The following is a 43,786-nucleotide window of genomic DNA, read 5'->3' on the forward strand; positions in this document are numbered from 1 at the left end:
ATATTTGTATGATAAATTCGTTGAACCATGAAAAACAAGTTATTACTGCTAATAATTATAACAAATTTTTCGATGTGCTTTTTTAATTCATGGGGACAAATAGCCATCAATACAACAGGCAATGCCCCCGATGGTTCGGCAGCACTCGATATAGATTGGAGTGGAAAAGGATTATTAATACCTCGCATATCACTAACAAGTAGTACTGACGCTACCACCATTAGCAGCCCTGCTACCTCACTGCTGGTATATAATACCAATGCCAGTATGACGGGCGGACAAGGTGTTGGCTATTACTACAATGCCGGTACACCCGCATCGCCCAATTGGGTTAAATTTTTAGTAGGTAAAGAAGCGTGGTTAATAACGGGGAATGATAATATAACGGCACCTACTTCTGGTTATGGAACAACTATAAATAATAATTTTATAGGAACTACTAATAATATTGATTTTGCAATAGCTACTAATAATTATGAAAGATTTAGAATAAAAAGTACTGATAACCAGAATTTACAAATTGCAATAGGTTCTACTTCAGTAGTTAATTATACCGGTGGCAATCCTAGTATTTTACAAATACATGATTGGGGAACAACTACAAATGATTACTCTCAACTTAATATTTCAATGTCTTCGACTAATACAGGAAGAGTGGGAGTTATAAACTTCGCTGCAACTCAGGCAACAAATGAGCGTAGAACAGCTGCTATTGAAAGTAATTTGACTGCTTACAGTGGGGGAAATGCATCGGGCGATTTACGTTTTTATACAAACAACAACAATTCTGTTGCCGAAAGAATGAGATTAACACCTGAAGGCTATTTAGGGATTAATACTTCAACACCCAGTGCCTATTTAGATATCCAAACTCCCAGTTCTAATGGACCCTTTTTAGGAGCTAAAATATATAATAATCGAGCTGTAACGGGTAATTATGCACTCGAATTGAATGTTGCAAGTAATGCTTTGACCAACAAAATTCTGGTTTTAAAAGGGAATGGCACTGAATATGCATCTTTCAGAGGGAATGGAAGAACTATTATTGGAAACACTAGCGACGATCCAAATACCTTACTCGATATTGTTGGTGGAACATCAGGTACTACAACAAGATTGTTTACAGTCAGAAGCGATTATTTGGCAAATAATACAGGGACTTCACTGGCTTTAATAAATTCAACCTCTGAGACCTCTGATGTTGGTGCTACCATAACATCTATTCTTAATGATGCTTTAAATGGATATAGCGATTTATTTTTTAGTGTTCATGGCGGAGGAGGTGTATATGGTGGATTGCTTGAAAGGTTTAGAATCTGGCGTCAGGGAATTCAAATTCCACAAACAGATACATACGCATACATAAATTTCAATAATACGCAGGGAGCAGGAGGTTATGGTTTTCGCGATAACAACGGCACACTCGAATATAAACACAGCGGTGGACAATGGGCTGCATTTGCTCAACCGCCTACAGTACCAGGTAATGTTGAATGGTGGATAAGACCAACTTCAGCATTATATATTCAACCCATGTATAATTCAAATATTAGAGTTTACGATGCAAGCCAAACTTATGGTTTTTATTTTGATGGTGCTACCAATCAATATGGAGGATATTTTAGAACAACTGGCACATATAATCCCGGCTCAGCTTTATCTGCATTTTATGATGTGTCTGGGAACCAAAGCTATACCTATTTAGGTTGTAGAAACGATTATACAATCGGTGGAAGTACTATAAATAGAATGGGTATTTATTCTTATACTGATGACCCAGGAACTGTTCCTGCATTTTTCAGAACAACTGGTAATGCCGATTATGCTGCCAACGTTAACTATTCCAATAAATGGATTGCAAGCTATAATTATGTAGATAATGCTTCGGCTACCTATAATCCCCCTGCTTTATATAGTCAATTGAATGTAACCAACTCTTCATTAAATAATTGGCAAATAGCCGTTCAAGGATATTCAAACAGAGGTACAACAGCTGGTAATCCAGGATACACTTTAGGGGGGCATTTTACTGCTGTTGCTCAAAATCAAGATGCTTTTGGAGTAACTGGTGTAGCTTATACAAATACTTCAACCAGAGCTGGTGGATATTTTGAGGCTTTCGACTTTAGTGGAACTTCACAAGCATACGCTTACGTTGGGACAACAGTTGGATTGACTGCAAGAAAAATTACCGGCACAAATGCTGTATCTGAAATAATACCTACAAAAAATCATGGTCGTATAATGCTAACAGCACCTGAAGCTCCTGAATATTGGTATTTCGATTATGGTACTGTCGAAATGAAGAATGGTAAAGCAATTATCGAATTAGATCCAATTTTAGCCGATATCATCGTAGTAAACGATGAATATCCAATTCGTGTTTTTTGTACACCTATTTCTATGCCATATTTTAATGGAGTAACGGTTATCAAAAGAACAAACAATACAATTGAATTAATTGAACTAAACGATGGTAATCATAGTGGTATGCTAGACTATCAGTTAGTTGTAAAACCAAAGACCAACTTTGGGGAAGGACGATTTCCTCAAGCTCCTGGACCTGTCGGATTAAAGAAAGAGCCTCCTGCTGCAAAAGCCAAAAATCAACCCGATCCCTCTAAAATATTCCATTGGCCTTCTGATCCTGAAGTATATGATTATACTTTACCTAAAGCTGAGCCACAAAAACCTATAAAATAATAATAAATTTTAATTTACGAATGTCATTAATAAATAATAGCCCAAATCATAGGCTTATTCTGTAGTATTATTTCTACACAATAACAAATTCGATCTTCATTTTTTTACCTCATCAACTAATTTTTAAATTCCCAAATAATTATATAGCTTTGTGGCTAAATTTTATTAAACGGAATAGATATGAACAAATTAGCAGTAGTTGCATTGGGAGGCAATGCGTTGCTTAGAGCAGGTCAAAAAGGTACGATTGACGAACAAGAAGAAAACGTTTACAATACTTGCAAAAACATTCTTCAGTTAGTTAAACAAGGCTATAATCTAGTTATTACGCACGGAAATGGTCCACAAGTTGGCAATATTCTATTACAAGTCAATGCTGGAGCCAAATTGTATGGTATTCCAGAACTTCCGCTCGATATTTGCGGAGCCTATTCGCAAGGTTTTATTGGCTATATGATAGAGCAACAACTACGCAATGTACTCGAAGAAGAAAAAATAGAACGCGATATTATTACACTTATCACACAGGTTTTAGTTGATAAAGACGATCCTGCTTTTAAAAATCCTACCAAACCCATTGGTCCGTATTACACTACCGAACAAATGGAAGAAATGAAAAAAGCTAATCCCGATGCTGTTTTTAAAGAAGACAAAGCGCGTGGTGGTTGGCGCAAGGTAGTTGCTTCGCCCAAACCTTTCCGCATTGGTAACAGAAAATCGATTGAAAACCTTGCCCGCAATGGTCAAATTGTGATTGCCGTTGGCGGTGGCGGAATCCCAGTATTTTATGTTAAACCCAATAAATTGCAGGGCATCGATGCTGTAATTGATAAAGATGCCGCCTCATCGCTTTTAGCTCAACAAATAGGTGCCGACGAATTTTTTATTTTAACCGATGTTAAAAAAGTTTGCATCAATTTTGGTAAACCCGACCAAAAAGAATTAGATGTACTAACCGTAGCCGAAGCCAAACAATATTTACTCGACGGTCAGTTTGGCGAAGGGAGCATGGCTCCTAAAATACGTGCAGCCAGAGATTTTATTAAAGCCGGTGGTAAACAAGCAATTATAACCGATTCATCAGAATTAGGTAAAGAAAATGCCGGAACCCGAATAGTACTTAACAAATAAAAAATAAGGAGGAATCAATATGGCTTTCAATTTAAGAAACAGAAGCTTTTTAAAATTATTAGACTTTACACCCGAAGAAATAAAATTTTTATTAGATCTTTCGGCTGAATTAAAAAAAGCAAAATATGCTGGAACCGAACAGCCACGTTTAAAAGGCAAAAACATTGTTCTTTTGTTCGAAAAAGATAGTACTCGTACTCGTTGTGCTTTCGAAGTAGCAGCCTATGACCAAGGTGCTCATGTTACCTATATAGGTCCCACAGGTTCGCAAATGGGCAAAAAAGAATCGATGAAAGATACTGCCCGCGTTCTTGGAAGAATGTACGATGGCATCGAATACCGTGGCTATTCGCAAGAAATTGTTGAAACCTTAGCTGCTTATTCGGGAGTCCCCGTTTGGAATGGCTTAACTACCGAATTTCACCCCACACAAATTTTAGCCGACTTTTTAACTATGATGGAACATAGCGATAAGCCTTTAAATAAAATAACCTTTGCATTTTTAGGCGATGCCAAAAACAATGTAGGCAATTCGCTAATGGTTGGAGCAGCCAAAATGGGTATGGATTTTAGAGCTGTGGCTCCTAAAAGCTGTCAACCCGATAAAGAATTAGTAAAAAAATGCCAAGCTATAGCCAAAGAAACGGGTGCAAAAATTACTATTACCGACGATATCGAAAAAGGTGTTAAAGGCTGCGATTTCTTATACACCGATGTATGGGTAAGCATGGGAGAACCCGATTCAGTATGGGAAGAACGCATTAAATTACTTAAACCCTATCAAGTTAATATGAAAGTACTAAAAATGACCGGAAATCCCAATGTAAAATTCTTACACTGTTTGCCTTCATTCCATAATCGCGAAACGGTTATTGGCGAACAAATCTACCAAAAATTTAAAATTGATGCAATGGAAGTTACCGACGAAGTTTTTGAATCTAAACACTCCGTTGTTTTTGACGAAGCCGAAAACCGAGTTCATACCATTAAGGCCGTTATGGTAGCTACATTAGGCGACTAATAATTTATTATTTTTTTATAAAAATGGGTTATCTTTGCAGACTTATGCAAGATAACCTTTTTTGTTATGATAGTTCTTTTGGTATTCTGCATCATAGCTTATTTACTCGGCTCTATTCCCACATCGGTGTGGATTGGCAAATGGTTTTATAATATCGATATTCGCCAACATGGAAGCGGAAATGCCGGAGCTACAAATACATTACGCATATTGGGTCCGAAAGCTGCCCTACCCGTCTTTATTTTCGATGTTTTTAAAGGCTTTTTGATGCCTTTTTTATCGCATCAATATATGCAAGATTTTCCTCACATCGAAGATAAATTTTTATTTCCTATTTTAATTGGTTTTTTTGCTGTATTGGGGCACATTTTCCCATTATTTGCAGGTTTTAAAGGAGGCAAAGGAGTTGCTACATTGCTGGGAATGATGCTGGGAATATCAACCCTCCCGTCGTTATTAAGTTTAGGAGTTTTTATAATAGTATTATTAATAAGTCAATACGTATCAGTTGGATCAATGACGGCTGGTTTGTTATTTCCTATTTTTGTAATATTTTTTGAAAACTATTCTCTATCGCTTATTATCTTTTCGATTATTGCTGCTTTGCTATTAATTTATACGCACAAAAAAAATATTCAACGATTACTTAATGGTACTGAAAACAAAACTACTTTTAAAAAGAAAACTAAGGAATCATAATTTTTTGTCCCAAATGTAAAATATCATTTCGATCAATACCATTTATTTGACAAATTTGATCTACTGTAGTATGATATCGTCTGGCTAAGCTAAATAATGTATCACCCTTTTGAATAACATGAACTTTTGCTTGCCCTTTTTTATTATGTTGAGCTATTTGTTTAGCATGATTTTTCTTAGAACTATTTTTCTTACTAAATTTAAAACTTTGTTCTGTTAATAATAGCGTATCTGAATTTAATTTTTTAGCATTAAAATCAATGAGCAAACGAGGATTAAAAGGCTGCTCTTTATAACGTGTTTCAAAATGCAAATGGTCGCAAGTAGCTCTTCCGGTTCGTCCACCTAATCCTAATACTTGACCACATTGAACCGTATCGTTAACTCCAACCAAACGCTTTGATAAATGTGCATAAACGGTTTCTATACCATTGTAATGTCTAACTACAACAATATTACCGTAACCACTAAAATAACGACTTACTCGGACAATACCATCAAATGCACAATAAACCGAATCTCCTCTGTTTAATTTAATGTCAATACCTGTATGTATGCGACGTCCTCGCCAACCAAATTCTGATATAGGATTTCCTGGTACCGGCATTTTGAATTTTGGAAATTGAGGGGTTCGAAGGCAAATTTTTTCTGTATCGTTAATCATAAAATGAGGATGTCTTGAAGTTCTTAAATAAAGCGTATCCCAACGAAAATCAGAAATATTAGGTACACCCTGAACATAAGTTGTATCGATAATATCAAAATCGAGGGAATCAACTTTTTGTTGAACTAACTGAGCATTTGTTACAATTACCACCAATACAAAAATTAAAAGTACTAAAAACCTCATAATTTATTTATTATCAATTTATTATTTTTAATTAAATAGCTTTATAAAAACTTTTTAAAAAAAGCTAAGTTTGCAAAAATAAGAAAAAAGTTAAAAAGAACTTGCACAAGTTAGAGTTTTTTAACACTTTTGTTGACGAAGCATAGTTTGTAACATTTTTCTTACAATAACTATAATAAATTGAATATGAAAGACATAAATCCATTAGTCATATCCCTACGTATTTTTGACGAAATAGGTCAAAATGGTTTTTTGCTAACTTCTGGTATTTTAGAACATCATAATAGTATGACCGTAGGATGGGCTAGCTTAGGATATTTATGGCGAAAACCAATGGCGTTTGTTTATGTTCGTCCGCAACGGTACACCTATGAGTTTATGGAAAAATATAATTTTTTTTCTATAAATTTTTTCAACCCGAATTATAGCGATATACTCCATTTATTCGGAACAAAATCTGGACGTGAAATCGATAAAATGCATCCACAAAAAATAACTCCTGTTGATTTTGAACATAAAGCAGTTTATTACAACGAAGCAAAATATGTTTTTATTTGTAGAAAAGTTTATTATGAAGATTTGAAACCCGAAAATTTTGTTGATAAATTGTTTTTGAAAAATTATCCTTTACATGACTTTCATCGTATATATTATGGGGAAATTGAAAAAGCTTTAGTATCTTTATAAAATGAAAATTCTACTTTATATATTATTGCTTATACCCATTGCAACATTTAGTCAACAAACTAAAAATAAAGTCATTATTGATAGTGATGCAGGCACCGACGATTATAGATCGCTTTTATTATTTAGTCAGATAAAAAATTATGAAATAAAAGCCATTACACTCAGCGATGGAACTCTTTTCCCTGATAAAGGAGCTGTTAGAGTTACACAACTTATACATTGTTTAAATAATAAAAATATTTTCGTGGGTGTTGGCAGAAAAACCATGTACACCAAACCCGTATGGAGATTATTTGCAGAAAAAGTTCCATGGGGCGATTGCTCTATAAAAGATAGCATCAAAGAATTTCCTAACGCTACTCAAATTATCAATAAAATTTTAGACGAATCGTCTCAAAAATCGATCACATTTATTTGCTTAGGATCGCTTAGTAATCTGTATGAAACACTCATGATTAATCCAAAAGCTGTCGACAAAATAAAGGAAGTTATTTGGTATAACTCAACCAATATAAAACAAGGTACCAATTATACTTTTGAGCCCAAAGCAGCCGATTATATTCTTTCTCTACCAATTAAAATAAAAATAATCCATGCCATAAACGAAAAGCACGTAAACTATGATACAGCTTTCATCAATAAAATAAAATCGATAAAAAATAAACAAGCTCAATTAATAGCCCAACAACTTGAATTTCTGCGTATAAAAAACAATTTGTCGCACTTACAATGTTGGGACGAGTTATGCGCTATTTATATGGCAAACCCCAAAATATATACATTTAAAGAAAAAACAGAAAATCCCTTTGTGCAAGTTTTATACGACTACGATACAACTCAAGTGCGAACCACTTATCTACAAATTTTGAAAGGCACTTGTAAACTAGCAAGTGGTGTAGTTTTTTCAGAATTCCCTACCGACAGCTTTTATCTGCAAAACGATGTGTTCGAAGTAAAAGAAAAGCTAATTGAAAAATATGGCTACGACGAATTTAAAGCAGCAATCTTAACATCCGAAATTCATAACCACTTGGGAATTTACTCCATTATAGGTGTAAAAATGGGCATTAAAGCGATGGAACTACTTAACGCATCAAATTCTGAAATTAAAATAAAATCATTTGCAGGAAATACTCCTCCGCTCTCTTGTCTTAACGATGGCTTAATGGTCTCAACCGGAAGTACTCCCGCATATAATCTTCTAAAGATTGATACCACACAGCTCTTCCCATCGGCTATTTTTTGTTTTAAAAACCAATGTATTAAAATTACCCTTAAAAAAGAAATATACGAACATATAACAAAGTACCTCAATGATGCTGTTTTAAAATATTCTTTAAGCTCTGATGCTTATTGGAACTATGTCCGCAAAAAAGCTATCGAAGAATGGCTTAATTTAAATAGAAATAACATTTTCGATATTGAAAAAACAAATTCAAACTAATTTAATAATTATACTTTTTTAAAGTAAATTTTTGCAGTTTTTAATTTTTTTTGTACGTTTGCTCAAATGAAACTTACCTTAACTACAATATTAGTTTTTTCTCTGTATTTTGTAAATGCTCAAGATATTCATTTTTCGCAATATTTCTATTCACCCTTAAACCTAAATCCTTCTAATACTGGCCATTTTGATGGAGATTGGCGTTTTGTAAATAATTATCGTAACCAGTGGAAAGCTCTTTCTATTCCTTACCGAACCATTGGCGTTAGTTACGAACATCAACTATATATTTATTCTGAACAATTTAGCTATGGTTTCAATGTAATTCATGATCAATCAGGACCAGCAGGTTTAACCATAAATAAATTGTTTGCATCATTGGCTTATCATAAAAAAATAAATACCAATAATTTCCATTTTGGTATACAAGGGGGTATGGTTTTCAAAAATTTTAACCTCAGTGAACTTACTTTTCCGTCTCAATTTGATATGACTTTGGGATATTTTAATAATCAATTAAATAACAATGAAACAAATCTTACTTCGCATATAAATTATCCCGACATTAATTTAGGAACTCTCTGGCAAAAAAGATTTCAACATTTTGAAACCGAATTAGGCATCTCAGCTTTTCATTTAATTATGCCCAAAGAAAGTTTCAACGATAATAACAATCATTTACCTATACGCTATATTATACATACGGGTTTAATGTTTCCCATTCATTCATTTTATTTTAAACCTCAAGCATTTGAGATGCGTCAACATAAAGCTACCGATATTATTTTAGGAAGTGAAATAGGCTTTAATTTAACTAAGTTCCCTATGGGAATGAAACGCATTTTTGCAGGCATCTTTATTCGAAACGATTTCAATACAGCTTTTGATGCCTCCATTTTTATGCTTGGACTTCAGATTAAACAACTTCAAATAACTTTTAGTTATGATATTAATACAAGCCCTTTGTCTGTTGCTACCAATAAAAAAGGAGCGTTCGAATTTTCGTTAATTTATGCTTCAAAAAGCACCATTCCTAAAAAAATCACCTTACCATGCGATCGTATGTAATTTTATTTTTACTACTTATTTTAAAAGCAAATGCTTTTTGCCAACCCTCTGAAACCATTAAATATTTAAATCCTTGGCAAATAAAGAGCTTTGCAAAAAATTCTGAAAGAATTGGTGATATATATTCTGCTATTGATTATTATGAAGAACTTCATAAACGTAACAATAAAAATGCTGATATCAATTTCAAGCTTGCACAATTATACTTTAAGTCGCGAAATTATTCAATGGCGCATGAATATTTTACGTATGTTTATGATACCGATAAAGAAACTTACCCCGATGCTCTTTTTTATAGAGGTTTAATGAAAAAAATGATGGGCGACTATAAAGGTGCAAAAGAAGATTTTTTGGCTTTTAATAAATTAGTCAAAGGCACCAAATTCGCTGATGACTACAAAAAGAGGTTAAAAAACGAACTCGATGGTTGCGATTTAGCCTTAAAACTAAAAGAAAAACCTCTTGATGTATTTATTCTTCATCTTGATACAAGTATAAATAAAGCTCATGCCGAAGCATCTCCCTACCCAATCAGTGGAAATGCTATTTTATATTCATCACTTAAAGCAGATAAGCTTTTTTATGTTGATGCAAACAATGATACTTCTATAATACCAGCCCGACAAATTTATATTGCCAAAAAGAAAGGCGAAAAATGGTTTTCCAATGGTCTTTTCAATGACCTAATAAATGAACCAGGAGTAAATGTGTTAAATCCTGCTTTATCACCATCGGGCAATCGCTTATTCTTTAATAAATGCAAACAAAACTGGAAAAATAAAATGATTTGTTCCATTTACATGAGCGAAAAAATAGAAAACGAATGGACTACCCCAGTTTTATTAGGTAATGATATCAATAATCCCAAATATACCTCAACACAACCTACCGTTGGAGTAGATTCTAAAACACATAACGATGTATTATACTTTGTTAGCGACCGCGAAGGCGGAAAAGGAGGTCTTGATATTTGGTACTCCGTTTATAACGCTAAAAAAGGTGAATTTAAACCTCCTAAAAATGCAGGAAACAAAATTAACACGTATGGCGATGAAATGACTCCATTTTATGATATTGAAAGCCATACACTTTATTTTAGTTCCGACGGATGGCCAAGTATAGGTGGATTAGATATTTTTAAAGCACAAGGAGAACTAACTCAATTTAGTAATCCTGAAAATATAGGTTTCCCAATAAATTCATCGGTTGACGATATTTATTGTGTGACCTCAAAAAATCGCGAAGGTGGCTTTTTTGTTTCAAATCGTAAAGGAACGGTTGCTTTACTAAACGAAACTTGTTGCGATGATATATGGGAATATCGTTGGACAAATTTTATTCAAGTTGCTATTACAGGTAAAATATATGCCATCAAAGACAGCACAATTTATCAACAGCTCGAAAAACAAATTGTTGATAAAAATTTTATTGAAGAATTAGACTCAACCACCGAAAAGGTAAATCCTCTACCCGATAAAAAAGTGGATCTGTACTTACAACAAGGTAACGAACGTATTTATATTAAGAGTATCTCAACTAATGAGAATGGTGAATTTTTCTTCAATCTAGAACCTCAAAAAGAATACAAAATACTAATAGATAATTATGGTTTCTTCAATAAAGAGATATCGGTAAGCACTATGAATATTACTCATTCAGACACCTTACATGCCGATGCCATATATATAAATGTCATACCTCTTGAACCCGTTGTTATTAAAAATATATACTACGAATTTTCAAAGTGGAACCTAACCGATTCATCAAAAGCTGTTATAGATCGTACATTATATAAATTATTAGTGGATAATCCACGTATTGTTGTAGAAATCTCATCGCATACCGATAGCATTAGCAGCGACGAATACAATTTAAAGCTTTCGCAAAAAAGAGCCGAAAGTGTTGTAAAATATTTAATTAGTAAAGGTATAGACAAAGATCGATTGGTAGCAAAAGGCTATGGCGAAAGCAAACCTATTGCTCCTAATACCAACCCCGATGGCACCGATAACCCCGAAGGACGTCAGAAAAACCGACGTACCGAGTTTAGAATTATTGGCTCTATTGACCAGTACTCGAAAATTATTTATGAGGAATAATAGTTATTAAAGAATATTGATCTGAAAATCATAAAGATAAAAAAAATCAAAAAAAAATATCACTATATGTTTGCACAATTTAAAAATTTTGTATCTTTGCAACGAAAATAATGCGGGAATAGCTCAGTTGGTAGAGCACAACCTTGCCAAGGTTGGGGTCGCGGGTCCGAGTCCCGTTTCCCGCTCAAGCTCTTCGAAAGAAGAGTTTTTTGTTCTTAACAAGGATGCCTCGGTGGTGGAATAGGTAGACACGCAGGACTTAAAATCCTGTGGCCCGCAAAAGGCCGTATCGGTTCGATTCCGATCCGAGGTACCAAAAAAGCTGCATTTTTTTATGCAGCTTTTTTAGTTTTATATGTGTTTTTCTGCATGGTACGAAGAACGCACTAAGGGACCAGATTCAACATATTCAAAACCTTTCGATTTTGCAATTGCTTCTATTTGCTTAAATTCCTCGTTGGAATAAAATTTTAAAACTGGTAAATTCTCTTTCGTAGGTTGAAGATATTGGCCAATTGTTATGATTTTACAACCAACATTTAAAAGATCGTTCATCGTTTGTTCTATCTCTGACCATGTCTCTCCTAAGCCCACCATTATTCCACTTTTAGCTGTTATTCCTTTTTCGACAATATATTTTAATACATCAAGGCTACGACGATATTTTGCAACACTACGTACCGATGGTGTAAGACGCTCCACCGTTTCTAAATTATGCGAAATAATATTCGGTTTTGTTTCTATTACTTTATCTAAACATTCGTGTCTTCCCATAAAATCGGGAATTAACACTTCAATAGTGATAAAAGGATTTAATAATTTAACTTGATAAATAGTTTTAGCCCAATGTTCGGCACCTCCATCGGGCAAATCATCTCTATCGACGCTGGTAATTACACAATGTTTGAGCTTCATCTGTCTGATTGACTCAGCTACTCGCAAAGGTTCATCGGCATCTGGTGGCAATGGTTTACCTGTTAATACAGAACAAAACTTACACGAGCGAGTGCATATTTCGCCTAAAATCATAAAAGTAGCCGTTCCAGCCTGCCAACATTCTGCTAAATTAGGGCAATTACCACTCTGGCATATAGTATGTAAACCAAAACGTTCAACTATTTCTTTGGTCTCAATATATTTTCCTCCTGATGGAAGTTTTATTTTAGGTTTATTAGGATCAATCTGTTTCTTCATCTTCTTTTTCAATAATTTGATTTGGATTGCGATTCTTTACTTTTATTTTTCCAAAGCGATAACCAACATACAAAGAAATAAAATATTGATCTTTCTTTTCGGTTGCCATTATTTGAATGGGTTTACTATATAAATCTATAATAGTTCCCACTTCTATAGCATTTATAGACTCTTGCTTCTCGCTAAAAACAAACGATATTCCTGTTTTAAAAAATAAGCCTGGCACCAAGCTTATTTCATCAATACCCTTAAAAAACGATGCGCGGCTATAAATATCGCTTACTTGATGAATATTGTAATCGAATTGTTTTTGACTTATATATAAATATTCAATGTTATCTACTATCTTACTACTATCAACAACTTCATAATAAATAGGTTTTAAAATAGCCATAGTCGCTCCTAACTCGTAATGATAACGTATAGCAATGCCACCTTTATCGTATATACTAAATATTTCGCGTTGTTTTCCTATACCAGATCTAAAGGTAAACATCGAATTTAATTTGCCAAAAACAAACTTCTTTTGATTTTGATAATATACATTCTGACTTCGAACTTCTTTGGGGTGTTTTATATAAGCAAAATCAATATCAAATGTGCGTTTTCTAAAACCATCTAAACGCTTTCCACGTTGAAAAGAAAACATTGCTCCATTTGAATTGGCTGCAAGTAAAAAAGAATGCTCGTTAGTTGTAACTACACGTGTTTCAGTATTTAATTCGCCTTGAGCCATTACAATAGACGAAAATAATACAGCGAATATGAATAAAATAAAATTAAACACACCAAATCTTTTCGCAAAATTAAGTTTTTTTCATTTATTATTTACCCACTTAAAGTAAACTAAGTAAAAAAAATAGATATAAGCTCGTAAATTTTCTGAATTACTTAAATCAATAAACGTTGTTTCATTCAATGTTAAAATAAACTAAAAAACAGATTTAAAGAACTTAAAACTTTTTAGTTTAGATTCTAAAATGTATTTTTGCAAAAAAAATGGGTATGAAAAGAATTGTTGCATTAACTTTTTTAATGATTTTATTTGCTAGCTTATCTTTTTCGCAAGGTTATAAAATTAAAGTTAAAGTTAAAGGACTAAATGAAAAAGACACTTTATTACTAGGACATCACTTTGCTGATAAGCTCTATGCCGATGATACCGCTTTTGTTGATAAAAGCGGATGGGGAACTTTTATTGGTAAAAAGAAACTCGACGGCGGTTTATATGTTGTTATTATTCCCAGTTTAAAACGAAGATATTTCGAATTTATAATGGACGACCAACAACAATTCACATTAGAAACAGATACCGTTGATTTTGTCAAAAACATGAAATCAAGCGGATCTGCCGAAAACAAATTATTCTTTGATTGGCAAAAAACAATGGCCGACTTAGAAAAAGAAATGACTCCCTTGCAAAATAAAATTAAAGCATTTACAAATAAAAACAAAGACTCATTAGAATACTATCGCAAAAAAGCTATCGAAGTAGATAATAAACGTAAAGAATACTGGGAAAATATCATTAAAAATAATCCCAATTCATTCCTTTCTAAAATATTAAAAGTATTAACACCAGTTGAAATTCCAGAATTCAAATTCCCCGAAAATACAGCCAAAAAAGATTCATTAATACGCCTTTATCAATATGTTTATAATAAAGATCATTACTGGGATAATGTCGATTTTTCAGACGACCGCTTACTAAGAACACAATTTATTGAACAAAAACTCAACGATTTCTTTAAAAATATTGTCATAATGAACCCCGATTCTCTCACCAAAGAAGCATTTAAAGTGTGTGATCTAGCTAAAAAGAATAAATATTTCTTTCAATATGTCGTAGTCTTTACTACCAATTACTTTGAAACATCACAAATAATGGGCATGGATCGAATTTTTGTAAACCTAGCCGAACGTTATTATTTAAAAAACGAATGCTGGTGGGCTGATTCTACTATTTTAAGAAAAATTGGAGAACGTGTAACCAAATTAAAACCCAATTTAATAGGCGAAACAGCACCCGATTTAAAAATGGAAGATACTGCCGGAGTATGGCATCAACTTAAATACATAAAAGCCGATTACATTATATTAGCCTTTTGGGAGCCCAATTGTGGACATTGTAAAAAAGAAATTCCTAAACTATACGAATACTACAAAACTGTTCGCGATAGCAGCATTGAAGTATTTGCTGTTTATACCCAACACGAAGTGGATGAATGGAAAAAATTTATTCGAGAACATAATTTAGACTGGATAAACGTGTGGGATAAATACAACTTTACTAACTTTAGAAATTTATATGATATTTACAGTACACCCACCATATATATTCTCGATAAAAATAAAAAAATAATAGCCAAACGCATTGGTGTAGAGCAAATTGAAAAATTTATTCAGTTCGATCGAAAAAATAGAAAAGATAAATGATAACTTATATATTATTGTAAATGTTTAAAAATATATTCCTATTACTAGCATGCCTTTATATTTTAAGCACTAATTTATTAGCTCAATCAAAAGGTTATGAAATAAAAGTAAAAATTACACCTCTTAAGAATGTGCCTATATATTTAGGCTATCATTTTGGCGACAACCAATATGTAGTTGATACAACATACCTTAATGAAAATAGTACAGGTATATTTAAAAAAAACAATAATTTGCCCGAGGGAATGTACCTCATTGTACTACCCAATATGAAATATTTCAATATTTTATTAACAAAAAATCAACAACTTATTATTACTAACGACACCACCAATTTATATCAAAATTTAATAATTGAAAACGACGAAGAAAACATCTTTTTTGCTCAGTATCAAAAACAATTATATTTATTAAAAAAACAAATTAATATATTAGAACCTAAAATTAATCAATATCCCGATTCGGCAAACATATATAACACCATCATAAACGATGAACAAAATAAACTTGTTCAACTTAAAGAAAAATGGATAGAAAAAAATCCCAATTCACTTTTAAGTAAAATATTTAAAGCTCTCGACACAAAAGACTTTAATTTTGATGCTACCATTTTTTTTAAAGATGTAGATTTTACAGATTCGCGTTTATTATTTACTCCTGCTTTTTCAAAAACATTAGACGAATTTTTCACCTCTCTCCCTTCACTTTCTTCTTTAAATATTGATAGCCTCTATAAAGCCATCGACTACATCTTTATGCAAAGTATGAAAAATCCTTCCGTTTACGAAGAAATATCAAAATACCTTATTAGTCAATTTGATTTAAGCGGTAATTACCCCAATCCAGATGCGTTTTGGTACATCGCTGATAAATATTTTTTATCAGGCTTAACTCCTTGGATTAATGAAGCTTTTAAAACAAAACTCTCCAAATACAATCAAAGAATAGAAAGCATATGCATGAACCATACTTTCCCGTCTCTTTATTTAAACGATGAATTCGAAAAAAAATACAATGTATTAGACACCAAAGCTGAAAACACACTTCTTGTTTTTTGGAATCCCGAATGCGAACATTGTATTCATTATTTAAAAAAACTCTATAACTTATACCTTAATACATCACGAACAAAATTAGAAGTTGTAGCTATTCTCACTGGCAACAATAAAGATTTATGGAAAAAAGAAATAAAAAATTACAACTGGAAAAATTTATACGATTCCAAATTACTAAACGATTTTATAGAAGATTTGTTTTTATACAATACCCCTCAAATATTTTTACTCGATAAAAACAAGAAAATTATTGCCAAAGATATAACGGTTGAAGAACTTACCTATTGGATAAAATAAACTCTAAATCAAGCTTATTTTAATAAAAAACAACAAAAAAAATGAACATAAGTATATGTTCATAATAAATATTTTCTTCTTAAAAAGATATTGTTTAATCAAAAAATAATATCTATCTTTGCACTCCAAAATTAAAAACATTTAATAACCAAAAAATTAAGAAAATGCAAAATCAGTACGAAACCGTTTTCATTATTACTCCCGTTTTATCTGATCCCCAGATGAAGGAAACGGTACAAAAGTTCAAAAATCTTATCAAGGACAATGGAGGGGAAATTGTTCACGAAGAAGAATGGGGCTTAAAAAAATTAGCTTATCCTATTCAAAAGAAAACCACCGGTTTTTATGCTTTAATCGAATTTAAAGCCGATCCAGCTTTCATTAATAAACTGGAAACCGAATACCGACGCGACGAACGTATTATTCGCTTTTTGACGGTTAAACTCGACAAATATGCAATTGAGTATAATCAGAAAAAACGCGAAAAAAACACCAATGTTTCAACTATTAAAGAATAAGGAGGTATAATTATGGCTCAAACAGATAGCGAAATTAGATTTCTTGCTCCACCAACAATCGATATTAAAAAGAAAAAATATTGTCGTTTCAAAAAAAATGGAATTAAATATATCGATTACAAAGATCCTAACTTCTTAAAAAAATTCTTAAACGAACAAGGTAAAATTTTACCCCGTCGTATTACCGGTACTTCTTTAAAATATCAACGTCAACTTTCTACAGCTGTTAAGCGTGCACGCCACTTAGCCTTATTACCTTTTGTAACCGATTTATTAAAATAAGGGAGGATGATTTATGGAAATTATATTAAAACAAGATTTTCCCGGATTAGGTCATAAAAATGACTTAGTAAAAGTACGCGACGGATATGCTCGTAATTATTTAATCCCAAAAGGTTTTGCAATAGCTGCAACCGAAACTACTAAAAAAATACTTGCAGAAAATTTAAAGCAACAAGCGCATAAAGAAGCAAAACTTCGCCAAGAAGCAGAAGCTAATGCAAAAAAATTAGCCAATATAGTGATTACAGTTGGTGCTAAAACCAGTTCTACCGGTAAAATATTTGGTTCGGTTAATACTATTCAATTAGCAGATGCACTCAACAAGCAAGGTTTTGCTGTTGACAGAAAAAATATTACCATTTACGATGCCGAAAACATTAAAGAAGTTGGTACATACAAAGCAAAAGTTAAACTTTACCGCGACATCGTTACCGATTTTACATTTGAAGTTGTATCAGAGTAATCTTTGTTTTCATAACTAAATTCGAAAAAGACTGTTTGTTTTTTACAAGCAGTCTTTTTTTATTACCACAAAACTTAGTATTATTGTAAAAAAATAATGAACATACTTGCAATTATTCCGGCCCGATATGCTTCTACCCGTTTCCCGGGTAAACCACTTATAGACATCAATGGTAAAAGCATGATTCAGAGAGTTATAGAACAATCTTTAAAAGCCTTTGAATATGTTTATGTTGCCACAGACGACCAACGAATATATAATCATGTTACCCAACTGGGACATAAAGCTGTTTTAACGTCTGAGCATCACAAAAGTGGAACCGATCGTTGTGCAGAAGCATTAACTACTATCACTAAAATTTTAAATAAAAATTTCGAAATAGTTATCAATGTTCAAGGCGACGAACCTTTTATTTCGCCCGAACAACTCAAACTCGTTGTTAAAGCATTTGAGCACGAACCTACACAAATAGCAACACTCATAAAAAAAATAGAAAACGAACAAGATTTATTTGACCCCAACAAACCCAAAGTAATCGTCGATAGTAAAGGTAAGGCTATTTATTTTAGTCGCTCTACTATCCCCTATATTAGAAATCACAAAGAAAAAGATTGGTTACAACACCATACATTTTATAAACATATTGGTTTATATGCATACCGCACTCATGTACTTAACGAAATTACCAAGCTTCAAATGTCTACACTCGAAAAAGCAGAATCACTCGAACAACTCCGATGGATTGAAAATGGCTATCATATTCAAACGATTGTTACAACATACGAAACACTTTCAATCGATACTCCCGAAGATTTGAAAAATGCAATTAACCTATTAAATGGATAGAAACAAATAGGCCACTTTTTAAAAAGCAGCCTATTGTACAAACTAACGTTAACTATAACCCTTTAGAAAGAATATTTTAATTTTAAATATACTTCATCGTATTCTTTTAACTTAGAGAATGCAGCACTACCTTTTCCATCAAGATATTTCACTCCAATAGTCAATTCTGCATTATCGTTTGGATAATAAGTCAGTTCGGGTAGCCAAAACAAAGCATATTGATTTTTAACATCGCTGTAATCGCCAACCATAAAACCACCACTTAATGGAGCAAACTTCAACTTATCATCAAATAATTTCTTTTCAATTCGAAGAATATAATAATCGTTGAGGTCATCTGCTCCTCTTTCGTGCAAAAATCCATGAACGTACTGTAAATTCGAATAAATACCATTGCTAAAAGTATAATCCATGCCAACTACAAAATGTAACCAAGGTTTATTTTCGTCGAAAATTACAGAATCAGGAATTTGTGGCTGAACTATACCAGCGTCAAATCCCAATGTCTGATTAACATCCGGCAAGTGAGTCGTCAATTTATAGGTTTTATCGGGTTTAATCAAACAAGCTTCGCCCCAAACACCTACACCTTTTAAATTACCCGTAAAATCGAATCCAAAACGATGAAAACGAGGATAAATCAAATTAGTATTGACATGAACATAAGTTTTGTTTTGAATAAAATTTAAACTATCAATCACCACATTTGCTTCTGAAGCAATAGGCAAGCCATCATAGCCATAAGAATAAGAAAGTGAAAAATCAACCCCAAAGAGTTGTTTAGCTGCTTTAAAAGCAAACGATGACTGATTTTTTGCATTCATCAAAGGATTTTGATAAACAAGAGCAACAGTATCTACAACAATACCAGTTTTAGAAGGAAATGGCAAAGGCGGATAACCGGGCTTTTGTACAATGGCCATACTATCAGGGAATGTAAATTCAGGCATTAAAAGGCTGGAATATACGCCAATTGGGAATTGAGCCTGCTGAAACAAAGGCATATAAACCGCTTCAATCTTGGCATCATCGGCAGGATAATAACGAAGCAAAATAGCATCGCTACCCTTATGGCGACCAAAATCCCAAATATCCTCTAGATCGTATGGATTTAAATTATCGGTTGGATTTATTTTGTCGGCAGTACCCCATTTTATTCGTTGACGTCCAATGGATAAATCGAGTTTTGGGATTAAAAAATCGTAAATTTCAACTTTTGCCTCACGAATTTCGGGAACCTTAATGAGCTCACGTTCATTCGTAAAGCCCATGTTTCGTATCCAAATATCAGTAGTAATTTTTGCTTTTTCTTCAAACTTTTTATCAAATCCTAACGATAGCCTGTTTTCGTTCCAAAGCCAATCGCCATTGTTTAAATTCAACCGATGGTCGGGCTGGAAATACCCTCGCCATTGAATACCCTCTTGTGCCAAAAGCATCAGAGGACCTATTAAAACGAAGCCCAATAAAATACTTAACCGCTTCATAATCATTATTTTTGAATAAGTTTACGTACCGAAAATTCTTCGTCTTTTAATCCTTTATCGTATTCAACCGAAGTAAATTCCATTTGTGTTTTGGTACCTTTTTTAAGGTCTTTCATTTCAAACAATGTGGCTACCCAATAATTTCCCTTCTTTTCAATTTTAGTATTATTAAGCTCTTTAATTTGAGTATTGCCCTTGTCAAAATATTGCACTTTACGTGGATAATTATTGTCTTTTCCAATGGTTACAATTAACTTATTGTAATCGGTTTTATTAGTAGCCTTAGGTTTTAATTCGAGCACCCACATATTATTTTCAGTTTTTAACGATACAGCATCGTATTTCTCCTGATAAAGCTTACTTTCCATATCATCGTAGCTAAAATCGGTACCAGCAAATCCTTGATTTTTAGCACTCGAAGCTATTCTACGTTCTTTTTCGTAAGCAGGCATATACAAATACATTACGTCATTTGGAAGAGATAAAATACCTATTCCTGCTTGCGATGCCGGCGAAGTAAAACGGAATAACCTTTTGTCGTTGCCCTTTTGTAAAGTTTTGGCCTCGCGAATACTTGTTTTCCCGTTCTTATCAAAAACGGTCATTTTAATACTAATGGACTGATCTTTGGGAGCATAAATCACATCGTCCATTTTCTTTAAAACTTCTGTAGCTGATTGTGCTACTGCCATGTTTAATGTTGCAATCATAGCAACAACTGTTAAAAAATTTGTCTTCATAAAAATTATTTTTTAGTTTTTAAGTTCATTACTGCAGCTAATAAAGTTAAGGTAGAAAAACCGCTCGTTAACATGGTAACTCCTATCAATAAGCCAAATCGTTGCAATGGCACCAAATCAGAAAATAGGAGTACTAAAAATCCGAGCGTTACAGATAATACATTTATTACAATAGCTCGACCACTCGTTAAAGTAGCATCTTCTATAGCCTCATGCATAGAAACACCATTTTTTTGTTCGTATGTTACATGCGAAATAAAATGAATAGCATAATCTATACCTATCCCCATACTCACCGATGCTACCAATACAGTGGCTACATCTAATGGAATATGAAGCCATCCCATTGTTCCGAACAGCGTAATAACAGTAGCAACAATAGGAATAATAGCCAATAAACCATTTTTAAACGATTTTAATAAATAAGATACAAGAAAATAAACTAATATTAATGCTATAACCAAGCTATAAAGTTGACTATTAATAAGGCTTTCATCAATTTTTTTGTAAATACTTGGAAAACCCGATTGTCGAATTGAACACGAATCGATATGATGTTTTTCAAGATACTTATCCAATTTATCAACCATTGCTGCCATTTTTTTACTATCGGTAGTGTTTAAAGTAGCTTGAATTAAACCTTCGGTGTTACCATTAGCCACAATCTGGTTCATTGTTTCTTGACCTTCGAGTAAAAACCATAAATTATATACTTTTTCCTGATTTGAAGGTAATTGTTTCCCTTCACCCATAACATCGTTCATTTCCTTTAAAATATTCACAACAGAAAGTGAATGTGAAATTTCAGGCATCGATGTTACAAAATTTTGAACGGTATCCATTAACTGCAAAGTTTTATAATCTTGAATATTTCCTTTAAAATTCAAGAACATATATGAAGTTCCACCAAACTTTTCGCGCAAAAAGTTTTCAGTTTTTTTGCTTGGATAATTATCTTTAAAATAATCTAATAAATCTACCCTACGCTCAATTTTAAATAACCCTATAATAAAAAATACTATGAGAATAGACCACGTAACAATCACCGTAATTTTACGATTAAAATTTAAGAAACCTATAAAATGAAGCACTTTATTAAGTGGGCTTTTCTTTTGTTTTTTGTCAGTAACTACAAGTTTTTTCTTAAATGGGAAATAAGATAAAAATGCTGGCACAAAAGTAATGGCAAGAATAAATGAAAAGAAAACACCAAGAGCTGTAAAAACACCAAATTGGCTAATCATCACTAAATAACTACCAAAAATAAATGATATAAAACCTATAACCGTTGTTAAAGCAGCAAAAAATACAGGAATAGAAACATAGGCCATCGCTTTTACAATTAAATAGTTTAGAGTATGTTCGCCATTAAGCACTTCTTCTTGAATACGATTTATGACATGAATAGTGTAAGCGCTACCTGTTGCTAATAGTATAACAGGCGTAACATTGGTAACCATCGTTATTTCAAAACCAAAAATTCCCATAATACCGAGCACCCAATCAATAGCAATCGCTACGGCCAACACGGGCATTACCACACCTCTCCACGACTTAAATGACAAATAAAGTACAATTAAAATAATAATAAAAGCTAAAATACCTAATGTAACAATATCGTGCGAAATAATAGCTCCAATATCAGATACCATATAGGGCAATCCCCCAAAATATAGTTTACCCTTTAGTTTCCATTGATTCAATTTATTGCGAACCATATTGGATACCACCGTTTTATCTACCTTTACCTCTACACTATCCTTTGTTTTATTTAAACTTATCGAATAAATAGGAGGCTTATATTTTTGTTGATAATAATGTAAAACTGAATCTTTTTTAATCGTAGAATCAATTGCCTCAACAAAATCTGGTTTTATTCTATAAGTAATGAGCGTTGCTTTAGCATCCTCCGAAACAAAGAAACCTCGATAAATATCTTTTGATAGCACATATTTTTTAATGGAATCTAATACTTTTGCGTCCGTTGGAATATTGTCCTTATCTATTAGAGGAACTACTTGTAATACACTATCCACATTGCGGGCATCTATAATATTAATAATAGAAGTAACAGCCGAAACTCCCTGCATAGTCGAAATAGAATCAGTAAGAGCATTCACTTCTTTCAATGCATCGGTAGAAAATACATTATCGCAACTATAGCCAATCAAAGCAATCATATTACCTTGGTATGCGTCTCCAATGCTATCAAAAGTCATCGTAACAGGGTCGTCTTTGGGTAAATAATTAAGCACATCGGGATTTATTTTTAGCCTTGGTATAAAAAATGAAAAGAAAATGGTTAATAAACCAATTAACATTAAAACAATTAAACGTTTTTTCAAAACAAATTCAGCAATTTTTTTCATATTTTTAGACTTTTTATTTAAAATCGTATATTACTTATTTTTTATTCCATAAAAAAGTATATCCATTAAGTAATTTAATCGCTCACTTAAATCATCATCGTCGCTTACAAAGGGTATCTCAAGACCCTTCATTGCAGTAAAAATAGCTAAAGCAGCTAAATCAACATGATCAATAGAAAACTCTTTTTTTACTACACCCTCTGTTAAAATTGTTTGAATCATACTGATTTCTTCATTATCAAATTTTTTTCTAATTTTTTCAATAAATGGCATATGATTAAAATAATCGTTTTTGAGAGCATCATAAAAGTTTATCATTTTTTTTAAAAAATGCATTCGAGTATGTACGTATGTTCTCAATTTGTCTGAAGCATTTTTTTGTTCTAAAAGTTTTTTCATTATTTCTTGTCGCAATATATTGGCTTCATAATCAAGAACTGCTTCAAATATTTCTTCTTTCGATTTAAAGTAATAATAAATAGAGCTTTTCTTTTTTCGCATGGTTTGAGCTATTTCTTCAACAGAAGTTTTTTTAAACCCAAACTTAGAAAACACTTCGCGGCTAGTTAAAATAATTTGTTCTTTTAGTTTTGGTATACCCATATTTTAAAATGTACGTTTTTAAATTTATCGTACAAAGTTAGAACATATTTTTTAAAGAAAAAAAATACTTATCCATAATTTTTATTTTTTTAACACTTTGCGGAATTATATACTCAATAAAACTTTTCTTTAAATTAAATATGAGCTATTTACAGGAATACATAAAATTCTATATAAAAAATGTAACCATTATAACATTGTATCGTAATAAAGCTTGTAAACCAAATCGCAACGCTATGAGACAATTAAAAATTACGAAACAAGTAACGAATAGAGAAAATCCCTCGCTCGATAAATACTTACATGAAATTGGTAGAATGGATTTATTGAGCGTTGACGAAGAAGTTGAACTTGCTCGAAAAATACGCGAAGGCGATCAAGAAGCATTTAATAAATTAGTCAATTCAAATCTTCGGTTTGTAGTTTCTGTTGCCAAGCAATACCAGAATCAAGGATTAAGCTTACCCGACCTTATAAATGAAGGAAATTTAGGGCTTATGAGGGCAGCTATGCGATTTGATGAAACAAGAGGGTTCAAATTTATTTCATATGCGGTATGGTGGATTCGTCAATCAATATTACAAGCTCTTGCCGAACAAGCTCGCATTGTTCGATTACCACTCAATAAAGTAGGATTACACAACAAAGTTACCAAAGCTTTTATACGTTTAGAACAAGAGTTAGAACGCGAACCTTCTGCCGAAGAAGTCGCTCAGGTATTAGAAATGCCTGTAGAAGATGTTAAAGCATTCATTAAAACCTCATCAAAACACGTTTCTATGGATGCCCCAATAAACAGCGAAGAAGAAGGTTCAATGTACGACTTAATACCTGCTTCAGACGATGAACAACCCGATAATACCCTCATAACCGACTCACTTCGAAAAGAAATAAACCGAATATTAAATACATTATCACCGCGTGAAGCCGATATTGTTAAAATGTATTACGGTTTAGATGGTTATCATCAACATTCGCTCGACGAAATTGGCGAAAAGTTTGAACTCACCCGAGAACGTGTTCGTCAAATAAAAGAAAAAGCTCTCCGAAGACTTAAACATACTTCGAAGAGCAAAATACTTAAAAGCTATTTAGGATAAACTTACTTAAAATTATAGCCTAATTCGAATGCTTTTAGATTTAATTCAACCACACTCTCACCTTTGTTTTTAAACATTTGATGAATAGCTTGTTGCATATCCTCTTTTGAAAAACCTAAATGGGGTGCCGATGCTCCTAAAATAATCATGTTAACTGACTTTTCGGAACCCAACTCTTTAGCCATTTCATCAGCAGGTATTAAAACATGATTTTTTATTTTTTTTATTTCACTATAAATCTTTTCTAAATCGGGGTAATTGGGAATGTTCACAAAAGGAGCTTTATTTGTAATAAGCCAACCTTCAGTACTTAAATAAGGTAAGTAGCGTAACGACTCCATTGGTTCAAGAGATATAATAATATCGGCTTGTCCTAAAGGAATTAAATCTGAAAATATTTCATTATCAGAAATTCTTAGGTTCGACATAACATCGCCACCTCGTTGACTCATTCCATGTACCTCGCTTTGTTTTAAGTACATTCCTTTATTTAACGCTGCTAAACCAATAATGGCTGCAACTGAGATGATACCTTGACCACCTACACCTGCTAAAACTATATCTTTTTTCATCTTATTATACTTTTTAGGTTTATTTGTTTTTAAACTTTTCACGCATACGTTTATCGAGCGTAACAATGCATTCGCGCTGAGGAATAATAACCGAAACACCGTCGTAAGCTAATTCTTCCTTTATTATTTTTACGTTTTCTTCATGGTTTTTAGCCAATGGTTTAATAATTCGAATATGTTCTGGTTCAACACCAACGCCACGACAAATAGCTTCAAGACGGTTTAATGCAGCTGATGGTTGCCCACCGGTCATTGCCGTTGTAAAATTATCAAGAATAAAAACTTTTACATTTGATTTGTGAACTACACAATCAATCAAACCTGTTATACCACTATGTGTAAAAGTACTATCACCTATAACTGCAATAGCTGGAACCAAACCTGCATCGGCAGCACCTTTTGCCATAGTTATAGAAGCTCCCATATCAACACATGTGTTGATAGATTCTAAAGGAGGAAGGGCACCCAGCGTATAACAACCTATATCTGAAAAAACTCTACCCTTTGAATAATCTCTTAAAGCCTCATTTATAGCTAAATAAGTATCGTTATGTGGACAACCTTTACACAAAGCAGGAGGACGAGGAGCCACTACCTCAGGCACTGATTTAAGCTCATTTGTCTTTAAGCCAATAGCTTGAGCTACAATTGTCGGATTCAGTTCACCATCGCGAGGTACTGTTCCATCTAAGCGTCCTTTAATTGTTTTACCTAAATTAAGCATTCCTTTTAACAATTCTTCGATAAGTGGATAACCCTCTTCTAAAACAAGAATAGAGCTACATTCATCGTATAACTTTTTTACCATTTTTTTGGGTATTGGATGCTGACCAATTTTAAGAACCGGATACGGAACACCATTGGGAAAATTCTCCATTAAATAATTATATGCTATTCCGCATGTAATAATACCTAATGATTTATCTTTTCCATCAATGTATTTATTAAATCCAGAATTTTCAGCTTCCAATTCTAAACTATCCTGAATCGATAGTAAACGGCGGTAATTTCTTTTAGCTATGACTGGTAAAAGCACAAATTGTCGTAAATCAGAAGGTAGTTTTAATTCGTTCTGTTTTCGAACAGTGCCTTTTATTTTAACGCCCGAACGGCTATGTGCTAAACGTGTTGTTATCCTTAGCAAAGTAGGAATGGCATATTTTTCAGACAAATCGAAAGCATAATGTACCATATCATATGCTTCTTGCTGATTGGCAGGCTCAAAAATGGGGATCATTGCAAATTTTCCATAAAAACGACTATCTTGCTCATTTTGCGATGAATGCATTGAAGGGTCATCGGCTGCAACCACAATAATTCCTCCGTTTGCTCCTGTAATAGAAGCATTTATAAAACCATCTGCAGCCACGTTTAAACCGACATGTTTCATCGTTACCATTGTTCTTTTACCAGCATACGACATGCCTAAAGCTCCTTCCATTGCAGTTTTTTCGTTAGCACACCAATTGGCTTTTATATTTAATTCCTTCGCCTGTTTTGATGCATGAACATACTCTGGTATTTCTGTTGATGGAGTACCAGGATATGCATATATGCCCGACATTCCAGCATCAATCGCTGCTTGAGCTATAGCTTCGTCACCTAATAATAATAATTTTTCCATGACTTAATTTTTTGAGTTCAAGTTTCAAACATACATGTTTTTTCTGAAAAGAAAAACGATTTTTATCAAAAGAATAAAGCAATCATTTTGCTTAGTATTAGCTAATAACAGTAGCCATAATTTTTCTTCTTCCTCCAAATTTTCTAAATTCACATAAATATATTCCTTGCCAAGTACCTAAAGCTAACTTATGATCTTTAATGGGAATAACTAACGAAACACCTATTAAACTCGATTTAATATGAGCGGGCATATCGTCTAATCCTTCGTATGTATGTTCAAAATATTTAAAATTTTCTGGCATAAGCGTTGAAAAAAAAGTTTTAAAATCGCTCCTAACTGAAAAATCTGCGTTTTCGTTAATTGTCAGAGCAGCCGATGTATGCTGAATAAATAAATTTAATAAACCGCTGGATGGCAAATTTGGAAGTTCGTCTAATATTTCATTCGTTATTAAATGAAAACCATACGAATAAGGTTTTAACAATATTTGTGTTTGATAAACCATAATTTATTAGCATTTTTACCAAAAAATAATTTCCACAAAATTAAAATAAATAATTGCTTTCTTCAATGCAACTTCAAAACTTGAAATATGTTTTTATTGTCTTTTATTTACTTATTTTTGTTGGTTTCAGTTTTACACAAGAAAAAAAAATTGTACAAATACGAGGTTTATTAACTAATCAACAAAACGACATTTTAAGTTATACATTCATTTACGACAAATATGCTCAAAAAGGTTATTTAACCAATGATAAAGGTGAATTTAACATTTTTGTTGAAAGAGGTACAGAGTTAATATTTAGTCATATCGGATACAAAAAATTTGCATACACCATACCTATTATTGGCAACACCGATTTACTTTTTTTGCGTATCAAATTAATACCCGATACCATTTTACTAAAAGAAATTACTGTTTTTCCATGGAAAACCTATCAACAATTTATACAAGTATTTATCAACACACCTATTCCAGACGATGATATTAGTAGAGCCGAACAAAATTTTGCCATTCTAAAAAAGCAATTAGCTACTATGGAAGAAGATGATAACTTTCAATCTGCTTCTATTGCATATAAAATAAATTTACAACAAATGGCTAATAATTTATATTGGAAAGGCCAGACTCAACCCATGCAAATATTTAATATTATGGCATGGCAAGAATTTATTAGATATATACGCGAAGGAAAATTTAAAAATCCGAATAAACGTAAAAAAAATTAAAATACTGGTATATTCTGATTAACTTTCATGCTATCTTTCTTGATATAAGGTATCTGAATAGTCTGTCCATCTTTGTAAATAGCTTTAAGCTCTAACTGTCCGTTGGGTTTCCATAATGATAATTCACCATCGTATTTTCCATACTTATATGAAATCTCACTTTTTAATTGTCCATTTTCGTACCATGTACGTGATGTTCCATGTTCTTGGCCGTCTACATAATAATCTTCACTCATTTTCTGACCATTAGGATAATACGTAACCCATGTTCCTTGTTCTAATCCATTTTTAATATATCCTCTACGCTTTTCTTTTCCGTTTTCATACCAAAATACCCAAAGACCATCTTCATAACCTGTTGAATAATTTCCCATTACTTTAGGGTTACCGTTTTCGTACCATGTTTCAAACTTTCCTTTTGGTAAACCTTCATTGTATGTCATCTTCTTTTCGAGCGTACCATTTTCATACCATGATACCCACATTCCATGTTCTTTGTCATCTTTATATTTACCTTTTTGTTGAATGTTTCCATTTTCATACCATGTTATCCATTCTCCATGCTTTAAGCCTTCTTTAAAAAACTTTTGCTCTTTCTTTTTACCATTCTCATAATAGCTCAACATTTCGCCATTGGGTTTTCCTTCTTTATAATAAGCAACTTGCTTTAATCGCTTATTTTCATACCACTCTTTTTGAATTCCTTCGCGTTGACCTTTTTCATAATTTTCTTCAATTAATGTATCTCCATTGTCGCTAAATACTAATTGACGTCCTTGTTTTATCCCATTTAAATAACGCATTTCAGCAACTTTCAAACCCGTATTTTTGAAAACGTAAGAAATACCATGCAACTTACCTTCTTTATAAAAAAATACTTTTTTAATATTATCATCAATTTTTTCGCATTCACCTGTATAAGCTATATTTCGACCATCTTTTATAATTCCATTTTCTTCATGAAGTTCTGAACAATCGCAATGCCGAGTACACGAAAATATTAAAACTCCTGTGCTAATAAACAGTGAATATGTTAATAGCTTTATAAGCATTTAAATATTTTTTAAGTTTATACGAAAATTCAAAAGAAAAGTTTCAAAATAATTTGTTCAATTTTATCTTTTATCCATTTTGAGGGCTGAGGGCAGTTATTAACAATAATGGCAAATGCAATGGTATGTTTATCTTTAGTTGTTATATATCCAGCTAAACTTCGAATATTGGTCATAGTTCCGGTTTTAGCAACAACTTTTCCTTGTGCTTTAGTATTTACAAACATCTTAGAAAGTGTACCATTTTCGCCGGCAACAGCTAAAGAATTATAAAATATTTTTTTATAGGAGCTATAGTTTGACATAAATTCTAAAACTTTAACAAATTGTTGTGTACTTAATGCATTAAATCGCGATAAGCCCGATGCATCATACAGCAAACAATCACCTGTTCTGTTTTTCCAAAAACGATTAACTGCTAATGTTCCAGATTCTGTTGTAGTAGATTTATATTGTATGTAACCACACATTCGTGCCATAGCTTCTGCAAATATATTGATACTGTATAAATTTGTCAAGTTAACGATTTGACTGAGGTTTGGAGAATAATGTGTATAAAAAAGTGTTGTTTTTTCGGTAGTATCGACAATATAATTATATTCCATCCGAAAATCAGGATTTTGCGTTACTTTTATTGCATACTTTTCTATTATCTTTTGTAACATTACGGCAGCTGTTAATGGAGGATTAGGGATACTACCACGAACTTCGAAACTATCAGATTTTAATGGAATAAGTCCAACAACAAGGCGTGTAGAATCAAAAATATCGCCATATATAATACTTTGATCGTTCGAAACTTTTCCGCCCCAAAGATTGTTTATAATTTCTATTGGAATATTTTCAGGATAAATATTGGTAAGTGTAGCAGGCTCTAATGAATCCGAAGTCTTAAAATAAAGACTATACTCATTATTATATATATTTAATCCACATGACGAGGCCCCAAAATAATTGGCTACATCGCCAACAATCCAAGTAGAAGTAGGTAAATTATAGTTGTAAAAAGTGGCATCACCTATTATTTTACCATCAATATATTTTATTCCTTTTGATTTTAACCATAATGCAACAGAATCAAACGGACTATTTTTCTCGAAGTAGGATTTAAAAAAACGACTATATAAAGTTGGATCACCATACCCTTTAATGATAATATTGCCTTTTAAAACCGAATCAGAAACAAAACCAGTATAATAAAATTCAGTTTTAAACTGAAATGAAGGTTTTAAAATATGTAAAGCAGCCCCTGTAGTAAAAAGTTTAACAATAGAGGCAGGCGTTAACTTTAAATTTCCATTGTAGTCGATTAAAAGCTTATCATTGGTAATATCTTTAGCTGTTATAGCAACAATGCCTCCCTGCCAACTACTATCGGTCAACAAAAAAGATATTTTATTTACATAAATAGAATCACCTTTAAAAACTTGACTATAAGAACAAAGATACAAAAAAATAGTAATAAGAAAAAATAATAGCCTCATCATTTTTTACGCAAACCTACTCATTTTTTTAATATTTTACACATTTTTACTTGCATTTATTTGCAGAATTAAAAATTTACTTGTAAACTTGCAAATCTTTTTGTTTAAGAAATCACTTTCTTTCTTAAAAATCCAAATTATTCTTATTTAGCAAAAAATCAAAATAGTATGTTTGACGCAACAGAATTAATTTCTAAAAAACTAGTAGAATTACGAAGTATTGCCAAAGGTTTAGGTGTAAAGTATGCCGACGTTTTAAAAAAAGAGGAACTTATTCAAAAAATAATAGAAGCAGAATGGCAAAAAGAAAATAATACAAAAGACCATTTACAATTATCATTTAAGTTAGAAGAAGATACAAAATCTGAAAACGAAACCATTAATAAAGAAGAAACGAAACGCAAACGTAAACGCAAAATTGTTACCACCGAACCAATAGATAGTTCTATTTCGAAATTAACAAACCCCGAAATAATTGACGAAGAAATAATTCCTAAAGCCTTACAAGAAGGATTTGATGACGAAATCAACATTACCATTGAACCAGAAATAAACATCGATAACAAAACCAATGATATAGTTCAAGTTGAAATTATTGCAGAGAAAAAAGAAACGAATTCTTTAGAAGATGAAAACCATTCATCCGTTAATCAAACAGAAGCAATTCTCCAAACAGAAAAAACAGAAAACAATACTAAACCAAAAACATATACTCCTTATCACAATAAGAACGGACAAGAAAAAGCTATCATCGACAAAAACAACGATTTTGATGGCATAGCAACCACCGTTGGTGTATTAGAGATTATGCCCGAAAATTATGGTTTTCTCCGCTCGCCCGATTATAATTATTTATCATCACCCGACGATGTGTATGTGTCACAATCGCAAATAAAACACTTGGGTTTAAAAACGGGTGACACCATAAAAGGCTCCGTAAGACCACCACGTGAAGGTGAAAAATATTTTCCATTGGTAAAAATTGAAGAAATTAATGGGCTACCTCCCGAACTCATAAGAGAGCGTGTTCCCTTTGACCACCTTACTCCCCTTTTTCCAAACGAAAAATTTAATATAGCCGAAGGTCCTAAAGCAACTATCTCTACTCGAATTGTAGATATGTTCGCCCCTATAGGTAAGGGACAACGCGGACTAATTGTAGCCCAACCCAAAACGGGAAAAACTGTTTTATTAAAAGAAATTGCTAATGCTATAGCACATAACCACCCCGAAGTATATCTTATGATATTACTCATTGACGAACGTCCCGAAGAAGTTACCGATATGGCTCGTAGTGTTAATGCAGAGGTAATAAGCTCTACATTCGACGAGCCTGCCGAACGCCATGTAAAAATCGCTAATATTGTTCTCGAGCGAGCTAAACGCATGGTAGAATGCGGCCATGATGTCGTTATACTTCTCGACTCTATTACCCGCTTAGCTCGAGCATATAACACGGTTGCACCAGCATCGGGTAAAATTTTAACCGGTGGAGTTGATTCTAACGCCCTGCACAAACCCAAACGTTTCTTTGGTTCGGCTCGAAACATTGAAAATGGAGGTTCGTTAACTATCATAGCAACTGCGCTAACCGAAACAGGATCGAAAATGGATGATGTTATTTTTGAAGAATTTAAAGGCACTGGCAATATGGAACTCCAACTCGACAGAAAACTAGCCAATAAGCGAATTTTCCCAGCTGTTGATATTTTAGCTTCAAGTACACGTCGTGAAGAGCTTTTACATCCACAAGAAGTACTCAATAGAATTTGGATATTGCGTAACTACCTTTCAGATATGACTCCTGTAGAAGCGATGGAATTTTTCAAAGATCGTTTAGCACGGACACAAAGCAACGAAGAGTTTTTACTAACGATGAGCAGCGAATAAAATTGGTTTTTAAACATATTTTCTTTTTTAAGAAAATTCTACTTTTGAGGATGGAAATATAGAATTATTAACTAACTCATTAAAAATATTTTACAATGGCAAAAGAAAAAAAATTTATGACATGCGATGGCAATCATGCTGCTGCGCATGTTGCATACATGTTTAGCGAAATGGCATGTATTTATCCTATTACCCCCTCTTCGAATATGGCCGAAAATGTTGATGAATGGGCAGCACAAGGACGTAAAAACATTTTTGGCGAAACAGTTCGCGTAGTTGAAATGCAATCAGAAGCTGGAGCCGCTGGAGCAGTTCATGGAGCCTTACAAGCAGGCACATTATGCTCTACTTATACTGCCTCACAAGGTTTATTGCTCATGATTCCCAACATGTATAAAATTGCAGGTGAATTATTACCCGGTGTTTTTCATGTTAGCGCACGTAGCTTAGCTGCACAAGCATTATCTATTTTTGGCGACCATAGCGACGTAATGGCAACCCGTAATACTGGCTTTGCTTTATTAGCAACAGCTTCAGTACAAGAAATAATGGATATTGCTCCTGTGGCACATTTAGCTGCGATTAAATCGAGAGTGCCTTTTCTACACTTTTTCGATGGTTTCAGAACATCGCACGAAATCCAAAAAATTGAATATATCGAGAATGAAGATATTATCAACTTAGTTGATAAAGATGCTCTACAAGCATTCCGTAATAGAGCTTTAAACCCTAATCACCCAGTAACTCGTGGTACCGCCCAAAATCCTGATATTTATTTCCAAGCACGCGAAGCAGCCAATCGTTTTTACGATGCCGTGCCCGATATCGTTGAGTATTATATGCAAGAAATGGCAAAAATAACAGGACGCGAATACCATCCATTCGATTACTATGGACATCCAGAAGCTGAAAATATTGTGATTGCAATGGGCTCCATTACCGATACTCTAAAAGAAGTAATCGACTACAAACTTAAACGCGACGAAAAAGTTGGTTTAATTAGCGTTCATCTTTACCGTCCATTCTCGAAAAAATACTTCATGAAAGTTTTACCCAAAACCGTAAAACGTATTGCAGTATTAGACCGCACCAAAGAACCCGGAGCAACCGGCGAACCTCTCTATTTAGATGTAGTTGATGTTTTCTATGGTGAAGAAAACAAACCTCTTATCGTTGGTGGTCGCTATGGATTAAGCTCCAAAGACACTACCCCCGGAATGATGTTCTCAGTATTTGACAATTTAGCTCTAAATGAACCCAAAAATCATTTTACAATTGGTATCATAGACGATGTTACTTTTACTTCACTTCCTATGCGTGAAATACAATGCTTATGCGAAGGTGGCGTATTCGAAGCAAAATTCTATGGCATTGGAAGCGATGGTACCGTTGGCGCAAATAAAAACTCCATCAAAATTATCGGTGAAAACACCAATAAATACGTTCAAGCATATTTTGCATACGACAGTAAAAAATCGGGTGGTGTTACCATATCGCACTTACGTTTTAGCGACAATGTTTTAAGATCGCCTTATTTGGTTTGCAACCCCGACTTTGTTGCTTGCCATGTTCCTGCGTATCTAGACAAATACGATATGCTTAAAGGATTAAAACGCAATGGAACATTCCTCTTAAACAGTATCTGGGATGCAGAAGAAACAAAAAAACATTTGCCCGACTCAATTAAAAAATATTTAGCAGAAAACGAAATAAATTTCTATATCATCAATGCTTCAAAAATAGCTGAAGAAATTGGTCTACCTGGCAGAACGAATACAATTATGCAAGCTGCCTTCTTCAAAGTTGCCAATGTTATTCCATACGATTTAGCTGTAAAAGCCATGAAAAAAGCTATCGAAAAAACATATGGCAAAAAAGGTGAAAAAGTAGTACAACTCAATTATGCCGCTGTAGATGCAGGCGAAAAAGTTATTAAAGTCGAAATACCACAAGATTGGAAAAATATAGTAGTTAAAGATACCACCCAAGACTCTCATTTACCTGACTTTATTAAAAAAGTTGTAAACCCCATCAATGCTCTTAAAGGCGATGATTTGCCAGTCAGCGCATTTTTAGATAGAGAAGACGGCACATTCCCAGCTGGAACTACAAAATATGAAAAACGTGGTATTGCTATTAATGTTCCAACCTGGATTTCAGACAACTGTATTCAATGTAACCAATGTTCATTTGTTTGTCCTCACGCTGCTATTCGTCCATTCTTACTTAATGAAGAAGAACTTAAAAATGCTCCCGAAGGCACTGTAACATTGAAAGCAAACGGTAAAGATTATGCTGGTTTACACTTCAGAATTCAAGTTAGTGTTCTCGATTGTACAGGTTGTGGTAATTGCGTTGATGTATGTCCAGCAAAAACGAAAGCCCTAGAATTTAAAACACTCGAAAGTCAACATGCTGAAATTAAACGTTGGGAATACTTATCAGAAAATGTTACCTATAAAACAATAGCCGATCCTACCTCAACCGTAAAAGCAAGCCAATTTGCACAACCACTCTTTGAATTTTCGGGTGCATGTGCTGGTTGTGGCGAAACACCCTATATTAAACTTATAACTCAACTTTTTGGCGATAGAATGATTGTTGCCAATGCTACAGGATGCAGCTCTATATACGGTGGTTCTGCTCCTTCAACTCCTTATTGTGCGAATAAAGAAGGTAAAGGAGTGGCTTGGGCAAACAGTTTATTCGAAGATAATGCTGAATACGGCTTTGGTATAGCATCGGGTGCTAAAAAACTCCGTGAACGTGTAAAACGTTATATGCAACAATTATTAAACGAAAACATTAATGCTCAAACCAAAGAAGCAATTCAGGCATGGATCGATAATTTTAATAATAGCACTACGACCAAAGAAGTTTCTGCTAAGGTAGCTGAAATGTTAAAAAAAGAAAATCACCCACTCTGTAATGAAATATTAGCATTAGAACAATACTTTGTAAAACCCAGTGTTTGGATTATTGGCGGCGACGGTTGGGCATACGATATTGGCTACGGTGGTTTAGACCATGTAATTGCATCGGGCGAAGATGTGAATATTTTAGTTCTCGACACCGAAGTATATTCCAACACAGGTGGTCAGGCATCAAAAGCTTCTCCTTTAGCTGCAGTTGCTAAATTTGCTGCTTCGGGTAAACGTATTCGTAAAAAAGACTTAGGACTCATAGCTACTACATACGGTTATGTTTATGTAGCACAAGTTTCGATGGGGGCTAGTCAATCACAGTACTTAAAAGCTATTCGCGAAGCCGAAGCTTACCAAGGTCCTTCTATTATAATTGCTTATGCTCCTTGTATCAATCATGGCTTACACGATGGCATGGGTAAATCACAAGAAGAAGCTAAATTAGCTGTTGAATGTGGCTACTGGACTTTGTATCGTTATAATCCAGAACTCGAAAAACAAGGACTAAATCCTTTCCAAATTGATAGCAAAGAACCCGACTGGAGCAAATTCCAAGCCTTTTTAAATAGCGAAGTCCGATTTACTTCACTTAAAAAGACTTTCCCACAAGAAGCTGAAATTTTATTTAAAGAAGCCGAAGAAAATGCAAAATGGCGTTATAATCAATACCGCAGATTAGCTAGCGCATTTGCAACTGAAAAAACAATATAAAAATATATGTTTTATATAAAAAAAGCCGGTTAAAACCGGCTTTTTTTTATATAACCTTATCATAAATATTTTCATCTTAAACTATTTTATAAAAAACAATATATATATTTTCAACCCAAGTACGATGAATAAAAGTTTCTTTTTTGTCGAGTCTAACCTTTTTGTCGTCGTTCTAAGCTTGTCTAATTGCTCGTTATTCTGAGCTTGTCGAAGAATGACCCCAATGCTTATTTAGGTTTGTGTATGGTTATACCTCGACAGGCTCGGTATGACGGTGGGTTTAGGGTTTATTCTTCAAAAAAATATTACTATTTTTATTAGCCTGGTTGAATTTGTTTATTCATGCTACTTAGGTTTAAACTTTTTATAAAAACAAAAAAATGTTTATTTTCAATATTTTTTTAAAAATTTGAACAATTTAGTATATTATTTCTACTATAAGTCCTTGACTTTTTTATTTTTTTACTATATTTTTGCTAAAATTTTTAGACTATGAAATATTGTTTTTTGATTTTCTTTGCTTTTTCATTATCAACAGTCTTTGCACAAGTAAAAACAACCCGTTATATTCATGTTAAATATTCTTATATTGTTGAAAATGTTAATTCCGAATTGCAATTGCAAAAATTACAAAACGATTTTAAACAAATTAAAGGCGTAGATGAAGTTAAATACACGTATAAACCTGAAAAGCAAAAAGCACAATACATCATTTATACCACCCAGCAAATTCGTCAATCAGAAGCGGACGAAGAATTTCACATCACTTCATTAAAAGAAGCTATCATCAAAAACAATTTAGTTCCTAATGAACTAAAAGAAGAAATAGTAGAACAATAAAATCAAAACCATGATAAAAACAAGAAATTTACTTGCTATTGCAAGCGTTGTATTATTATCTTTTAATGTGTTTAGTCAGGGCAATGATTGCTCAAATGCAACAACTATTTCAGTAACTGCCAACTGCTCAAGCCCTGTATCGGGGACTTCGGCAGGAGCAACCCAATCGTTTGCCGGTTGCGTAGGAACAGCCGATGATGACGTTTGGTATAAATTTACGGCAACAGCGACCAGCCATGTCATCACAGTTACACCATCGGCAAGTTACGACCCTGTAGTTGAACTTTTTTCGGGCAATTGCAGTTCGTTAACTTCTCTTTATTGCCGAGACAATGGAATGACAGGCGAAGCCGAAACGATATATGCTACCGGATTAACCGTTGGCAATACTTATTACGTAAGAATTTATCACTATTACAGCGGTAGTGGTTCTAATACATTCACCATTTGCGTAACAACGCCCCCCTCTGCTCCAACAAATGACAATTGCAGCAGTGCCAGTACTTTAGTTGTAAGTACTACATGTAGCTATACCAATGGTTCATCGTATGGTGCAACAGCATCGTCCACTCCTGCCTGTGCTGGTTCACCCGACGACGATGTGTGGTATAAATTCACCGCCACCAATGCCGTTCAAACCATCACCGTTGATCCATCTGCCAATATGGACCCTGTTGTGGAACTGTTTTCGGGTTCTTGCTCCAGCCTTACCTCCTTGTATTGTCAAGACGATGGCTTTACAGATGGTAACGAAGTAATCAATGCCGTTGGGCTTATTCCGGGACAGACTTATTATATTCGTGTTTACGATTATTATAACTCAAATGGCGGATACCCATTCCAAATATGCGTAACAGGTAGTTCAACTTCAACTCCCATCAACGATGAATGTGCAAATGCAATAGAATTGCCCGAAGTAACATCTGAATGTAATTATTATTATTTTACAACTACAGGTGCAACTAATTCTACCACTACTCCCCTTCCGACTAATTGCGAAAACTTTGATGGCACTCCCAATGCCGGTGGTTTTAGTACCAGTTCAAAAGATGTTTGGTTTAAAATAAAAGTTCCTTCCAATGGGAAATTGAGTATTAGACCTATGCCAGCTTATGGTATAAGTGATGCAGCTATGGTTTTATATTCAGGTACGTGTGGTTCATTAAGTCAAATAGCCTGCTCCGATGACCATAATTACCCAGGTACAAGCAATGACATGAAACCTTATATCAATGTTTCGGGTTTAACAGTAGGTTCGTATGTTTATTTAAGGTATTGGGCATTTGGCTCAGCCTCGGGCGACTTTGCTATTTGTGTCGAATCGCCAACCAACGATGCTTGTTCAAATTCACTACAAATATGCGACATAAACGGCTACGCCGGTTCAACGAGTTCTGCATTTACCGCTGACCGACCCGGTAATATGCGAGGAAATGCTGAAATGAACGACCCACCTACTTACACTTATACTCCAGGCACCTGTCAACCCGGTGGTATATTCGGCTTAGGGGGTTCATGGGGAACAGGCGCTCCCAATTGTGATGTACAAATTAACAACAATTCGTGGATTAAATTTACAGCTTCGAATACAAGTGTTACCCTCAATGTTAATATTAGCAACTGTTGGGTAGGTAATTATCCCTCTGGAGGTATTCAAATGCAAATATTTTCAGGAAATTCGTGCACCAATTTTGCTCCTGTAAGCGATTTTAAAGAAGGTTCTTCTACCTTTACCATTACAGCCAACAATTTAACTGTCGGTAATGAATATTATTTGATGATAGATGGCTTTGCTGGAGATATTTGTGACTATAGCATAACGGCTAATACCGGCGTTCAGTTTACTGATATTACCGCTACCAGCACTTCTATTTGCCCTGGTCAAAGTGTAACGCTAACGGCACCATCGGGTGCTACCAGCTATTTATGGTCACCGGGTGGACAAACCACTCAAAGCATTACGGTTTCTCCGGCAACTACATTTACCTACTCATGCGAAGTAACAGGCGTTTGTAACTATAAGCAAACATTAAATAAAACTGTTGTTGTAAATCCTTTACCCACAATTAGTATTTCGAACAATGGTCCAATATGTCAAGGTGGCACATTAACACTTAGCGCCTCGGGCGGAAGTACGTATAATTGGTCAGGACCAAATGGATTTTCTAGTACACAACAGAATCCAAGTATAACATCAGCTAGTACTGCAGCAAGTGGAACTTATTATGTTACTGTTACCTCGTCGGCAGGATGTTCAAGCACATCTTCAACCAGTGTAACGGTAAATGCGGCTCCATCCTCTCCTACTGTATCAGCCACCAATACGACCATATGCAACGGACAATCGACCACTATCAATGCATCTGGTAGCGGAGCCAGCTACTTTCAAGTATATAATGCCTCTACCAACGGTACTCTATTAGGAACCACTCCATTAACAGTGTCACCTACAGCTACTACTACTTATTATGTACAAGCTGTAAGTAGCTCAGGATGCACCAATTTAGGTGGACGAGTTCCAATAACCATCACCGTTAATCCCAATCCGACACCAAGCATCAGCAGTAACAGCGGTATTTGTGCCGGACAAACTTTGCAATTAAATGCCTCGGGAGGAACTAGCTATAATTGGTCTGGTCCTAATGGTTTTACCAGCACACAGCAAAATCCTTCGATTCCGTCAGCCACCACTGCTGCAACCGGAACTTATACCGTTACCGTAACCAACAGTTACAACTGTTCAGCAACAGCTTCGACCTATGCTACCGTTAATACGTTACCAAACGCAACAGCAAGCAGCAACAGTGCTATATGTTCGGGGCAAACACTTAATTTATATGCTAATGGAGGTAGCACCTATAGTTGGTCAGGACCAGCAGGCTTCACCAGTTCTAATCAAAACCCTGTTATTACTAATGCTACCACTTCCAATTCAGGGATATATTATGTAACAGTAAGCAATGGCACATGTTCAAGTACAACCTCAATAAATGTTACCGTCAATGCTACACCTACGGTAAGCATATCGAGCAACAGCCCACTTTGCACTGGAAATACATTACAACTTAATGCCAGTGGTGGTAGCAGTTATCAATGGTCGGGTGTAGGTGGCTTCACCAGCACTCAACAAAATCCTACCATTCCCAATGCACAATTATCAAACCAAGGTACTTACTACGTAACGGTAACCGCTTCGAATGGATGTACCGCAGTAGCAAGCACCGATGTTTATATTAGCAGTTCGTTTAATTCGACGATTACACCCGCCGGACCATTTTGTTCGAACGGAAATCCTGTAACTTTAACAGCTGCAACGCCCGGTGGCACATGGTCGGGCAATGGTATTACCGATGCTATTCTTGGCGTATTTAATCCCACCAATGCAGGACCTGGTACACACACCATTACTTATACCATATCCGGTTCTTGTGGTTCAACAAGTACAACCAATATTACTGTTTATCAAAGCCCAACAGCTGTTGCATCATCGAATAGTCCCATTTGCGAAGGTCAAACACTTAACTTAAACTCCAATAATGTTTCAAATGCTTCATACGTTTGGAATGGACCAAATAGTTTTAGCAGTACCCAACAAAATCCATCTATAAATAATACAACGATTAACAATGGCGGAAACTATACACTTACCATTACCGATACCCATCAATGTACGGCAGTAACAAGTATTAACGTAACCATTAATCCTGCTCCATCGGTAAGTTTAACAGCTAGCAATCCTATTTGCCAAGGTTCTACTTTAAATATTAGTGCGACATCCGGTTATAATTCCTATAGTTGGCAAGGACCGAATGGTTATCAATCATCTCAATCGTCTATTTCTATTCCCAATGCTAGTTCAGCCCAGTCAGGGACTTATACCGTAACGGTTACTAATGCAAATGGTTGTTCGAAAATTGAATCTATTGTAATCAACGTTTTGAATTTTGCTTCAGCATCCATGACTGTTAATGCTATTAACCCTGCATGTTCGTACAGTAACGATGGACAAATTCAACTTTTCGTTAGCGGAGGTACACCGCCTTATCAATATCATTGGTCGCACGATAACACCAACACTTCTAACATAGCTAATAATCTTCAAGGTGGCTATTATAGCATAACCATAACCGACGGCAATGGTTGTAATATAGATACACTCATCAACCTTTCGGCTCCTGAGCCCATTCAAATTGATGTAACCCCTCAAAATCCAAATTGTTTTGGTATTCACGACGGAAGCATCACAACCCATGTTAGCGGTGGAACTCCAAACTACACCTATTTTTGGAACAATAATTCGACCTCTGCTCAACTAACGCAGATAGGTCCCGGAGTATATTCGCTAACGGTTACCGATAGCCATCAATGTACATCGGTATCTTCGAATATTACTATTACCGAACCCGATGAAATCATACTTCAGCTAAGTGCTACCAACAATCAATGCCCATCGGATAATATTGCATCAGCCACTGCTCAAGTTTCGGGAGGTGTAAGCCCCTATACTTATCAATGGTCGAATGGACAAAATACCCCTACTATAAATCACATTGAAGGAGGCTATTATAGTATAACCGTAACCGATGCGAACTCTTGCAATAAGGTTGATAGTATTTACGTTATTTCACCCGATGGCTTTACCAATAATGCTTTAGTTATCAAAGATACCATTAACGGAGTAGCTTCTATCGACAATCAAATAAGCGGAGGAACACCACCTTACCAATATACATGGTCAAGCGGACAAAACACCGAAGATTTAATCAATATCGAAGCCGGTACCTATATTTTAACCGTAACCGATGCGGCTAATTGTACTTTTATAGATACTTTTGATATAAAACTTCCTATTTTAATACCTACCCTATTTACTCCCAATGGCGACAACACCAACGACCATTTTAACATTAAAAACATTCACATCGTAGCAAAAGTTCACATCGAAATTTATAATCGCTGGGGAAACAAATTATTCGCTTTTGATGGAACGGGCAGCGAATATGCTAATCCTGACCGTCAATGGGACGGAACTTCGAATGGCAAAGAATTGCCCATGGGTTCGTTTGTTTATATTGTAATTGTAAACGATAACGAAGTACATAATGGGGTCGTTTCGATTGTGAGATAAAACCAGTTTTTTTAAACTTTAATATAACATTTTTAAAAGCGTAATTTATTTAAATAATTTATATTACCTAGCATTTCAATAGTTTAAACCCAAATTAATCAATAGGAATTTCGTCTCGTTATAAGTTTAATAACGAGACGAGCCGAACTGCTTGATTTAGTTAGGGTAGTCCCGATTTACTGTTTGTTTCAATTCCAATTTATAAAATTGATTACAAGCACTTTATCGTATAGGCATTTCTAATGCGTAATCTGAGTTAAATTATTCATAGAGTATAATTACCCATTTAATATCAAGCAATATTGCTTAATTATAAAATTTAATTGTGAGACCTTTGCAAAACTCTTTTTGGGGCGAGTCCAACCTTTTTGTAGTCATTCTGAGCTTGTCGAATTTCCCGTCATTCTGAGCTTGTCGAATTTCCCGTCATTCTGAGCTTGTCGAAGAATGACCCCAATGCTCATTTAGTTTTGCGTATGGTTATACCTCGACAGGCTCGGTATGACAGTGGGTGTAGGGTTTATTCTTCTATAAATATTACTATTTTTATTAGCCTGATTGAATTTGTTTATTCATCCTACTTAGGTTAAAAATGTCCAAAAAGAGACCTATGCAAAACTATAATAAAACAACTGTATTCGTTATTGGAATAAAAAAAACAATCTTATTTTCAATTTTTTTTTCAATTACATGAGAATAAAAAAGGAGTTTTGCAAAGGTTTCATGATGATAATGATGTTTTTTGATTGGATGCTGAAATAAAATCAGTATGACGGTTTTTGGTTAGTGTTGGGTTTTGTGGAGATGCTGAAACGAGTTCAGTATGACGATCGGGAGGTAGTGTTGTAGTTTGAGGAGATGCTGAAACGAGTTCAGCATGACGGTTGGAGGGTAGTATGGTGGTCTTTTGAAATAGGCAATATTCACCACACCATTCGTCATCCCGAACTTGTTTCGGGATCTTCCCACGACTTCGCCACTTTTTAGGCTTTAGTAATTGATATACAAATATATATAAAATTATGTAGGCACTACATGATTTTACAAGTAATTATATATCAATACATTATTGAATCATAAATGAAATATTTGATATTTTTAATCCTACTGATTGATAAATTTCTTTTGCTAGTTGAGTTATATTTGACGGAATACCATAGCGTTTATTCGTTTTTTTATCACGCAAAATACTAAGTTGTACACTTAACAACAATTGACGTATATTTTGTGGTGAGA

The 43,786-nt window shown here is 34.1% G+C and carries 33 protein-coding genes and 2 tRNA genes; 22 read left to right on the forward strand and 13 right to left on the reverse strand.

Going from position 1 to position 43,786, the window contains the following annotated elements:
• Nucleotides 1–72: 72 nt before the first annotated feature.
• The 4 genes from HPY79_07645 (at nt 73) to plsY (ending at nt 5,554) form a co-directional block, all read left to right on the forward strand.
• Nucleotides 73–2,703 (forward strand): hypothetical protein, encoded by a 2,631-nt coding sequence (locus HPY79_07645; GenBank protein ID NSW45670.1) that lies wholly within the window; start codon nt 73–75, stop codon nt 2,701–2,703.
• 180 nt (nt 2,704–2,883) lie between these two features.
• The gene (gene arcC, locus HPY79_07650) at nt 2,884–3,834 is read left to right on the forward strand and encodes a carbamate kinase (GenBank protein NSW45671.1); all 951 of its coding nucleotides are present in this window, start codon (nt 2,884–2,886) and stop codon (nt 3,832–3,834) included.
• A gap of 19 nt (nt 3,835–3,853) precedes the next feature.
• Nucleotides 3,854–4,855, forward strand: coding sequence for an ornithine carbamoyltransferase (gene argF, locus HPY79_07655; GenBank protein NSW45672.1), 1,002 nt, complete (start codon nt 3,854–3,856; stop codon nt 4,853–4,855).
• 66 nt (nt 4,856–4,921) lie between these two features.
• Entirely contained in the window at nt 4,922–5,554 is a 633-nt protein-coding gene (gene plsY, locus HPY79_07660; GenBank protein NSW45673.1) for a glycerol-3-phosphate 1-O-acyltransferase PlsY, read from the forward strand.
• Here the strand turns inward: plsY and HPY79_07665 are convergent.
• Nucleotides 5,541–6,404 (reverse strand): peptidoglycan DD-metalloendopeptidase family protein, encoded by an 864-nt coding sequence (locus HPY79_07665; GenBank protein ID NSW45674.1) that lies wholly within the window; start codon nt 6,402–6,404, stop codon nt 5,541–5,543. The genes plsY and HPY79_07665 overlap by 14 nt on opposite strands.
• A 186-nt stretch (nt 6,405–6,590) precedes the next feature.
• On the opposite strand from HPY79_07665, the gene HPY79_07670 reads away from it, so the two are divergent.
• The 6 genes from HPY79_07670 (at nt 6,591) to HPY79_07695 (ending at nt 12,018) form a co-directional block, all read left to right on the forward strand.
• Nucleotides 6,591–7,091 carry a flavin reductase gene (locus tag HPY79_07670; GenBank protein NSW45675.1) on the forward strand — a complete coding sequence of 167 codons (501 nt, stop codon included), beginning with the start codon at nt 6,591–6,593 and terminating at the stop codon, nt 7,089–7,091.
• 1 nt (nt 7,092) lies between these two features.
• Nucleotides 7,093–8,535, forward strand: coding sequence for a nucleoside hydrolase (locus tag HPY79_07675; protein ID NSW45676.1), 1,443 nt, complete (start codon nt 7,093–7,095; stop codon nt 8,533–8,535).
• A gap of 66 nt (nt 8,536–8,601) precedes the next feature.
• The gene (locus HPY79_07680) at nt 8,602–9,603 is read left to right on the forward strand and encodes a PorP/SprF family type IX secretion system membrane protein (protein ID NSW45677.1); all 1,002 of its coding nucleotides are present in this window, start codon (nt 8,602–8,604) and stop codon (nt 9,601–9,603) included.
• Nucleotides 9,604–10,658: 1,055 nt separating this feature from the next.
• On the forward strand, nt 10,659–11,702 hold the full coding sequence (locus tag HPY79_07685) for an OmpA family protein (GenBank protein ID NSW45678.1): 1,044 nt from the start codon (nt 10,659–10,661) through the stop codon (nt 11,700–11,702).
• Between the two features lie 112 nt (nt 11,703–11,814).
• Nucleotides 11,815–11,887: transfer RNA gene (locus HPY79_07690), tRNA-Gly, on the forward strand.
• A gap of 41 nt (nt 11,888–11,928) precedes the next feature.
• A tRNA-Leu gene (locus HPY79_07695) sits at nt 11,929–12,018 on the forward strand.
• Between the two features lie 35 nt (nt 12,019–12,053).
• Here HPY79_07695 and lipA read toward each other — a convergent pair.
• Complete coding sequence (gene lipA, locus HPY79_07700; GenBank protein NSW45679.1) at nt 12,054–12,896, reverse strand: lipoyl synthase; 843 nt, start codon at nt 12,894–12,896, stop codon at nt 12,054–12,056.
• Nucleotides 12,880–13,683 carry a hypothetical protein gene (locus tag HPY79_07705; GenBank protein NSW45680.1) on the reverse strand — a complete coding sequence of 268 codons (804 nt, stop codon included), beginning with the start codon at nt 13,681–13,683 and terminating at the stop codon, nt 12,880–12,882. The genes lipA and HPY79_07705 overlap by 17 nt, the downstream gene beginning before the upstream one ends.
• A gap of 218 nt (nt 13,684–13,901) precedes the next feature.
• On the opposite strand from HPY79_07705, the gene HPY79_07710 reads away from it, so the two are divergent.
• From HPY79_07710 to kdsB, 6 genes are all read left to right on the forward strand, one after another.
• Nucleotides 13,902–15,332: a redoxin domain-containing protein gene (locus HPY79_07710; protein ID NSW45681.1), complete on the forward strand. Its 1,431-nt coding sequence runs from the start codon at nt 13,902–13,904 to the stop codon at nt 15,330–15,332.
• Between the two features lie 20 nt (nt 15,333–15,352).
• Nucleotides 15,353–16,684 carry a redoxin domain-containing protein gene (locus HPY79_07715; protein ID NSW45682.1) on the forward strand — a complete coding sequence of 444 codons (1,332 nt, stop codon included), beginning with the start codon at nt 15,353–15,355 and terminating at the stop codon, nt 16,682–16,684.
• 164 nt (nt 16,685–16,848) lie between these two features.
• Nucleotides 16,849–17,202, forward strand: coding sequence for a 30S ribosomal protein S6 (locus HPY79_07720; GenBank protein ID NSW45683.1), 354 nt, complete (start codon nt 16,849–16,851; stop codon nt 17,200–17,202).
• A 12-nt stretch (nt 17,203–17,214) separates the two neighbouring features.
• On the forward strand, nt 17,215–17,484 hold the full coding sequence (locus tag HPY79_07725; protein NSW45684.1) for a 30S ribosomal protein S18: 270 nt from the start codon (nt 17,215–17,217) through the stop codon (nt 17,482–17,484).
• A 13-nt stretch (nt 17,485–17,497) separates the two neighbouring features.
• Entirely contained in the window at nt 17,498–17,947 is a 450-nt protein-coding gene (locus tag HPY79_07730) for a 50S ribosomal protein L9 (GenBank protein ID NSW45685.1), read from the forward strand.
• A gap of 96 nt (nt 17,948–18,043) precedes the next feature.
• On the forward strand, nt 18,044–18,793 hold the full coding sequence (gene kdsB / locus HPY79_07735) for a 3-deoxy-manno-octulosonate cytidylyltransferase (GenBank protein ID NSW45686.1): 750 nt from the start codon (nt 18,044–18,046) through the stop codon (nt 18,791–18,793).
• Nucleotides 18,794–18,855: 62 nt separating this feature from the next.
• Here the strand turns inward: kdsB and HPY79_07740 are convergent, their stop codons facing one another.
• The 4 genes from HPY79_07740 to HPY79_07755 are packed head-to-tail and all read right to left on the reverse strand — an operon-like array spanning nt 18,856 to nt 23,992.
• Complete coding sequence (locus HPY79_07740) at nt 18,856–20,280, reverse strand: hypothetical protein (protein ID NSW45687.1); 1,425 nt, start codon at nt 20,278–20,280, stop codon at nt 18,856–18,858.
• 5 nt (nt 20,281–20,285) lie between these two features.
• Nucleotides 20,286–21,020, reverse strand: a complete 735-nt coding sequence (locus tag HPY79_07745) for an outer membrane lipoprotein-sorting protein (protein ID NSW45688.1) — start codon at nt 21,018–21,020, stop codon at nt 20,286–20,288.
• Nucleotides 21,021–21,025: 5 nt separating this feature from the next.
• Nucleotides 21,026–23,389, reverse strand: coding sequence for an RND family transporter (locus HPY79_07750; GenBank protein NSW45689.1), 2,364 nt, complete (start codon nt 23,387–23,389; stop codon nt 21,026–21,028).
• A gap of 30 nt (nt 23,390–23,419) precedes the next feature.
• Nucleotides 23,420–23,992: a TetR/AcrR family transcriptional regulator gene (locus HPY79_07755; protein NSW45690.1), complete on the reverse strand. Its 573-nt coding sequence runs from the start codon at nt 23,990–23,992 to the stop codon at nt 23,420–23,422.
• Between the two features lie 236 nt (nt 23,993–24,228).
• On the opposite strand from HPY79_07755, the gene HPY79_07760 reads away from it, so the two are divergent.
• Entirely contained in the window at nt 24,229–25,092 is an 864-nt protein-coding gene (locus HPY79_07760) for a sigma-70 family RNA polymerase sigma factor (GenBank protein ID NSW45691.1), read from the forward strand.
• A gap of 2 nt (nt 25,093–25,094) precedes the next feature.
• Here HPY79_07760 and HPY79_07765 read toward each other — a convergent pair whose 3' ends face one another.
• The 3 genes from HPY79_07765 to HPY79_07775 form a co-directional block, all read right to left on the reverse strand.
• The gene (locus HPY79_07765) at nt 25,095–25,664 is read right to left on the reverse strand and encodes an indolepyruvate oxidoreductase subunit beta (protein NSW45692.1); all 570 of its coding nucleotides are present in this window, start codon (nt 25,662–25,664) and stop codon (nt 25,095–25,097) included.
• A 19-nt stretch (nt 25,665–25,683) separates the two neighbouring features.
• Nucleotides 25,684–27,288 (reverse strand): indolepyruvate ferredoxin oxidoreductase, encoded by a 1,605-nt coding sequence (locus HPY79_07770; GenBank protein NSW45693.1) that lies wholly within the window; start codon nt 27,286–27,288, stop codon nt 25,684–25,686.
• Between the two features lie 97 nt (nt 27,289–27,385).
• Entirely contained in the window at nt 27,386–27,796 is a 411-nt protein-coding gene (locus HPY79_07775; protein NSW45694.1) for a YjbQ family protein, read from the reverse strand.
• A 65-nt stretch (nt 27,797–27,861) separates the two neighbouring features.
• Here HPY79_07775 and HPY79_07780 point away from each other — a divergent pair, with 65 nt between their 5' ends.
• Nucleotides 27,862–28,521, forward strand: coding sequence for a hypothetical protein (locus tag HPY79_07780; GenBank protein ID NSW45695.1), 660 nt, complete (start codon nt 27,862–27,864; stop codon nt 28,519–28,521).
• Here the strand turns inward: HPY79_07780 and HPY79_07785 are convergent.
• Nucleotides 28,518–29,573, reverse strand: a complete 1,056-nt coding sequence (locus HPY79_07785) for a toxin-antitoxin system YwqK family antitoxin (protein ID NSW45696.1) — start codon at nt 29,571–29,573, stop codon at nt 28,518–28,520. The two genes, HPY79_07780 and HPY79_07785, sit on opposite strands and share 4 nt — an antisense overlap.
• A 29-nt stretch (nt 29,574–29,602) precedes the next feature.
• Nucleotides 29,603–31,057, reverse strand: a complete 1,455-nt coding sequence (gene dacB, locus HPY79_07790; GenBank protein NSW45697.1) for a D-alanyl-D-alanine carboxypeptidase/D-alanyl-D-alanine-endopeptidase — start codon at nt 31,055–31,057, stop codon at nt 29,603–29,605.
• A gap of 168 nt (nt 31,058–31,225) precedes the next feature.
• Between dacB and rho the strand changes: the two genes are divergently transcribed.
• The 4 genes from rho to HPY79_07810 all read left to right on the forward strand — a co-directional run bounded on the left by rho (nt 31,226) and on the right by HPY79_07810 (nt 42,550).
• Nucleotides 31,226–32,947: a transcription termination factor Rho gene (gene rho, locus HPY79_07795; protein NSW45698.1), complete on the forward strand. Its 1,722-nt coding sequence runs from the start codon at nt 31,226–31,228 to the stop codon at nt 32,945–32,947.
• Nucleotides 32,948–33,042: 95 nt separating this feature from the next.
• Nucleotides 33,043–36,582: a pyruvate:ferredoxin (flavodoxin) oxidoreductase gene (nifJ, locus tag HPY79_07800; protein NSW45699.1), complete on the forward strand. Its 3,540-nt coding sequence runs from the start codon at nt 33,043–33,045 to the stop codon at nt 36,580–36,582.
• A 492-nt stretch (nt 36,583–37,074) separates the two neighbouring features.
• Nucleotides 37,075–37,422: a hypothetical protein gene (locus tag HPY79_07805; GenBank protein ID NSW45700.1), complete on the forward strand. Its 348-nt coding sequence runs from the start codon at nt 37,075–37,077 to the stop codon at nt 37,420–37,422.
• 10 nt (nt 37,423–37,432) lie between these two features.
• Nucleotides 37,433–42,550 (forward strand): gliding motility-associated C-terminal domain-containing protein, encoded by a 5,118-nt coding sequence (locus HPY79_07810; protein ID NSW45701.1) that lies wholly within the window; start codon nt 37,433–37,435, stop codon nt 42,548–42,550.
• 1,066 nt (nt 42,551–43,616) lie between these two features.
• Here HPY79_07810 and HPY79_07815 read toward each other — a convergent pair.
• Nucleotides 43,617–43,786: hypothetical protein (locus tag HPY79_07815; GenBank protein NSW45702.1), on the reverse strand; the 170-nt coding region annotated here is incomplete at its 5' end.

Source organism: Bacteroidales bacterium (assembly GCA_013314715.1).
Classification (GTDB): domain Bacteria; phylum Bacteroidota; class Bacteroidia; order Bacteroidales; family GWA2-32-17; genus Ch61.

Bases quoted from the DNA above. Each gene is read 5' to 3' on its own strand.
- HPY79_07645 (NSW45670.1), top strand. From the start codon at position 73: ATGTGCTTTTTTAATTCATGGGGACAAATAGCCATCAATACAACAGGC.
- arcC (NSW45671.1), top strand. From the start codon at position 2,884: ATGAACAAATTAGCAGTAGTTGCATTGGGAGGCAATGCGTTGCTTAGA.
- argF (NSW45672.1), top strand. From the start codon at position 3,854: ATGGCTTTCAATTTAAGAAACAGAAGCTTTTTAAAATTATTAGACTTT.
- plsY (NSW45673.1), top strand. From the start codon at position 4,922: ATGATAGTTCTTTTGGTATTCTGCATCATAGCTTATTTACTCGGCTCT.
- HPY79_07665 (NSW45674.1), bottom strand. From the start codon at position 6,404: ATGAGGTTTTTAGTACTTTTAATTTTTGTATTGGTGGTAATTGTAACA.
- HPY79_07670 (NSW45675.1), top strand. From the start codon at position 6,591: ATGAAAGACATAAATCCATTAGTCATATCCCTACGTATTTTTGACGAA.
- HPY79_07675 (NSW45676.1), top strand. From the start codon at position 7,093: ATGAAAATTCTACTTTATATATTATTGCTTATACCCATTGCAACATTT.
- HPY79_07680 (NSW45677.1), top strand. From the start codon at position 8,602: ATGAAACTTACCTTAACTACAATATTAGTTTTTTCTCTGTATTTTGTA.
- HPY79_07685 (NSW45678.1), top strand. From the start codon at position 10,659: ATGACTCCATTTTATGATATTGAAAGCCATACACTTTATTTTAGTTCC.
- lipA (NSW45679.1), bottom strand. From the start codon at position 12,896: ATGAAGAAACAGATTGATCCTAATAAACCTAAAATAAAACTTCCATCA.
- HPY79_07710 (NSW45681.1), top strand. From the start codon at position 13,902: ATGAAAAGAATTGTTGCATTAACTTTTTTAATGATTTTATTTGCTAGC.
- HPY79_07715 (NSW45682.1), top strand. From the start codon at position 15,353: ATGTTTAAAAATATATTCCTATTACTAGCATGCCTTTATATTTTAAGC.
- HPY79_07720 (NSW45683.1), top strand. From the start codon at position 16,849: ATGCAAAATCAGTACGAAACCGTTTTCATTATTACTCCCGTTTTATCT.
- HPY79_07725 (NSW45684.1), top strand. From the start codon at position 17,215: ATGGCTCAAACAGATAGCGAAATTAGATTTCTTGCTCCACCAACAATC.
- HPY79_07730 (NSW45685.1), top strand. From the start codon at position 17,498: ATGGAAATTATATTAAAACAAGATTTTCCCGGATTAGGTCATAAAAAT.
- kdsB (NSW45686.1), top strand. From the start codon at position 18,044: ATGAACATACTTGCAATTATTCCGGCCCGATATGCTTCTACCCGTTTC.
- HPY79_07740 (NSW45687.1), bottom strand. From the start codon at position 20,280: ATGAAGCGGTTAAGTATTTTATTGGGCTTCGTTTTAATAGGTCCTCTG.
- HPY79_07745 (NSW45688.1), bottom strand. From the start codon at position 21,020: ATGAAGACAAATTTTTTAACAGTTGTTGCTATGATTGCAACATTAAAC.
- HPY79_07750 (NSW45689.1), bottom strand. From the start codon at position 23,389: ATGAAAAAAATTGCTGAATTTGTTTTGAAAAAACGTTTAATTGTTTTA.
- HPY79_07755 (NSW45690.1), bottom strand. From the start codon at position 23,992: ATGGGTATACCAAAACTAAAAGAACAAATTATTTTAACTAGCCGCGAA.
- HPY79_07760 (NSW45691.1), top strand. From the start codon at position 24,229: ATGAGACAATTAAAAATTACGAAACAAGTAACGAATAGAGAAAATCCC.
- HPY79_07765 (NSW45692.1), bottom strand. From the start codon at position 25,664: ATGAAAAAAGATATAGTTTTAGCAGGTGTAGGTGGTCAAGGTATCATC.
- HPY79_07770 (NSW45693.1), bottom strand. From the start codon at position 27,288: ATGGAAAAATTATTATTATTAGGTGACGAAGCTATAGCTCAAGCAGCG.
- HPY79_07775 (NSW45694.1), bottom strand. From the start codon at position 27,796: ATGGTTTATCAAACACAAATATTGTTAAAACCTTATTCGTATGGTTTT.
- HPY79_07780 (NSW45695.1), top strand. From the start codon at position 27,862: ATGCAACTTCAAAACTTGAAATATGTTTTTATTGTCTTTTATTTACTT.
- HPY79_07785 (NSW45696.1), bottom strand. From the start codon at position 29,573: ATGCTTATAAAGCTATTAACATATTCACTGTTTATTAGCACAGGAGTT.
- dacB (NSW45697.1), bottom strand. From the start codon at position 31,057: ATGAGGCTATTATTTTTTCTTATTACTATTTTTTTGTATCTTTGTTCT.
- rho (NSW45698.1), top strand. From the start codon at position 31,226: ATGTTTGACGCAACAGAATTAATTTCTAAAAAACTAGTAGAATTACGA.
- nifJ (NSW45699.1), top strand. From the start codon at position 33,043: ATGGCAAAAGAAAAAAAATTTATGACATGCGATGGCAATCATGCTGCT.
- HPY79_07805 (NSW45700.1), top strand. From the start codon at position 37,075: ATGAAATATTGTTTTTTGATTTTCTTTGCTTTTTCATTATCAACAGTC.
- HPY79_07810 (NSW45701.1), top strand. From the start codon at position 37,433: ATGATAAAAACAAGAAATTTACTTGCTATTGCAAGCGTTGTATTATTA.